At 60.0% G+C, this 57671-nt stretch carries 44 protein-coding genes, 5 tRNA genes and 2 pseudogenes (1 of these 51 cut by a window edge); 17 read left to right on the forward strand and 34 right to left on the reverse strand.

Annotated elements, in window-relative coordinates:
• Nucleotides 1-268: 268 nt before the first annotated feature.
• Both murA and ramA read right to left on the reverse strand, forming a co-directional pair.
• Entirely contained in the window at nucleotides 269-1537 is a 1269-nt protein-coding gene (gene murA, locus HMPREF3153_RS02795; protein ID WP_070419947.1) for a UDP-N-acetylglucosamine 1-carboxyvinyltransferase, read from the reverse strand.
• 76 nt (nucleotides 1538-1613) lie between these two features.
• Nucleotides 1614-2453 (reverse strand): acetate metabolism transcriptional regulator RamA, encoded by an 840-nt coding sequence (gene ramA, locus HMPREF3153_RS02800; protein WP_049160464.1) that lies wholly within the window; start codon nucleotides 2451-2453, stop codon nucleotides 1614-1616.
• A gap of 255 nt (nucleotides 2454-2708) precedes the next feature.
• On the opposite strand from ramA, the gene cysK reads away from it, so the two are divergent.
• Both cysK and epsC read left to right on the forward strand, forming a co-directional pair.
• Entirely contained in the window at nucleotides 2709-3644 is a 936-nt protein-coding gene (gene cysK / locus HMPREF3153_RS02805) for a cysteine synthase A (protein WP_049064319.1), read from the forward strand.
• Between the two features lie 66 nt (nucleotides 3645-3710).
• A complete protein-coding gene (gene epsC / locus HMPREF3153_RS02810; protein WP_100087528.1) occupies nucleotides 3711-4274 on the forward strand; it encodes a serine O-acetyltransferase EpsC in 564 nt (187 codons plus the stop codon).
• 70 nt (nucleotides 4275-4344) lie between these two features.
• Here the strand turns inward: epsC and HMPREF3153_RS02815 are convergent, their stop codons facing one another.
• The 6 genes from HMPREF3153_RS02815 to HMPREF3153_RS02840 all read right to left on the reverse strand — a co-directional run bounded on the left by HMPREF3153_RS02815 (nucleotide 4345) and on the right by HMPREF3153_RS02840 (nucleotide 5714).
• Nucleotides 4345-4635 carry a GNAT family N-acetyltransferase gene (locus tag HMPREF3153_RS02815; RefSeq protein WP_070419948.1) on the reverse strand — a complete coding sequence of 97 codons (291 nt, stop codon included), beginning with the start codon at nucleotides 4633-4635 and terminating at the stop codon, nucleotides 4345-4347.
• 55 nt (nucleotides 4636-4690) lie between these two features.
• A tRNA-Phe gene (locus HMPREF3153_RS02820) sits at nucleotides 4691-4763 on the reverse strand.
• A 21-nt stretch (nucleotides 4764-4784) separates the two neighbouring features.
• Nucleotides 4785-4858 (reverse strand) — tRNA-Asp (locus tag HMPREF3153_RS02825).
• A gap of 375 nt (nucleotides 4859-5233) precedes the next feature.
• Nucleotides 5234-5476: a hypothetical protein gene (locus HMPREF3153_RS02830; protein WP_070419949.1), complete on the reverse strand. Its 243-nt coding sequence runs from the start codon at nucleotides 5474-5476 to the stop codon at nucleotides 5234-5236.
• Nucleotides 5477-5515: 39 nt separating this feature from the next.
• A tRNA-Asp gene (locus tag HMPREF3153_RS02835) sits at nucleotides 5516-5592 on the reverse strand.
• Between the two features lie 49 nt (nucleotides 5593-5641).
• A tRNA-Glu gene (locus HMPREF3153_RS02840) sits at nucleotides 5642-5714 on the reverse strand.
• 82 nt (nucleotides 5715-5796) lie between these two features.
• On the opposite strand from HMPREF3153_RS02840, the gene HMPREF3153_RS02845 reads away from it, so the two are divergent.
• Nucleotides 5797-6129, forward strand: coding sequence for a metal-sensitive transcriptional regulator (locus HMPREF3153_RS02845; protein WP_046646025.1), 333 nt, complete (start codon nucleotides 5797-5799; stop codon nucleotides 6127-6129).
• Nucleotides 6130-6503: 374 nt separating this feature from the next.
• On the opposite strand, the gene HMPREF3153_RS02850 is transcribed toward HMPREF3153_RS02845, so the two are convergent.
• Nucleotides 6504-6576: transfer RNA gene (locus HMPREF3153_RS02850), tRNA-Lys, on the reverse strand.
• Nucleotides 6577-6658: 82 nt separating this feature from the next.
• Nucleotides 6659-8161, reverse strand: a complete 1503-nt coding sequence (locus HMPREF3153_RS02855; protein WP_070419950.1) for an acetyl-CoA hydrolase/transferase family protein — start codon at nucleotides 8159-8161, stop codon at nucleotides 6659-6661.
• A gap of 179 nt (nucleotides 8162-8340) precedes the next feature.
• On the opposite strand from HMPREF3153_RS02855, the gene dusB reads away from it, so the two are divergent.
• Complete coding sequence (gene dusB / locus HMPREF3153_RS02860; RefSeq protein WP_005531378.1) at nucleotides 8341-9486, forward strand: tRNA dihydrouridine synthase DusB; 1146 nt, start codon at nucleotides 8341-8343, stop codon at nucleotides 9484-9486.
• A gap of 49 nt (nucleotides 9487-9535) precedes the next feature.
• Nucleotides 9536-10264, forward strand: coding sequence for a phosphate signaling complex protein PhoU (gene phoU / locus HMPREF3153_RS02865; RefSeq protein WP_046646027.1), 729 nt, complete (start codon nucleotides 9536-9538; stop codon nucleotides 10262-10264).
• A 222-nt stretch (nucleotides 10265-10486) separates the two neighbouring features.
• Here phoU and pstB read toward each other — a convergent pair whose 3' ends face one another.
• From pstB to mshD, 5 genes are all read right to left on the reverse strand, one after another.
• Nucleotides 10487-11260 (reverse strand): phosphate ABC transporter ATP-binding protein PstB, encoded by a 774-nt coding sequence (pstB, locus tag HMPREF3153_RS02870; protein WP_005531374.1) that lies wholly within the window; start codon nucleotides 11258-11260, stop codon nucleotides 10487-10489.
• Between the two features lie 42 nt (nucleotides 11261-11302).
• On the reverse strand, nucleotides 11303-12214 hold the full coding sequence (gene pstA / locus HMPREF3153_RS02875; protein ID WP_046646029.1) for a phosphate ABC transporter permease PstA: 912 nt from the start codon (nucleotides 12212-12214) through the stop codon (nucleotides 11303-11305).
• A gap of 13 nt (nucleotides 12215-12227) precedes the next feature.
• Nucleotides 12228-13274 (reverse strand): phosphate ABC transporter permease subunit PstC, encoded by a 1047-nt coding sequence (pstC, locus tag HMPREF3153_RS02880; protein ID WP_070419951.1) that lies wholly within the window; start codon nucleotides 13272-13274, stop codon nucleotides 12228-12230.
• A 113-nt stretch (nucleotides 13275-13387) separates the two neighbouring features.
• On the reverse strand, nucleotides 13388-14482 hold the full coding sequence (gene pstS, locus HMPREF3153_RS02885) for a phosphate ABC transporter substrate-binding protein PstS (protein ID WP_005531368.1): 1095 nt from the start codon (nucleotides 14480-14482) through the stop codon (nucleotides 13388-13390).
• 195 nt (nucleotides 14483-14677) lie between these two features.
• On the reverse strand, nucleotides 14678-15598 hold the full coding sequence (gene mshD, locus HMPREF3153_RS02890) for a mycothiol synthase (RefSeq protein WP_070419969.1): 921 nt from the start codon (nucleotides 15596-15598) through the stop codon (nucleotides 14678-14680).
• 33 nt (nucleotides 15599-15631) lie between these two features.
• Here mshD and HMPREF3153_RS02895 point away from each other — a divergent pair, with 33 nt between their 5' ends.
• Nucleotides 15632-16441, forward strand: coding sequence for an LmeA family phospholipid-binding protein (locus tag HMPREF3153_RS02895; RefSeq protein WP_070419952.1), 810 nt, complete (start codon nucleotides 15632-15634; stop codon nucleotides 16439-16441).
• Between the two features lie 46 nt (nucleotides 16442-16487).
• On the opposite strand, the gene HMPREF3153_RS02900 is transcribed toward HMPREF3153_RS02895, so the two are convergent.
• Complete coding sequence (locus HMPREF3153_RS02900) at nucleotides 16488-17528, reverse strand: diacylglycerol/lipid kinase family protein (RefSeq protein ID WP_070419953.1); 1041 nt, start codon at nucleotides 17526-17528, stop codon at nucleotides 16488-16490.
• A 53-nt stretch (nucleotides 17529-17581) separates the two neighbouring features.
• On the opposite strand from HMPREF3153_RS02900, the gene HMPREF3153_RS02905 reads away from it, so the two are divergent.
• Nucleotides 17582-18232, forward strand: coding sequence for a heme-binding beta-barrel domain-containing protein (locus HMPREF3153_RS02905; protein ID WP_070419954.1), 651 nt, complete (start codon nucleotides 17582-17584; stop codon nucleotides 18230-18232).
• Here HMPREF3153_RS02905 and HMPREF3153_RS02910 read toward each other — a convergent pair.
• Nucleotides 18229-19095: an aminodeoxychorismate lyase gene (locus tag HMPREF3153_RS02910; RefSeq protein WP_371440894.1), complete on the reverse strand. Its 867-nt coding sequence runs from the start codon at nucleotides 19093-19095 to the stop codon at nucleotides 18229-18231. The genes HMPREF3153_RS02905 and HMPREF3153_RS02910 overlap by 4 nt on opposite strands.
• Before the next feature lie 30 nt (nucleotides 19096-19125).
• Between HMPREF3153_RS02910 and HMPREF3153_RS02915 the strand changes: the two genes are divergently transcribed.
• Together HMPREF3153_RS02915 and HMPREF3153_RS02920 are read left to right on the forward strand one after the other, a co-directional pair.
• Complete coding sequence (locus tag HMPREF3153_RS02915) at nucleotides 19126-20184, forward strand: CAF17-like 4Fe-4S cluster assembly/insertion protein YgfZ (protein WP_070419956.1); 1059 nt, start codon at nucleotides 19126-19128, stop codon at nucleotides 20182-20184.
• 177 nt (nucleotides 20185-20361) lie between these two features.
• On the forward strand, nucleotides 20362-20568 hold the full coding sequence (locus tag HMPREF3153_RS02920) for a DUF3073 domain-containing protein (protein WP_034657466.1): 207 nt from the start codon (nucleotides 20362-20364) through the stop codon (nucleotides 20566-20568).
• Between the two features lie 450 nt (nucleotides 20569-21018).
• Here HMPREF3153_RS02920 and purM read toward each other — a convergent pair whose 3' ends face one another.
• From purM to HMPREF3153_RS02935, 3 genes are read right to left on the reverse strand one after another with little or no spacing between them, the layout of a single operon-like run.
• Complete coding sequence (gene purM / locus HMPREF3153_RS02925; protein ID WP_005531349.1) at nucleotides 21019-22071, reverse strand: phosphoribosylformylglycinamidine cyclo-ligase; 1053 nt, start codon at nucleotides 22069-22071, stop codon at nucleotides 21019-21021.
• Nucleotides 22072-22091: 20 nt separating this feature from the next.
• Complete coding sequence (purF, locus tag HMPREF3153_RS02930; protein ID WP_070419957.1) at nucleotides 22092-23591, reverse strand: amidophosphoribosyltransferase; 1500 nt, start codon at nucleotides 23589-23591, stop codon at nucleotides 22092-22094.
• 10 nt (nucleotides 23592-23601) lie between these two features.
• Nucleotides 23602-24006, reverse strand: coding sequence for a sterol carrier family protein (locus HMPREF3153_RS02935; protein ID WP_070419958.1), 405 nt, complete (start codon nucleotides 24004-24006; stop codon nucleotides 23602-23604).
• Nucleotides 24007-24040: 34 nt separating this feature from the next.
• Here HMPREF3153_RS02935 and HMPREF3153_RS02940 point away from each other — a divergent pair, with 34 nt between their 5' ends.
• Nucleotides 24041-25060 carry an acyl-CoA thioesterase gene (locus HMPREF3153_RS02940; protein WP_046646036.1) on the forward strand — a complete coding sequence of 340 codons (1020 nt, stop codon included), beginning with the start codon at nucleotides 24041-24043 and terminating at the stop codon, nucleotides 25058-25060.
• Between the two features lie 28 nt (nucleotides 25061-25088).
• Here the strand turns inward: HMPREF3153_RS02940 and HMPREF3153_RS02945 are convergent, their stop codons facing one another.
• Nucleotides 25089-26018 carry a MaoC/PaaZ C-terminal domain-containing protein gene (locus HMPREF3153_RS02945; protein ID WP_070419959.1) on the reverse strand — a complete coding sequence of 310 codons (930 nt, stop codon included), beginning with the start codon at nucleotides 26016-26018 and terminating at the stop codon, nucleotides 25089-25091.
• On the reverse strand, nucleotides 26019-27347 hold the full coding sequence (locus HMPREF3153_RS02950; protein ID WP_070419960.1) for a 3-oxoacyl-ACP reductase: 1329 nt from the start codon (nucleotides 27345-27347) through the stop codon (nucleotides 26019-26021).
• A 167-nt stretch (nucleotides 27348-27514) separates the two neighbouring features.
• Between HMPREF3153_RS02950 and HMPREF3153_RS02955 the strand changes: the two genes are divergently transcribed.
• Both HMPREF3153_RS02955 and HMPREF3153_RS02960 read left to right on the forward strand, forming a co-directional pair.
• Nucleotides 27515-28813, forward strand: coding sequence for an acetyl-CoA C-acetyltransferase (locus HMPREF3153_RS02955; RefSeq protein ID WP_070419961.1), 1299 nt, complete (start codon nucleotides 27515-27517; stop codon nucleotides 28811-28813).
• 53 nt (nucleotides 28814-28866) lie between these two features.
• On the forward strand, nucleotides 28867-30954 hold the full coding sequence (locus HMPREF3153_RS02960; protein WP_070419962.1) for an acyl-CoA dehydrogenase family protein: 2088 nt from the start codon (nucleotides 28867-28869) through the stop codon (nucleotides 30952-30954).
• 20 nt (nucleotides 30955-30974) lie between these two features.
• Here HMPREF3153_RS02960 and HMPREF3153_RS02965 read toward each other — a convergent pair whose 3' ends face one another.
• From HMPREF3153_RS02965 to HMPREF3153_RS02975, 4 genes and pseudogenes are all read right to left on the reverse strand, one after another.
• Nucleotides 30975-31712 carry a PAQR family membrane homeostasis protein TrhA gene (locus HMPREF3153_RS02965; protein ID WP_046646040.1) on the reverse strand — a complete coding sequence of 246 codons (738 nt, stop codon included), beginning with the start codon at nucleotides 31710-31712 and terminating at the stop codon, nucleotides 30975-30977.
• 472 nt (nucleotides 31713-32184) lie between these two features.
• Nucleotides 32185-35859, reverse strand: a complete 3675-nt coding sequence (locus HMPREF3153_RS02970; protein WP_070419963.1) for a phosphoribosylformylglycinamidine synthase — start codon at nucleotides 35857-35859, stop codon at nucleotides 32185-32187.
• Nucleotides 35860-36061: 202 nt separating this feature from the next.
• Nucleotides 36062-36235: pseudogene (locus HMPREF3153_RS12590) on the reverse strand (DUF2334 domain-containing protein); the annotation flags it as partial.
• 65 nt (nucleotides 36236-36300) lie between these two features.
• Nucleotides 36301-36855 (reverse strand): annotated as a pseudogene (locus HMPREF3153_RS02975) (sigma-70 family RNA polymerase sigma factor); the annotation flags it as partial.
• A gap of 425 nt (nucleotides 36856-37280) precedes the next feature.
• Here HMPREF3153_RS02975 and HMPREF3153_RS13170 point away from each other — a divergent pair.
• Both HMPREF3153_RS13170 and HMPREF3153_RS12990 read left to right on the forward strand, forming a co-directional pair.
• Nucleotides 37281-42596: a G5 domain-containing protein gene (locus HMPREF3153_RS13170; RefSeq protein WP_070419964.1), complete on the forward strand. Its 5316-nt coding sequence runs from the start codon at nucleotides 37281-37283 to the stop codon at nucleotides 42594-42596.
• 448 nt (nucleotides 42597-43044) lie between these two features.
• The gene (locus HMPREF3153_RS12990; protein ID WP_223197887.1) at nucleotides 43045-43440 is read left to right on the forward strand and encodes a hypothetical protein; all 396 of its coding nucleotides are present in this window, start codon (nucleotides 43045-43047) and stop codon (nucleotides 43438-43440) included.
• Between the two features lie 70 nt (nucleotides 43441-43510).
• Here the strand turns inward: HMPREF3153_RS12990 and HMPREF3153_RS02990 are convergent, their stop codons facing one another.
• The 5 genes from HMPREF3153_RS02990 to purD form a co-directional block, all read right to left on the reverse strand.
• The gene (locus HMPREF3153_RS02990; RefSeq protein ID WP_070419965.1) at nucleotides 43511-44188 is read right to left on the reverse strand and encodes a DUF2334 domain-containing protein; all 678 of its coding nucleotides are present in this window, start codon (nucleotides 44186-44188) and stop codon (nucleotides 43511-43513) included.
• 71 nt (nucleotides 44189-44259) lie between these two features.
• A complete protein-coding gene (locus HMPREF3153_RS02995; RefSeq protein ID WP_046646043.1) occupies nucleotides 44260-46398 on the reverse strand; it encodes a S9 family peptidase in 2139 nt (712 codons plus the stop codon).
• Nucleotides 46399-46484: 86 nt separating this feature from the next.
• Nucleotides 46485-47354 carry a phosphoribosylaminoimidazolesuccinocarboxamide synthase gene (locus HMPREF3153_RS03000; protein ID WP_070419966.1) on the reverse strand — a complete coding sequence of 290 codons (870 nt, stop codon included), beginning with the start codon at nucleotides 47352-47354 and terminating at the stop codon, nucleotides 46485-46487.
• Nucleotides 47355-47375: 21 nt separating this feature from the next.
• Nucleotides 47376-48815 carry an adenylosuccinate lyase gene (gene purB, locus HMPREF3153_RS03005; protein ID WP_070419967.1) on the reverse strand — a complete coding sequence of 480 codons (1440 nt, stop codon included), beginning with the start codon at nucleotides 48813-48815 and terminating at the stop codon, nucleotides 47376-47378.
• 72 nt (nucleotides 48816-48887) lie between these two features.
• Nucleotides 48888-50186: a phosphoribosylamine--glycine ligase gene (gene purD / locus HMPREF3153_RS03010; RefSeq protein WP_049151437.1), complete on the reverse strand. Its 1299-nt coding sequence runs from the start codon at nucleotides 50184-50186 to the stop codon at nucleotides 48888-48890.
• A gap of 34 nt (nucleotides 50187-50220) precedes the next feature.
• Between purD and HMPREF3153_RS03015 the strand changes: the two genes are divergently transcribed.
• Nucleotides 50221-50643 carry an HIT family protein gene (locus HMPREF3153_RS03015; protein ID WP_005531319.1) on the forward strand — a complete coding sequence of 141 codons (423 nt, stop codon included), beginning with the start codon at nucleotides 50221-50223 and terminating at the stop codon, nucleotides 50641-50643.
• On the opposite strand, the gene HMPREF3153_RS03020 is transcribed toward HMPREF3153_RS03015, so the two are convergent.
• Both HMPREF3153_RS03020 and HMPREF3153_RS03025 read right to left on the reverse strand, forming a co-directional pair.
• Nucleotides 50640-51998: a sensor histidine kinase gene (locus HMPREF3153_RS03020; RefSeq protein WP_100619523.1), complete on the reverse strand. Its 1359-nt coding sequence runs from the start codon at nucleotides 51996-51998 to the stop codon at nucleotides 50640-50642. The two genes, HMPREF3153_RS03015 and HMPREF3153_RS03020, sit on opposite strands and share 4 nt — an antisense overlap.
• A gap of 157 nt (nucleotides 51999-52155) precedes the next feature.
• Nucleotides 52156-52860, reverse strand: a complete 705-nt coding sequence (locus tag HMPREF3153_RS03025) for a response regulator transcription factor (RefSeq protein WP_049062732.1) — start codon at nucleotides 52858-52860, stop codon at nucleotides 52156-52158.
• A 207-nt stretch (nucleotides 52861-53067) separates the two neighbouring features.
• Here HMPREF3153_RS03025 and HMPREF3153_RS03030 point away from each other — a divergent pair, with 207 nt between their 5' ends.
• Nucleotides 53068-54417, forward strand: coding sequence for an MFS transporter (locus HMPREF3153_RS03030; RefSeq protein WP_083280930.1), 1350 nt, complete (start codon nucleotides 53068-53070; stop codon nucleotides 54415-54417).
• 58 nt (nucleotides 54418-54475) lie between these two features.
• On the opposite strand, the gene HMPREF3153_RS03035 is transcribed toward HMPREF3153_RS03030, so the two are convergent.
• Complete coding sequence (locus HMPREF3153_RS03035) at nucleotides 54476-56212, reverse strand: pyruvate dehydrogenase (RefSeq protein ID WP_046646045.1); 1737 nt, start codon at nucleotides 56210-56212, stop codon at nucleotides 54476-54478.
• 201 nt (nucleotides 56213-56413) lie between these two features.
• On the opposite strand from HMPREF3153_RS03035, the gene HMPREF3153_RS03040 reads away from it, so the two are divergent.
• On the forward strand, nucleotides 56414-57671 hold the 5' portion of the coding sequence (locus tag HMPREF3153_RS03040; RefSeq protein WP_070419968.1) for an MFS transporter. It continues 230 nt past the right edge of the window; the window shows 1258 of its 1488 coding nt (coding positions 1-1258); it begins with the start codon at nucleotides 56414-56416; its stop codon lies off the right edge, out of view.

Raw genomic sequence — 57671 nt, forward strand, 5'->3', positions numbered from 1 at the left:
ATTGGCACACTATTGAGTTCTCAGACATCATCGCCACACAACGAACAGACACCATTTGAATGGTGACAGCTCATCATGAGCAAAAAATTTATTTTCGTCAGGGCCTGTTTTCCTCCCGCCACTTCAGCCAGTCACTGCGTGACTGTGGGGCGCTGTCGGTCGCGCTGACTCACATAAAGTTACACACCACATCCAACCAACACAAATCCCCAGCACACAACGCCTTTTGGCGTGCATGCTGGGGAGTGAAAGAGACGTCGTCAAGCGTTTAATAAAGCTCGGGCTCTTGGGTGCGCTCGATGGTAGCTCCTAGACGCTTCAGGTTCTCCACAAAATTGGGATAGCCGCGGTCAATATGGAAGACGTCATGCACCGTAGTCACCTCATCCGCGCACAGTGCGGAAAGAACCAAGCCGGCGCCCGCACGAATATCGGAACTCCACACATGCGTGGACGACAGCCTTTCCTGGCCGCGGATCACCACGTGGTGACCGTCCACCTGTGCATCGGCGCCAAGGCGCAGCATCTCGTCCACGAAGCGGAAGCGGGACTCGAAGACGTTCTCGGTGATGATGGTGGTGCCGTCCGCAATCGCAGAAAGACCGATGGCCATCGGCTGCAAGTCAGTGGGGAATCCCGGGAAAGGCAGAGTCTGATAATCCACCGCTACTGGACGCTTGCGCATGCAGACACGGAAACCGTTGTCATAAGCCTCGATTTCCGCGCCGGCGGACTTCAGCTTCTCTAGTGGCAGGTGAAGGTGGCGCGGAGCGATTCCACCGACCGTAATGTCGCCTTGCGTCATAACCGCCGCATAGGCCCACGTGCCCGCAACGATGCGATCTCCGATGACCTTATGCTCGGTTGGATGCAGCTTCTCCACACCCCGTATCGTGATGGTAGAGCTTCCCTCCCCCTCGATATTTGCACCCATTTCCTTGAGCATCGTGCACAGGTCGACAATCTCGGGTTCGCGCGCTGCGTTGTGAAGAACGGTCTCTCCATCTGCCAAGACTGCGGCGGTAAGGATATTTTCCGTAGCACCCACCGAAGGGAAGTCGAGCTTGATGCTTGCACCATGAAGTCCATCAGCTTCCGCAACCACAGCACCATGTTCAATGCGTGTGCGGGCACCCATCTTTTCCAGACCCGATTGGTGCATGTCGAGAGGTCGCGAACCAATAGCGTCTCCGCCAGGCAGCGCTACCTTGGCATGACCACACCGAGCAGTCAGTGGGCCGAGCACGCAAACTGAAGCGCGAAACTGCCGGACTGCATCAAAACCAGCATTAGACTGCGGTTTCTCTGGGACCGTGATGGAAACTACGGAGCCGTCGATTTCCACTTCACAGCCGAGACCTTCAAGAACTTTGCGCATCAGGGGCACATCGAGGATCTGCGGACAGTTGGTCAGCGTCGTAGTGCCCTCTGCGAGAAGGGCTGCGGCCATGAGCTTGAGAACGCTATTCTTTGCGCCATCAACCACAACCGTGCCTTCGAGTCGAGCACCGCCGGAGACAATAAATTGGTCTTTCACATCTCCCTAAACTACCGGATGCCCCTGAAAAACTTCTGCAAGCTTCAGGGGCATCCGGTCTAAAAAGATGAATCTATCAGGGCAAAGCGCCAATTCGACGGGCAGCATTGACCGCTTCGTAGCGAGTGTGTGCGCCCAATTTACGCATCACAGAGCGCAAGTAAGACTTAACGGTCTCGGCACCAATGCCCATTTCTTCTGCGGCCTCCACATTGGTATGACCGAGCGCGACACAGGACAAGACGTCGAGTTCGCGGGCAGAAAGCTTGGTGGACTGCTTGACCCGCACCGGGGAAACCATCTGGTCGCACAGAGCTTCAAGCTCCTTGCGCAGGTCTTCATCCTCAACCCGATTAGCCAACATGCGCAGTTTGGAGTGCGTGGAGCGAACCTGCTCCCACTCCGCACCGTTCATGACATGGCCGCGCGCTGCGCCACTCTTGCCGCCGTCGGCGCGACGCATAGCGGAGTTAACTGCCAAATCTTGCTCCAGGCAGCGGGCAGTCATGGTCACCTCTTCGATGACTTTGTCACCCAGGCGCACCGGCGAGTGGACACCCACGTAAAGCACTCCACGAATTTCGCGTTGCACAGTAACGGGAACAGCAACAATGGAGTGCAGGCCCTCGTCCTGGATGTGACGGTCGTTTTCGTGCGAGATGGTCGTCGCGCGAGAGTAGTCCGAGACACCAACCGCGCGCCGTGTGCTAACAACGCGACCACCGACGCCTACACCGGCATCGATAATGAGGTTTTGCAAAGCGGGAGTGCGAAGCCCAACCCACTGAGTGATTTGCAGGCGGTTATCAGGAAGTAGGGTTCCATACATCGTGACTGGAATGCCGGTTGCGGTCTTCAGGGAAGACAGGGCGGCGCGTACGGCTTCGTCATCATCTTTGAGGCGATGCGGCTCCATGAGAATCTCTCCTAGTTGGGGGTAACCAGTAGGTGCACCCATACCCACCACACAATTCGGGGGTAAAAGAACACCTTCACCGCAGTATAACCGGCGAACGGGGGTAATAATAAATCGCCTTACCATTAAACATTGATCGGAATCCAACAAACGGTGCCCGAATGATCGGTACAGAACTTATATACCACTTGGTCTAGTGGCGTGGTGTACAGTGACTGGGGTACGCAAGAACAGATTTCCCAAGGAGTCCACAAAATGGCTGTTTACAACAACATTCTAGAAACCATCGGTAACACTCCGCTGGTACGCCTCAACCGCCTCACCGAGGGTCTCGACGCCGAGATTCTCGTTAAGGTTGAGTCCTTTAACCCTGCTAACTCCGTTAAGGACCGTATTGGCAAGGCCATTATCGACGCCGCCGTTGAATCCGGCGAGCTGAAGCCAGGCGGCACCATCGTTGAGGCAACCTCCGGCAACACCGGTATTGCACTTGCCTTCGCTGGCGCCACCTTGGGTTACAAGGTCATCCTCACTATGCCGGAGACCATGTCCAACGAGCGCAAGGTTCTGCTGCGCGCTTACGGTGCAGAGATTGTCCTCACCCCAGGTGCTGCCGGCATGAAGGGCGCAGTCGACAAGGCAAACGAGATTATCGCCAACACCGACAACGCCATCCTCGCTTCCCAGTTCGCCAACGAGGCAAACCCGAAGATCCACGAGGCAACCACCGGTCCGGAGATCTGGAAGGACGCAGAGGGCAAGGTTGATGCCTTCGTCGCAGGCGTGGGCACCGGCGGCACCGTTACCGGCGTGGGCCGTTACCTGAAGTCCCAGAACCCGGACCTGCACCTGGCTGCAGTCGAGCCTTCTGACTCCCCTGTTCTTTCCGAGGGTCACGCAGGTCCGCACAAGATCCAGGGCATCGGCGCAAACTTCGTCCCTGAGGTTCTCGACCGCGAGCTTCTCGACGAGGTCCTGACCGCCACCAACGAGGAGGCAATCGCAACCTCCCGCAAGCTGGCAACCGACGAGGGTCTGCTCGTTGGCATCTCCGCTGGCGCGAACGTCTCCGCTGCTTTGAAGCTGGCTGCACGCCCAGAGTTCAAGGGCAAGACCATCGTGGTCGTCCTGCCGGACTTCGGTGAGCGCTACGTCTCCACCGTCCTCTTCGAGGACATCCGCGAAGCATAAGCTTTCTGAATTTAAAGCACCCATCTTCTTGGTGGGTGCTTTTTCTATGACAGTAGTATGAACCACATGAACATCCTGAAGATGATCCGCGAGGATTTGGCGAACGCCCGTGATCATGATCCAGCTGCCCGTGGTGATGCAGAAAATGCCATTGTCTACTCAGGCTTGCACGCGATTTGGGTTCACCGGATCTGTCACTGGATGTGGAAGCGCGGATGGCGTGGCCCTGCACGAATTCTGGCGCAGATTAACCGCTTCTTCACTGGCATTGAGATTCACCCTGGAGCCACCATTGGCCGCCGTTTCTTCATTGACCACGGCATGGGCATCGTGATTGGTGAGACCGCCGAAATCGGAGATGGCGTCATGATTTATCACGGCGTCACCCTGGGTGGTCAGGTTCTTACTCAGACCAAGCGCCACCCCACCGTTGAGGACAACGTCACTATCGGTGCTGGTGCCAAAGTGCTGGGCCCTATCACCATCGGTGAGGGCTCCGCTATCGGTGCAAACGCGGTCGTCACCAAGGACGTTCCGGCACAGCACATTGCCATCGGCATTCCGGCCACAAATAGGCCGCGCAAGAAGGACGAGTGCATCAAACTGGTCGACCCGGACTACTACATCTAGCTGTTGCTTTGCGACGTCGCCAAGCGCGGCAAAGTGGGCCCCACACGAACGTGGGGTCCACTTTTAGGTTTTAGTTCTCGAGCAGGTGCTGGTATTCCGGGTTCTTCTCGATGAAGCCCGCGACGGCAGAGCAGCTGGCGATGACGCGCTTACCGACGGTGGATTCATCCTCCAGAGCGGCCTTGATGAGCGGTTTGGACAGGCCCTGGCCTTGGAAGCCCTCGTGGACCACGGTGTGGTGGAAATCGCGGGTTTCTGCGGTGTCGGCGTACTCCGCGAAGCCGGCCTCTTCCCCATCAACGGCAATTACGAAACGGGAGGTGTCAGTTTGGTGTGCAACAGAAGTAGTCATGTGGCCCATTAAACCATTTCTACAAAACCAAAAGAACCCCCTTCTGAAGAAGGGGGTTGATTTGTGGCCAGAGCCAGGATCGAACTGGCGACCCCACACTTTTCAGGCGTGTGCTCTACCGACTGAGCTATCTGGCCAGAAGCCACTAAAGACTTCGGCGACCCTGACGGGACTTGAACCCGCGACCTCCGCCGTGACAGGGCGGCGCGCTAACCAACTGCGCCACAGGGCCATATTCTATAGTTGCTGTGCTCTCTGGCACGAATAATTACTCTACACAACGTTCTTAAAGCTAGACAAATCCGCACCTTAACAGCAATTTCAGGACAATTCTTTAGGGCTATTTGGCGCTGCTTTGCTTCCACGGCGGGGCTAACGCGACCAGCACTCGGCCGAGAAGAAGAAACCTGCACAGTTGCCAACGAAGGCTCCAGATCGTCGATCAGAGACGCTCAAATTGTCAGTTAGGACGATCCTCACCATAGGTCTCGCGTTGAGTCTCGTTTGACCGTGCGGCGTTGGTCGTGACTTGCGGCCTATCGAAACCCACTGGCTCGAAGGTCGACTTTGACCCTGGCTATGTCATCGAGCTCGATGCATCCAAAATTCACGCCGCGCTTTCCGACGTCGCGCCAGCATCCTCCGCACGCGTCGGCCAGGTAGCCACCCCAGTCAGCGCAAGCACCAGCGCAGCCACCGCGTCTAGCAGGCCTAGTCGTGCCCCGCTGCCATACCTATCTTGTTCACCGATTGTCTCGGGCACACACTGCACGCAGATACCGACTAAAGCTCTAAGCAAAGAGCGCATGACCCAGAACACAATTGCGCCACCGGAATGGGACTTGGACATGACAAAAGCCGGCCCCAATCCTGGAACCGGCTTGCAATATGGCGACCCTGACGGGACTTGAACCCGCGACCTCCGCCGTGACAGGGCGGCGCGCTAACCAACTGCGCCACAGGGCCATATTGAATTGTGGCCTTAAAAAGACCGGTATGAAGCAAAAGAGCTTCGTACCCCCAACGGGATTCGAACCCGTGCCGCCGCCGTGAAAGGGCGGTGTCCTAGGCCGCTAGACGATGGGGGCCCGTTGCCTTGAAGCAACGTTTTAAAAATATACTGGAGATGCCACGCGATACAAAATCGCCCCGGACGAAAGGCGAAACATCATGTCTGACCAGCACGAAACCTGCGCTTGTCATGAGCCACATGTGCACGGCTACAACGCGGATAGTGAAAACAAGGCAAAGTACCTTACCCGCCTTAAGCGCATCGAGGGTCAAGCCCGCGGCATCCATCGCATGATCGAGGAAGACCAGTACTGCATCGACATCATCACGCAGATTTCCGCGGTGACCTCTGCCCTAGAAAACGTCTCTTTAGCACTCCTCCAGGACCATATCGAGCACTGTGTGGCCGGCGCCGCCGCCGAGGACGGCGAGGTAGCCAAAGAAAAGCTAGAAGAAGCGATGACCGCCATCAAAAAGCTGGTCAAGCACTAAGCTTTTTACCCAACAATGTTGAGGTAACCCTCCCGCTCCTCCGCGAGGATTGGAGTCCGAGAAACACCCGATGGTGTAGCTGTTGTTAATGTGCGGGCGCATCATTTCATAATGCGCCTGCATGCGCGGAGGACCGATTGAGCGCTTGATAGCAAAATAGCCCCCACCGCGAATCCACAGGACGCTGCGTCGGCAACACAGGCGCAGATGTTGCCCTGAATATAGCTGCACCGGCCACCGACCTGACGCGGCTTGGCTGCATTGTTTGGAAGAAACGTTTCTCCCTATGCTCTCTTCACCCCGGCTCAAAAGCCCTGATAACCACCAGGCAAGTAAAAATCCCTCGGCATCGTTATGCCGAGGGATTCCTGCTGTGGGCCCTCCGGGGCTCGAACCCGGGACCTGCGGATTAAAAGTCCGTAGCTCTACCAACTGAGCTAAAGGCCCAACGCTGAACCAGTCTAGTATCCCAGTCCAGTAAATACGAAATAACCCCCGGCAAACTGCCGAGGGTTAACGTTGCAAGCGATTAGCCGCGCATGTCGCCCTTCTCAGCGAAGTTGATCTGGAAATCGAATGCGGTCTTCAGATCATGCGGGGTGTGGACGAACTTGTTCGCCTTCGCGCGCTCAAAGTACTCCTCCAGCATCGGACGGTAATCCGGGTGCGCCACGGCGATGACCTTCTCCACGCGCTCACGCGGTGCGAGACCACGCAAGTCAGCGACACCGTACTCGGTGATGATGACCATGGTGTCGTGCTCGGTGTGGTCAGTGTGGGAAACGAAAGGAACAATCGCGGAGATTGCGCCGTCCTTTGCCACAGACGGGGAAACGAACGTGGTGATGTAACCGTTGCGGGTGAAGTCACCGGAGCCGCCGGTGCCGTTCATGATGCGGGAGCCGCCAACGTTGGTGGAGTTGATGTTGCCGTAAATATCGGCCTCAATCATGCCGTTGGAGGAAATGAGACCCACGCGGCGGATAACCTCCGGGTGGTTGGAGACCTGCTGCGGACGCAGGATGATGTGCTTGCGGTAGCGCTCAGCTTCAGCGTTCATCTTCTCTGCGTACTCCGGGGAAAGTGCAAAGGAGGTCGCGGAAGCAACAGTCATCTTGCCTGCGTCGATGAGGTCAAGCATGCCATCCTGGATGACCTCGGTGTATGCCTGAATGTTCTCAAACTTGGACTCGAGCAGACCTGCCATCACAGCGTTTGGCACGTTGCCCACACCAGACTGCATGATGAACTTGTCGTACTCAAGGCGTCCAGCAGCAACCTCGCCTTCGAGGAACTCGATGAAGTTAGCGGCGATCTTCTCAGAGACCTCATCCGGTGCCTTAAACGGAGCATTGCGGTCCGGAGCATTGGTCTCAACAACTGCAACGACCTTCTCGGTTGGAAGCTCGATGTAAGTGGTACCGATACGGTCATCAACCTTGGTGATTGGAATTGGCTGGCGGTTTGGCAGCTTCTCAATCTTGTAGATATCGTGCATACCCTCGAGCTTCTCGGACTGCCAGGAGTTAACTTCCAGAATAATCTTGTCTGCAACCTCGATATACTCAAGGTTGTTGCCTACTGCGGAGGACGGGATGATATTGCCGTCCTCGAGGATACGAACGACCTCGATGATAGCTACCTGGAAGTCACCGTAGAAGCCCTCTTCAACCTGCTGGCCAGAGTGGGACAGGTGGATGTCCTGGTAAAGAATCTCACCGGCGTTTGCCTTGTTACGCAGCATCGGATCGGAGTTGTACGGGGAGCGGAAGCGCAGAGCGTCTGCCTCCGCCAGAACACCGTCACAGTCCGGAGCGGTGGAAGCACCGGAGAAGAGATCGATCTTGAATTCTTCGCCAGCTGCGTGTGCAGCCTTAGCCTTTTCAGCGATGGCGGTCGGCAGCGCCTTTGGGTAGCCAGCACCGGTGAAGCCGGAGATTCCGACACGGTCACCGTTGCTGACAAACTTTGCAGCCTCGTCAGCAGAAACAACGAGGTCCTTAAATGGCGCGTATGCGATCCTATCGGACAAGGTAAATCCTCCTTTTTATACGGGAAAAGACCTAGGTAACGGTCCACCCCTGCGAGTTACATGCACCACATTAGCGAACTTGTTGAGGTTTTACCGAAATCTTCGCAAACTTACACACCCCCGTCACACCGCCTTCGACAACTTGCCACCCAACCTGCTAAAAGAGCACAATTGGCTGCGTGAATCTTGCAATCGGAAAAATCGAGCTCAACTCCCCCGTTGTCCTAGCCCCTATGGCGGGCGTGACCAACGTGGCTTTCCGCACGCTCTGCCGCGAACAAGAAATAGAGAAAACAGGCACCGTCTCAGGCCTGTATGTGTGCGAAATGGTGACGGCGCGCGCCCTCGTGGAGCGCAATGAAAAGACCATGCACATGACCACCTTTGGGCCGGAAGAAAACCCCCGTTCATTGCAGCTGTATACCGTCGATCCGGAGTACACATATAAAGCAGCCAAGATGATTGTGGACGAGAACTTGGCAGACCACATCGACATGAACTTCGGCTGCCCCGTACCTAAGGTGACCCGTCGTGGTGGCGGCTCCGCCCTGCCCTACAAACGCCGCCTCTTCGGCAACATTATCGCAGCAGCGGTAAAGGCAACTGAAGGAACCGACATCCCGGTTACCGTAAAGATGCGCGTGGGCATCGATGACGAGCACCATACGCACCTCGACGCCGGCCGTATCGCCGTCGAGGAAGGTGCAGCCGCGGTTGCACTCCACGGACGCACTGCCGCGCAGCGCTACTCGGGTCATGCCGATTGGAACGAGATCGCACGCCTGAAGGAACATCTCGCCGACTCGGGCATTCCCGTGCTTGGCAACGGCGACATCTTCAAGGCCACCGATGCGCGCGCGATGATGGAGCAGACAGGCTGCGACGGCGTCGTCGTCGGTCGCGGCTGCTTGGGCCGCCCGTGGCTCTTTGCAGAACTATCCGCCGAGCTGCGCGGCGAGCCCATCCCGGCAGAGCCGACACTGGGTGAAGTAACGAAGACTATGATTCGCCACGCAGAGTTACTTGCACAGCACGACGGCGAGCGCCAGGCAAGCCGCGATATCCGCAAGCACGTGGGTTGGTACCTGCGTGGATTCCCAGTCGGCGGCGAGGTTCGCTCGGGCCTGGCACGCGTCGAATCCGTGGATAACCTGCGGGAACTATTGGCACCGTGGGCTAATTCGCAGGCGCTTGCCGACGACGCAGATGGCGCCCGTGGGCGTCAAGGCTCACCCGCCAAGGTGGTCCTTCCGGAAGGTTGGCTGGACGACCCAGAGGACGCTACCGTGCCGGAGGGCGCGGAAATCATGCACTCCGGTGGATAAATAAAACCTTAACGAGCGCTAGACCAAAAATTGGTCTATTATTCTCGACATGCGTACCGCTTATCGCGAACACCTCGACGACTTCTCGCATGACCTCATCATCATGCGAGACATCGTCCACACCATCATGACCAAAGCCTCCGAAGCCCTTCTGGAATCCGAACTCCAGCCGGCCGAGGAGTCCCTGTCGCTGCGCGATGACCTCGACGAAGTTCGCACTCGCTGCGAGGAACGCGCAGTGCTGCTCCTCGCCCTCGAAAACCCCATGGCCAAGGATCTTCGCCAGGTAGTTTCCTCCATCTACATCGTCGAGGATCTCTACCGCATGGGCCGCCTGGCGCAGCACGTCGCCTCCGCTGCTCGGCGCCGCCACCCCGAGTCCGTCCTCCCTGCTGACTGCATCGGCTACTTCGAGGAGCTCTACCGCCTCGTCACTGACATGAGTAAAAAGCTCCGCGAAATCCTCGTTACGCCGGACCCCGACACCGCATTGAGGATGGCTTCTGAGGATGACGCTGTCGACGACATAAACCACTATCTCCTCTCCTACTTAACGCAACGAGAGTGGAAAGCAAGCGTGCGCGAAGCAGTTGAAACCGCTCAAATGACGCGCTACTACGAGCGCTTCGCGGACCACTGCGTCGCTGTGGCAGGCCGCATCATTTACCTGTCCACGGGCTTGGCACCAGAGGAATACATGGCCAAGCTAAGCGAGGAAGAGCGGGATAAGGAATTCGAATCCCGCATGGCCGAATTGGAGCGTCAGTTCCGCCGCTAAAAGCAATACCCCGACTAGCCCTTTTCAAGCCGCAATTGAAGAGGATAAGTCGGGTTTCTGCGTTTGCACATAAATTATCTACGCAAGTCTAAAAACACTTCAGGATTCGGTATCACGCAATCCGGGGAATAAAAGGGGCCCTCGCATTCCGCAGCAAGATAGTCGCAGGAGTGCGAGGGCTCTACGCGTTCACAGGAACGAGCAAGAAGTGAGACTGGTGCTTTAGCCGAAGCGGCCGGAGATGTAGTCCTCGGTGTCCTTCTTGGATGGGTTCTTGAAGATGGTGGTGGTGTCATCGAACTCTACGAGGTGGCCCGGCTTACCGGTCGCCTCGAGGGAGAAGAAACCGGTCTTGTCAGAGACACGAGCTGCCTGCTGCATGTTGTGGGTAACGATAACGATGGTGAAGTTTTCCTTCAGCTCGTGGATGAGGTCCTCCACAGCCAGAGTGGAAATTGGGTCGAGTGCGGAGCAAGGCTCATCCATGAGGAGAACCTCTGGTTCGACTGCAATCGCACGAGCGATGCACAGACGCTGCTGCTGACCACCGGAGAGGCCGCCGCCCGGCTTGTCCAGACGGTCCTTAACCTCGTCCCAGAGGTTTGCGCCACGCAGGGACTTCTCAGCAACTTCCTTCAGCTTCTTTTTGTTCTTCTCACCAGACAGACGCAGGCCAGCCACGACGTTGTCCTCAATGGACATGGTTGGGAATGGGTTCGCCTTCTGGAACACCATGCCGATGGTGTTGCGAACGGAAACTGGGTCAACCTTCGGGCCATAGATGTTCTGGCCGTCGAGAAGAATTTCACCCTTCACGGATGCACCTGGGATGACCTCGTGCATGCGGTTGAGGGTACGCAGAACGGTGGACTTGCCACAGCCAGAAGGGCCAATGAATGCGGTAACTGCCTGTGCTGGAATCTGCATGTTGACGTTCTGTACGGCGTGGAAGTCACCGTAGTAGATGTTCACGTCGTTGAGCTCAAGCTTTGACATTGAAAGATACTCCTGTTGAGAGGTTTTAAGTGGGACGGCGTTTTACTTCTTGACGGAGAACTTCGCAGAAATGATGCGAGCTCCAATGTTGAGGATTGCGATGATGAGGACCAGGGTGAGCGCAGCGCCCCACAGTTTGTCCAGAACAGCCGGCTGTGCACCGGACTTGTACATGTCGAGCATCATCAGCGGCAAGGAGGACATAGCGCCGTCCATTGCATCCCAGTTGATGGAAGAGGTGGAACCCACCAAGACCAGAACCGGAGCGGATTCACCCATAACACGGGCCACAGCCAGCATGATGCCGGTGACGATGCCGGAGAGGGCGGTCGGCAGAACGATTCGCGCAATGGTCTTCCACTTTGGAACACCCAGGGCGTAAGAGGCCTCACGCAGGTCCATTGGGACCACACGGAGCATTTCCTCGGTGTTGCGGACGACAATTGGAATCATCAGCAGAACCAAGGAAAGTGCCACAGCCATACCGGAGCGCTCGAAGCCGAAGAGAGTAATCCACATTGCGAAGACGAACAGTGCAGCAACGATGGAAGGAACACCAGAGAGGATGTCCACCATGAAGGTGGTCAGGCGGCTAAGCAGGCCACCGCGGGAGTACTCCACCAGATAGATAGCGGTGAAGATACCGATTGGCACGGAGATAAGCGTCGCGAGAATCGTCTGTACAAAAGTACCGATAATGGCGTGGAGTGCACCGCCACCGGCTTCGGTGTCGAGGATTCCGCGCTGGGAAAGGGTCCACCACTCGGGGTTAAGGATGGCACCAGCACCGCGGGTGAAGAGCTCCCACAGTACCCAGACGAGCGGAATCATGGCCAGAATCATCGTGGCCCACACGATGATGGTGGCGACGTTGTTGGCAGTCTTGCGGCCTGCAGAGATATCGAGGAAGACAGAACCGGAATTCTGAGGCAGAGTCTTTACTGGAGTAGACATTGTTTTCTTCCTCCTACTTGTTCTTCACGATGGAACGGGCAATGGCGTTGACCACGAAGGTCAGGAAGAACAGCATGAGACCGGCCGCGATGTATGCACCTGCACGCATCTCGTTACCGAACTCGGAAGCTGCTAGAGCAATCGCCGTTGCGAAGGTAGTACCTCCGTCGAAGAGCGAGAAGCGGAAGTCAATCAGCGGGGAGACAACCATGTACAGAGCCATGGTCTCACCCAGTGCACGGCCCAGACCCAGCATGGAGCCTGCGATGTAGCCGGACATACCGAATGGCAGAACGGTCATGCGGATAACTTCCCAGCGGGTCGCGCCGAGTGCCAAAGCGGACTCGATCTGGCCCGGAGGCGTCTGGACAAAGACCTCACGTGCGGTAGCAGCGATAATCGGCAGAATCATCACTGCCAGCACGATGCCACCGGTAAAAATGTTGCGGCCGGTAGTGAAGGAGGGCGAGTTGTCGTACGTCGTGAAGAGAAAGAAGCCACCAGCCCAAGAGTGCAGCCAGGTGTAGAAGCCCGACAAAGCTGGGCCGAGCACCTGCCAGCCCCACAGACCGTAAACAATCGAAGGAACTGCTGCGAGCATGTCAACGAGGAAGCCCAGTGGCTTAACCGCGCGTGCCGGAGCGTAGTTGGAAAGGAAGATGGCGATACCGAGTGCAATCGGCATGGCAATCAACAAAGCCACGACGGAGATGAGGATCGTCGATCCGAACATGGTCGGGATACCGAACTTCATTGCGTCGGTGTCGTTGGTTTCCCAACGCTGACCGTAGGTAAAGAATCCCAGGAATCCGCCCTCATTGACGTTGAGCGCAGGAACTGCGCGCCAAATCAGGAAGGCAGCGATAGCCGCAATCATCACCGTGATGAGCGTTGCGGAAGCAGTGGAGAGGAACTCAAAGACGCGGTCGCCGGGGCGCTTTACGCCCGCGCCGGTAGCAACGGAAGCTACCTCAGAACCGTCAGTGCCGAGTGCAGGCTGGGACGTTGCGATTACGTCCTGCTCATCGACCGGCGCCGTGGTGAGATTGTTGTCTGCCATGAGACTACGAAATCCTTTTCAACGGAAAGTTTGGAAATTATAAGACATACCGCAGCCCCCAAAGGCGCTCAGTGGAACGGATTTGGGGGCAAGCAGTGTATGGGCCCAGAGGATTACTGGATTGCTTCGACCGCAGCCTTCAGGCGGTCAAGGTGGTCGCCGGCGACTGGGATGAAGCCAGCAGCCTCGAGGTCAGCGTTCTGGTTCTCCAGAACGGTGTTCATGAAGGCCTTCACCAGAGCGGAGGTCTCCTCATCGTAACCAGCGGAGCAAACGATGTTGTAGGTGGTGAGGATGAGTGGGTAAGCACCAGCGGTGTCGGAACCGAAGAGAGCCTCGGAGTCAACAACCATGTTGTGCTCGGAGCCGGTCTCCTTGAATGCCAGGTTGTCGAGTGCAACACCGACGGACTCGTTGGAGAGCTCTACAGGGCCGTTGCCGAAGTCGATCTTGGCAATCTTAACGCCGTCGCCTTCCTTCTGGTGTGCGTAGCCAGCCTCAACGTAGGTGATTGCACCCTCGATGGAAGCAACCTGGTCAGCAACACCGGAGGAGCCGTTTGCGCCCTCACCGACAGCGTCTGGGAACTGCTTGCCCTCATCGTCCCAGTTACCGGTAGCGGTCTTCAGGAACTTCTGGAAGTTGTCAGAGGTACCAGACTCGTCAGAACGGAAGATGACGGTGATGTCGGTGTCAGGAAGCTCGGTGCCCTCGTTGGCAGCCTTAATCTCTTTGTCGTTCCACTTGGTGATCTCGCCCTTGAAGATCTTTGCCAGGGTCTCGGTCTTCAGGTTGACCTCGGTGTCACCCAGGTTATAAGCGATAGCAACTGGGCCGATGGTGGTTGGCAGGTGCCATGCGTCGTTGCCCTCGCAACGCTCCTTGGCAGCCTCAACCTCACCCTTGTCTTCCTTCAGAGCGGAGTCGGAACCAGCAAAGTCAACGGTGCCGTTGGTGAAGGCCTCAACACCCGCGCCGGAACCGGAAGAGGTGTAAGAGAAGTTAGCGTCTGGGTAGTCAGCCAGGAATGCCTTCTCAAAGACGGACATTGCGCTCTTCTGGGAAGAAGCACCCTCGCCGGTGAGGTCACCGGAGACCTCAGAGCCGCCCTCAGAGCCGGAGCCGGACTCAGAGCAGGCAACGAGGCCGGTGGAAGTTGCGGCGATGATGCCGAAGATTGCAGCAGTGCGCTTGAAGTTGCGGGTCACGGGAAACCTTTCAACGAAGAACAGAGATTGTTAGTCCGAGGAAACCGCACTTCGCATTGGTATTTCGCGAAAGAGCTGAAAGATGATTACCAACACCGCGGTTAACTCACGGGATGTAAAGCTAACCGGAGCGGGTTAACCGCAGTAGTAGTTTCAGGTGAACAAAAAGTGAACATGTCCCCAATCCGCATGAGGCTAATCACGATCCGAATAGACGGAATGGTCTTCAATAACTTCGAAGCCCAAACGTTCATACGCCGTCACGGCCGGCTCGTTATCCGCCTCAACATAGAGAATTACCCGCTCAGCTCCCTTTTCCACCATGCGGTGAAGGCCGTCGTGAAGCAATGGACCGCCTAGTTTTTGACCGCGATAAGCCTCCGAAAGACCGATCACGTAGACCTCACCAAACTCAGGAGTTTCTTCTGTGTGCCATTTGGTCCAGTGGAATCCGACCATCGTTGGAGCACCCTGAGGTGAGGTTTTCTCCTCATCCCACATGAATTGGACGTCCGCCGGATCGAACCAATCCGCCTCCATTCCGCGGTGCAAGCGCTCAAGATCCCAGCCACCTTGCTCGGGGTGCCACGAGAATGCCTCGTTGTTGGCGCGCACCCATTCCTGTTCCACCCAGTCCTTGCCCCACCGCTGAACGGAATCGGTGTAACTAAGGTGGGTAAAGGGGGCGTCGTCAAGCGCGGCGTGCTTGGCCAGGTTCTGCCCGTTTACCTCCATCACCAGCAGCTGTCGCACCAGGTGCAGATTGTTGCGGGCCGCCAACGCGCGTGCTGCCGGCAGGTTCCCGTGCGCCCAGAAATGGGCATGCGGCTGGGCGGCGCGAACGTGTTCAATGAGGCCCTGGCCCAGGCCGTGCCCGCGATGAGAGGGGTGAACAAAAAGCTCCACATCCTGCCCGGCCACAGCGGCGATACCGACTACCTGCTCGCCTTCCTTGGCGAGGTAATGCTGGTGCTCCAAGCGCGCATCGCTCAGGCCAAGCAGGAACTGCTCGGACAAGGGCGCGATGCCATCTGCCCGGCGCGCTTGCTCGGCACCAGCGCGTACCTTGTCTGCGAGATCGGCGTCTTGGGTGAGATTCAGGGATTCGATATTCATGCCCACCAGGGTACGTGCGGTAAGAATAGAGGGGTGACTGTTCTCCAAATCAACCGCCATATTGTCCGCCTTGGTGTCGTCGCCTTGGTGGGCGGCATCGCTTGGCTTAGCGACTCCGCAGTGGCCATGCACGCTGAGCACACAGTGGCTCAGGAATCGAAGGCGGTCTCGCGCCTGGAGAACACTCCCGACGTCTATATTGGCGGCATCCCTTATACATTGGCTGCGCTAACCAAGGAGATTCCTTATCTCGAGGTGCAGTCGCTCGACGTCGAGGTACCCAAGCTCGGCATGGTCAACGCCTCAACCACAATGCGTGACATCACCATCACGCCGCAGCAGGTTTTCAGCGGCAAGTTTGAGGGCGCACCAGTATCCACGTACACGCGCGGTATCAGCCTCGATGGCGTAGCGCTCGGACGTTTGTTAGGGATTACGGATCTCTCGATTGCCAACCCCGACAACATCTCCCCCATCGGAGGCACCGCGGCAGAGGCTGAGCTGACGGGCACGCTGCCGGGCGATACAAAGAAGTCCACCGTGAAGGTGGCGCTGCGCTTGGTCGGCGAGCAGTTCCACATGAACGTCTACGACACCGAAGACCCGCGCCTTATCAAGGCCTTTACCCTCCAGTTCGATACCCGCGAGCTGCCACTTCCTGCACAGGCGACGTCCGTCAAGCTCCACGGCGGCTCGATCACCTTCGAGGTCCAACGCCGCAACATCAAGCTCAAGTCCACGCAGCTGTCCCCTCTCGAAATAGAGGGCTCAGAGGAGAAGGCCGTTAAGGACGCCGAGCAAAAGGCGGAGGACACTGCGGAGAAGGTTAACGAGGGCAGCTAGCCCTGGGGGTGGCTCGCGGACTAGCAACTCGGTTGCCTGGCAGCGCCTACTTGATGCGAATCAAGTCGCGCAGAATCTCTCGCACGCTCCGCTCGTGGGGCGGGCGCGGCTGCAGGGGCGCGAAGACCTCAATGGCATCTGCCACCGATTCGAGGTGCACCTCGGTGAACTTGCCCACGGACTCGCCGTCGGCTTGGAAGCGCTTCGGAGTTGGCGTCTCCAAATCAACCGATTGTGCATCGTCGAACTGCAGCGCACGCGCCTGCGTGATCTTGGACAGCAAGCGCCGACGGTCCACGCCCATCAGGTGCAGCATGCCCACTAGGCCATGGATGCCGCCCAAGTCAGAAACTCCAAATAGCCCCAGGCCCGCGTCGAAGGAGTTGCGCGGGTTGGTTACCACGGGAAGCGGGCCCAGGAACGTCCATGGGTTGGTATTCGAGGTAAACATCAGCGGGACCTTGTGGGCGGTGAATTTCTCACCTGCGCGGCTGACCGCGTGCACGGAAATCTCCGGTGGGATGACGCGCGCCCGCAGGTAAGCCTGCGCGGAAACCGCGAGGTAGCGCAGCGGCGTGGCCGAAAAGCCCATCTCTCGTGCGCGATCGACTCGGGCAAGAACGTCGGCGTCCAAACCAAAACCAGCGTTGACCGCAAACCAACGGTCGTTCCACGTACCCAGGTGAATCTTGCGGCGGGTGTCGCGCTCCATGAGGCGAGCCAAGACGTGGGCCGCCTCCACCGGGGTATTGGGAATTCCCAGTGCACGCACAAAGACGTTCGCGGAACCGGTGGGAACTACGCCGAGGACAGGAAGCTCTTCAGGTCGCGGACGGTCCTTTCGGTCAGCCGGCCCCAACAGGCCGTTGACCACCTCGTTAACGGTCCCGTCGCCGCCAAAGACCACGATGGCGTCGAAATCAGTGCGTGTCATTCCGCGCACGATCTCCTCCGCATGCCCCGCGTAATGGGTGAACTGCATGCGCATGTGAGCGCCTTCGACGTCGCGAAGCAGCGGAATGACCTGCCGGAACAAGGCATCGCTCTGAGAAGTCGAGTTCGGATTTGAAATTGCTAGTACTCGCACAGCGAACCAGCCTAGTGGTTGTTGACGTACATAGACGACTAGGCTGGTGCGTCATGAGCGAAAGTAGCAACGAAAATAGCACCCAGAAGATCAACGGCAACGACGCCGTAAACCACGCCGCGGAGGCGTGGAAAGACGCAGCTTCCCGCAATATCCCTGCAGTAGACATCGTGGAGAACCCACTCGCGCAAGAGACCGCTAACCTGCGCCAGGGTCCTTCCCTGCACGACGGCCTGCTGGCTCTCCTTCCCCTCGTGGGCGTATGGCAGGGCGAAGGCCAAGCACATGACACCACCGGCGAGCAGTACAGCTTTGGCCAGCAGCTCATCGTGAGCCACGACGGCGAAAATTACCTCACCTTTAGTTCTCGCACCTGGCGCATCGATTCCGAAGGCAAGCCAAGCGGCGCGGATATCCGTGAAAGCGGCTTCTGGCGCATCTCGCTCAAGGACGAGATCGAAATGACCTACACCTCTTCCAACGGCATCGTGGAAATCTTCTACGGCGAGCCTTTCAACGAGCGTGCATGGCAGCTGGAATCCGCCTCCACCATGGTCACGGAGACGGGCCCGAAGAACTTTGGCCCGGGCAAGCGCATGTACGGCTTGATGCCGAACAACAACCTCGGCTGGGTAGACGAGCGCATGGTCGACGGCGAGATGCGCCCTTACATGTCCGCTGAGCTCACCCGCGTGGCAGGCTAACGCGCCAGAGCAGCATCCAAGAGGTCCCGGATTTCCGCAGCGTTATCTGGGGCCTTTAGCCTTGTCCCATCAAGGTTAGTCACGCGCACAGCGGTACGTACCGAGGAGACCAACCACACAGAGTCAGAGCGCTCCAGGTATCCAGGGGTGATCTCCTTGGCCTTGCAGCGATAGCCCTTTTCCGTGGCGTACTCGAAAAGCGCGGCCTGGGTAGTGCCCGGCAGGATTCCCTTGCCCGCCGGGGTACGCAGCTTGTCACCGCGTACCGCCACGACTGTCGACGTCGCGCCCTCCAGCACCAAGCCCGTCTCCGGGTCGGTGAAGATCACGTCCTCAAAGCCCTTGCCTCGCGCCAGGCGCAGCGTGGCCATTGTGGCCGCGTAGTTCAGGGTCTTGGCGGGAAGCTCCTCAGCCACCTGCCACAACCGCGGTGTGGTCATGACCTTCACTCCCTTGGCACGCTGCTCAATAATCTTGGCGTCGATGGGCTGCACCACTACCCACGCGGTGGGGTGCCCGGTCAAGGCGCGCCCGCGGGTATAGGTCCAGGTGCACTTGGCCTCGCCTTGGCCATCAGGCCCGAAATAGTCGGCGATAGCCAGGTTGGTGGCCTCTTCCCACTTCTCCAACTGCGGCTCGGGCAGCTCGAGAGCCAGCGCCGAGTTAATAAATCGTTGGCCATGGCGCGCGAGGTTCGCGGCCTTGCCATCGCGGATAAGCAGAGACTCAAAGATTCCGTCTCCCCGGGTAACTGCGGCGTCATCCCAATAGACGAGCGGCAACGACGGCAAATGCTTGCGCACCGAGCCGCCATAAGGCTCAACAACGTAGATGACCGGCTCTTTTCGAGGCGTGAACTCCATATTTTTCATTATGCCCTACCATCGGAACCCGTGAGTTATTCTTCGCCACTTCTTCAGCGCCCCGGCGCATCAGAAATCCAAGACGCCACGCTTATCGATGCCGTCGGTATCGCCTGGCACTATGGCGATCCGCTCGTGGAGCAGCGAGCAGTAGAGACCGGTTCCGCGATTGTGGACCGATCCCAGCGCCGTGTCATCAAAGTTGCAGGCCCTGAAGCCGCAACGTTCCTAAATAATCTGCTTTCGCAGAAGCTAGACGACGTCTCCTCCGGCTTCCATGCCGGCGCACTCGACCTCGATATGCAGGGCCACGTGCTCCACCAGGTAGACCTCTCCCGTGTCGAGGATGCGTTCTATCTCGACGTGCCTGCAGCGCAGTTCGATTCGCTGCTGAGCTTTTTGACCAAGATGATCTTCTGGTCCCAGGTAACCGTGGAAGAGGCGGATCTAGCCGTGGTGACTGTGCTGGGCGAAGCGCTTCCCGCACCGGCTGATGCGGTACTTTCCCGGGACGTCGTATGGCGCGGGCCCCATCGCACCGACCACCTGATTCCGCGCTCGCGCCTCGGTGAGGCCGTGGCCGATCTGGAGGCAGCCGGCGGAACCCTCGTGGGGTTGATGGCATTTACCGCGGAGCGCGTGCGCGCGTTGGAACCTGAGCTCGCCGCGGACTTGGACGACAAAGCAATCGCGCATGAGGTACCGCACTGGATTCGCCGCTCGCAGGGACCGGCCTTTGTGCACTTGGACAAGGGTTGCTACCGCGGGCAGGAAACCGTGGCCCGCGTGGAGAACCTCGGCCGTTCCCCGCGCTTGCTGGTGATGCTTTACCTCGATGGCTCGGCTCCAAACCGGCCTGCGATTGGTGACGAGGTAACCCTGGGCGGGCGCCGCGTGGGTCGACTGGGCACCATTGTCGATGACTGCGACTATGGCCCGATTGCCCTGGCATTGATCAAGCGTTCCGCGCTCACGGGCGGTCAGCTAACGATCGGCGACGTTGCCGCGTCTGTGGAAGAGGACTCCTTGCCTACCGACGAAGGGGCCAAGGCTGGGCGCGCGGCCGTGGAAAAGCTGCGTGGCCGCTAACTCAATGGCCGAAAGAGGCGAGTTATACCACTACTTTTGCAATAACTAGGGGGTGGTTCGGAATTTTTTCGTCACACAGGCTATTGTGTCTAACAGGAAGATTCACTTTTAGATTTAAGCCGATGGGGCGTCCAAGAATCCCTGGAACGCCCTACTCACCTCAAGGGGGTCATGCACATGGGACGCGGACGCGCAAAGGCAAAGCAGACCAAAGTTGCACGCCAGCTGAAGTACAATTCGCCCGAAATGGATCTGGATTCGCTCCAGCGGGAGCTCGCCTCCCAAAACCCGAATAACTCCCACGATTATGAGGACGAAGATCCTTATGCCGACTACGTCGACGAGTGGGACGAAGACGACCAAGACGACGAGGGCAAGCGCTAAGGCGCTTTCCTTTTCGCCGCTGGAACTCCAGCTGTAGGCCGCAGCCGCTTCGCGCGGTTGCGGCCCTTTGCTTTTGGCCGCTGTCCGGCTCTTTCCCGCGTTGCCCTGCTCTTACCCGCACTGTCTTGCTCTTCACGGCCTCTTCCCTGGTCTGCCTGAGCCGCCCCTGCTCTTCCCTCGGCCTTCCCTCGGCCTTCCCTCGGCCTTCCCTCGGCCGGCATTTCCAAATGGTGAGGAACAAATGGTGAGGTGAGGCGTCACCCGCCCCAGGAGCTCACTGCAGTCACAGTGATTACAGTGTAACCTCACCATTTGGAGCCACACTAGGCTCCGACTGCATTTGGCTGCCGCGGGACAGACGCCCCAAATGGCAAACCACAAACGGCCTCCCCTCCTCCACCGCGATGTGGCAGAGACTGGAAGGCCGAAAGCAGAAGTGGTTGGACGGGCTTAGAAGTTCGGGTGCTCACCATTCATGATGACGCGAGCTTCACCCTCGCCCGCAGCGCGAATGGTGCCCAACTCCCAGGCATCCACGTGGCGGGCAGCCATCATGGCCATAGCGCGCTCGCGGTCCTCCGGGGAGACAACCGCAATCATGCCAACGCCCATGTTGAAGGTCTTCTCCATCTCTTCGAGGGAAACCTTGCCCACGGAGGAGATGGTCTTGAAAATCTGGCCTGGGGTCCACGTAGAGCGGTTGACCTCAGCGGTCAGGCCCTCAGGGATAACGCGCTCCAAGTTGCCAGCCAGGCCACCGCCAGTGACGTGGCAGAAGGTGGAAACGTTGCACTCAGCGGTCAACGCCAGGCAGTCCTTGGCGTAAATGCGGGTCGGCTCAAGCAGCTCCTCGCCCAGGGTACGGCCAAGCTCTTCGATGTGGCCGTCAAGAGGCAGGCCAGCCTGCTCCAGCAGGACGTAACGAGCCAAGGAGTAGCCGTTAGAGTGCAGACCAGAGGAAGCCATGGCGATGAGGACGTCTCCGTCGCGGACCTTGTCCGGGCCCAGGATGGAGTCAGCCTCAACAACGCCGACTGCAGTTGCGGAAACGTCGTACTCCTCCGGATCCATTACGCCCGGGTGCTCAGCGGTCTCACCACCGAGGAGCGCAGCGCCAGCCTGGACGCAGCCCTCAGCAATACCTTTCACGATCTCCGCGACCTTCTCCGGCACGACCTTGCCCACAGCGATGTAGTCCTGCAGGAACAGCGGCTCAGCGCCACAGACCACGAGGTCATCCACACACATTGCCACGAGGTCGATGCCGATGGTGTCGTGCTTGTCCATGGCCTGCGCCACAGCCAGCTTGGTGCCCACGCCGTCGGAACCCGCGGCCAGGACCGGCTCCTTGTAATCGCCCAGCTTGAACAGGCCGGCGAAACCGCCGAGACCGCCCATGACCTCCGGGCGGGAGGCACGCTTTGCGTGCGGGGCAAACAGGGTAACGGCACGGTCGCCTTCTTCGATGCTGACGCCTGCTGCGGCGTAAGTGTTCTCGCTCATTGTTGAGTCCTTCAAGTCTTTTAAGATTCAGAGCCGAGCAAGGAGCGCACGGCCTCAGCGTTCGGGTTGCCGGCCGGGAGGCCGAGTGGGTAGACACCGTCAAAGCAAGCGGTGCACAGCTCGTGTTGCGGCTGTTCGGTCGCGGCGACCATCTCCGCAATGGAGACGAAGCCGAGGGAGTCCGCACCGATGGCGTCGCAGATAGTCTTGCAGACTACTTCCGGGTCATCAGACGGGTTGGCGTTAGCGATGAGCTCGCCCGGGGATGCGAAGTCAATGCCGTAAAAGCACGGCCACTTCACCGGTGGCGAGGCGATGCGCACGTGCACCTCGGCAGCGCCTGCCTCACGCAGCATGCGGATGAGCGCACGCTGGGTGTTGCCTCGGACGATGGAGTCATCCACCACCACGAGGCGCTTGCCCTCGATGACCTCGCGCAACGGGTTCAGTTTCAGGCGGATGCCCAGCTGGCGCAGGGTCTGTGTGGGCTGAATGAAGGTGCGACCAACGTAGGCATTCTTCACCAGGCCGTGCGCGAAGGTGATGCCGGACTCGCGGGCATAGCCCACGGCCGCCGGGTTACCAGACTCAGGCACAGGAATGACTAGGTCCGCATCTGGGGCCGGGTATTGCCGCGCTAGACGACGCCCAATTTCCACACGCGTCGCGTTCACCGAACGGCCCTTGATGTCGGTATCAGGACGTGCCAGGTAGACGTACTCGAAGACGCAACCGTGGTGAGTTGGCTCCGCGAACTTCTCCGAGCGGATGCCCGCCTCGTTGATGGAGATGAGCTCGCCCGGTTCAATCTCGCGGATGAACTGCGCGCCGACGATATCGAGCGCACAAGTCTCCGAAGCCACGACCCAGCCCTTTGGCAAACGGCCCAGCACCAGCGGGCGCACGCCGTGCGGGTCGCGCGCAGCGTAGAGGGTGTGGCCATCAGTAAAGGTCAGGCAGAATGCACCTTTAACGCGAGGGAGCAGGGCGCGCGCCGATTCAAAGACGCTAACGTCCTCACTCACGCCGTCGGCAAGCAGCATGGACAAGCACATGGAGTCAGAAACCGACTCTTCATGCGGCTTAATGAGCCCTCGATCGATTGCCTCAGCGCGCAGCTCAAGGTAGTTGACCAGGTTGCCGTTGTGGCCCAGCGCGATATCGACGCCGCTCGGCGAGGTGCCGAACATGGGCTGCACGTTGGACCATTCCTTACCGCCCGCAGTGGAGTAGCGCGTGTGTCCCACGGCGACGTTGCCCTGCAGGGACGCGAGGATGGATTCATCAAAGATGTTGGCCACGAGGCCCATGTCTTTGAATACGACGATGCTGTCATCATCACCCACAGCGATACCGGCAGCCTCCTGGCCGCGGTGCTGCAGTGCAAACAGACCGAAGTAGGTCAACTTCGATACTTCTTCGCCCGGGGCCCAGACGCCAAAGACACCGCATTCCTCGCGCGGTTCGGTCTCGCTGCGATCATCGAGATTGGTGATATGGGGAGTTAGTTCAGCTACCACGGCTGCAATCCTAGCCGTTGTGGCCGGTAGAGACTAACGGAATGATGGGCAACCATGCAGCGATTTCCCCTGAGCGCGAGCCAGAGGCATCCACCTGAGCTGCGCCAACGGCGTCCTCCCAGCTGAGCAAGCCTGTAGCCAGCTGCAACCATGTCAAAGCGTCGGTCTCCACCACATTGGGTGGAGTGCCGCGGGTATGACGGGGACCCTCGATGCACTGGACTGCCACGAATGGGGGCACCCGCAGTTCCACCGAGTGCCCCGGCGCGTCCGCTTCGAGGGTGCGGGCGGTGCGCCGCACGGCGTCGGCAAGCAATGCCCTACCTGGTTTTTCCACCTCATCGGGGCGTTTTATCCAGTCTTGGACCGCCACCACGGCAGCGCGCGTGGCCGCTGGGTCTACCTTATTTTTCATGCGCTAATCCGGCCTCCCTGATAACTTTCTATGCATGTCACTTACCCTTCCGGAACAAGAGAATACTGAAACCGCAAAGTCGCCATCGATCACGCTTCGATTCATGGCGGCGCCCACGGACATGACCATCGCTGGTGCGCAGGGCATTGGCGGCGGCCGCGTCCTAGAGTGGATCGATAAGGCCGCGTACGCATGCGCGGTGCAGTGGTCCGGAATGTACTGCGTGACCGCCTATGTGGGACACATTCACTTCACTCGCCCGATCCCTTCGGGCCACCTGGTGGAGGTGCGCTCGCGCATCGCAATGACGGGCCGTTCTTCGATGCACATCGTGAACGAGGTGCTATCTGCCGATCCGCGCGACGGCATCTTCACCCGCGCGTGCGACTGCCTGGTCATCTTCGTGGCCAAGGACCCGGAAACCGGCAAATCCACCCCAGTTCCTTCCTTTGAACCTTCCTCCGACGATCACCGCCGCGTTTGGGAAGCCGCGGAATCCCGCATTGAGCTGCGCAAGGCCATCGAGGAAGAGATGGAGAAGCAGACTTATGACGGGCCCTCCGACGCCCCGCGCATGATCAACCGCTTCCTGGCCAAGCCGACCGACGTCAACTGGGGCGGCAAGGTCCACGGCGGCACCGCCATGGAGTGGATCGATGAGGCGGGCGCGGCCTGCACCATGGAGTGGTCCGGCGAGCACACCGTGGCGGTCTACGCCGGCGGCATTCGCTTCTACCGCCCGATTTCCATCGGTGACCTCATCGAGGTCGACGCCCGCATGATGCGAACCGACGCCCGCTCAATGCAGATGTCCATTCACGTACGCTCAGGCAACCCCCGCGGCGGACGTCAGAACTTGGAGACCGCCATCCACGCCACGGTGTCCTACATGGCGATGGACGCGGACTGGCAGCCGATTGCAGCACGCCAGTTCACGCCGAAGACGGCTGAAGACAAGGCACTGTGGGAGCACGCCGGCATTCTGCGTAACCTGCGCGGACAATACTCCCCGAAGCCGCTCGTGGTGGCACCGCAGCACCAGCACCTAGACTAGCCAAGCGGTGAGCCCAGCTAGGTGCTGGTTAGCTGAACGGCTCGACGGCGGCTGCCACGTGCAGCTTGTCGACGTCCTTGGCCTTGCGTAGTTCGAGCGTCCACGCGCGGTCGTGCTCGCTGGCAAAGAGCGCGGTGGACGCGGGAAGAATGACCGGCTTGTAGAAGTCGGCTTGGACGCGGACGGCTTCGGGGAGCCGCCCCTCCAGCGCGGTGAGCATCGAGGCATGCGTGTACATGCCGTGGGCAATGGTATTGGGGAAGCCAAAGAGCTTGGCGCCCGCCCGTGAGGTGTGAATCGGGTTCTTATCGCCGGACGCTTCCGCATAGACCTTGGTGGGCTCGGGGCTAAAGCGGAGGGTCGAAACGGGGTTGGTTCCGGCAGCTGGGGCCTGCGGCTGCGGCAGGAAGCGGGTGGCTTCTGGGCGGGATGCAACTTCTTCTGGGGTGGAGGAAGAGAACTTAGCGCCAGGGCCTAAGAAGGCGGAGGTCTGCTGCCAGACCAACACGTCCTCGACGTAGATGGACGTAATCATGTCCAGGACCAAACCCTTGCGGTGCGGGCGGAGGTTTTCCGCGTGGACATTGATGGTGAACGTGTCCTCGACATGGAGGGGGCGGAACTGTTCAATCTTGTTGGACAGGTGCACGATACCCATCGCCGGGAATGGGAAACCCGGTGAGTCCATTACCTTCACCGCTAAGGGGAAGGCCAGGGCGTAGGGGTAGGTCACTGGCGCTTCGTTGCCAAGGCGGAATCCCACTGCCTGGCAGTAGCGGGCGAGGTGAACGGGATCGATGCAGACGTCATCGACACGGAAGGCGGTTGCCGGGTCATTGATTGTGCGTTTGGGTTTCAGGCCTGGCACCATGGCGGGAACCGCTTTGGTCACCTGCTTGCGGTAGAGCTCGCTGAGCTCCGGAACGGCGGGCAGGTTCACTACGTTGAGCGCAGTCATTTAGGCTCCCATCATGTTCTGTCCGCAGACGCGGACGGTATTGCCGGAAACGGCCGCGGAGGAGGCGGCCGCGAAGTAAGCCACGGTCTCAGCGACGTCGACAGGCTGGCCGCCCTGCTGCAGCGAGTTGATTCGGCGGCCAATCTCGCGCGGGCCGGTGGGCATGGCGGCGGTCATCGCGGTCTCGATGAAGCCAGGGGCCACCGCGTTAATAGTGGAACCGGACTCGGCGAGGAGCGGTTGGAGGGCGTCGACAAGCCCAATGACACCCGCCTTGGTGGTGGCGTAGTTGGTCTGGCCACGGTTACCGGAAATACCCGCCATGGAGGACACGCCCACAACGGCTGCGCCCGAGGCGAGGTCACCATTTTCGATGAGCTCCTCGGTGATGCGCACCGGTGCCAGGAGGTTGACGGCCGACACTGCATCCCACTGGCCTTCGTTCATGTTGGCCAGCAGCTTGTCGCGAGTGATGCCGGCGTTGTGGACGATAACGTCGATGGCGCGGCCGTAGCGATCCTGCGCATGCTTGGCGATGGCCGCGGCGGCACCGGCATCCGTGACGTCGAGCGGCAGTGCCGTGCCCTTCACCTTGTTGGCAGTGGCGCTGAGGTGCTCGCTGGCGCCCGGAATATCGATGCAAATAATGTCTGCACCCTCGCGAGCGAGGACCTCCGCGATGGTGGCTCCGATGCCGCGCGCAGCGCCCGTAACCACGGCTAAACGGCCAGCCAATGGGGCGGACCAATCATGGTCCTCACCGAAAGAACCAGCCTTGACGCGCACCACCTGGCCGTCCACAAACGCTGACTTGCCGGAGAGGAAGAAGCGCACGGTGGACTCCACCTCAGCGGTGGCTGCCGGGTCGACCCACACCAGATTTACGGTGCCGCCCTTACACATCTCTTTTGCGAGGGAGCGCGTGAAGCCTTCGAGGGCACGGGCCGCAATGCGGGCGTCGACGGTATCGGCGGCCTCCGGGGTGGTGCCGATGACCAGCAGGCGCGCGTTGGCGGTGAGGTTGCGCAACTGCGGGTGGAAGAAGTCGTAGAGCTCGCGCAACTGTTCGGGCTTGCAGATCCCGGTGGCGTCGAAGACGAGCGCTGCGCGCTTGGACTCCGCAGTCACGGACAACAGCTGATAGTCCACCGCGAGCTGCGAGTTAAGGAATGTGGCGATGCGCCCCTCCCCTGCTGCTCCGATGACAACCGGGCCGTCGAGAGCCGGCTCGCCGGGGGTGAAGCGGCGCAATGGATACCCCTGCGGCACGCCTGCCTTGGCGGCGACAGGGGAGTTGATCAGTTTCTCGGCGAAGTTAATTTTTGGCATTTAAATTCCTTCCCTTAACAAGGTTGCAAGCCTTTATGTAGTAGCTTGCAAGTTTAGTTAATTAAGTGATAGAACTAACAATATCATTCAGCCTGTGATGTAGAGCATTTGAGTGAAAACTTTTTCCTAGCACGTTCCTAGCAAGGATTTCCCACCAAGGAGTCGCAATGACCACCACTTCGCACCGCGTAGCAATCCTAGGCGGCAACCGTATCCCGTTCGCTCGTTCCAACAAGGAATACGCGCATGCCTCCAACCAAGACATGCTGACGAGCGCGCTCGACGGCCTCGTCGCCCGCTATGGGCTGCACGACGAGCGCCTAGGACTCGTCGCCGCCGGCGCAGTTCTCAAGCACTCCCGCGATTTCAACCTCACCCGTGAGGTGGTCCTGGGTTCTGCACTCGACTCCACTACCCCAGCCATCGACCTCCAGCAGGCATGCTGCACCTCGCTGGCAGCGGCCATCCACGTCGGTGACGCCATCGCCCGGGGCCGCATCAGCTCCGGCATCGCGGGTGGCACCGACACCACCTCGGATGCACCACTCGCCGTCAACGACTCTCTGCGCCGGACCCTCATTAACCTCTCTCGCGCCAAGACCGTGGCCCAGCGTGCACAGCTCATTGGGTCCATTCGCCCGGGACAGCTGGCGCCGGAGCAGCCCCAGAACGGCGAGCCACGCACCGGCCTTTCCATGGGTGACCATGCGGCCATCACCGCCCGCGAGTTGAAGGTCACCCGCGCCGACCAAGACCAGCTGGCGTTGGCGTCCCACCAGAAGCTGCACCAGGCTTGGGAAGAGGGCTTTTTTACTGACCTGACCACCGGATTCTTGGGCGTCAACCGCGACACCAACCTGCGCGCGGATTCCACCTTGGAAAAGCTCGGGCAACTCAAGCCAGTCTTCGGCAAGCGTGACGCCCAGCAGCACGGCACCCAGGCCACGATGACTGCGGGCAACTCCACGCCGCTTACCGATGGCGCCTCGGTGGCGCTGCTTGGCAACGAGGACTGGGCCGCACAGCATAACCTCGAACCGCTTGCTTACCTGGTGGACTCCGAGACCGCTGCAGTGGACTTCATCCACGGCGGCGACGGCCTGCTTATGGCACCGACCTACGCGGTTCCTCGCCTGCTTGAGCGCAACGGCCTCAGCCTGCAGGACTTCGACTTCTATGAGGTCCACGAGGCATTTGCCTCCCAGGTACTGGCCACGCTGACCGCCTGGGAAGATGAGACCTACTGCCGCGAGCGTCTCGGACTGCCCGGCGCGCTCGGCCCCATCGACCGCACCAAGCTCAACGTAAAGGGCTCCTCCTTGGCAGCGGGCCACCCGTTCGCCGCAACCGGCACCCGCATCCTGGCCACCACCGCCAAGATTCTGGAAGAAAACGGCGGCGGCCGCGCTTTGATTTCCATCTGCGCAGCCGGCGGCCAGGGCGTGGCGGCCATCGTCGAGCGCTAGAACACCAAAGAGACCACCTGTCCAAACTCCCCAATCAATTAAGGAAACCCATCATGGCACTCACCAAGACTCTGAGCAGAGACTCCAACAAGGAACAAAACCCTGGCCGCGGCGACGGCCGTTCTGCACCAGCCCAAGCCGAGCCGCGCAGCCCAGGCCGCCTGCCCACCACTCCGAAGCCTTCCGTGGCCACCGAGCTGGGAGCGCTTCTCGACGGCCCACACGCCTCTTTCCGCCACGAGTTGCGCGAATTCATCGACGATCCAAGCCTCTTCCCACGTCCTGAGCTCTCGGTTGCCGAGCAGCGCGAGCACACCTTTAACAACCTTGCAAAGGTCCGCGACTTCGGCGGCTTCCAAAAGGGACTGCGCCGCGACAATGGCGGTCCGGGCAAGCCGATTCTTTCCACCTTCACTCTGGAAGGCCTGGCATGGGCCGACGGTTCCCTGGCCATCAAGTCCGGCGTGCAGTGGGGCCTGTGGGGAGGTGCGCTCGACCAGCTGGGCACCGAACGCCACCTCGAATGGGTAGAAAAGGCAAGCAGCCTTGAGCTACCTGGTTGCTTCGCCATGACCGAGCGCGGTCACGGTTCTGACGTCCAGTCCCTGGAGACTACCGCTACCTATGATCCGGAGACTGATGAGTTCATCATCAACACTCCAAAGGACACCGCGGTAAAGAACTACATCGGCAACGCCGCAAAGGACGGCCGCGCTGCAGTGGTCTTTACACAGCTCTACACCCCGGGCAGCGATGGCCGCAGCCACGGCGTGCACGCCATCATCGTGCCGATTCGCGACGAAGAGGGTAACTCCCTGCCGGGTGTCACCTTGGGCGACCACGGCCACAAGGGCGGCCTGGTCGGCGTGGACAACGGCACATTGCGCTTCGACAATGTCCGGGTCCCCCGTGTAAACCTGCTCAACCGGTTCGCCGATGTCGACGAGAAAGGCAAGTACACCTCCCCTATTGAGAATCCCAACGCCCGCTTTTTCACCATGCTGGGCACGCTCATCCGCGGCCGCATGGGCGTGGCGGGCGCTGCCGGTGCCGCGACTGAAGCCTCGTTGGATATTGCACTGCGCTACGCCAACCGACGTCGCCAGTTCGAAGGCGCAACCGGTTCCGAAAAGCGTCTCATCGATCACCGCCAGCACCGCCGCCGCCTGCTCATCCCGCTCGCACGTACCTATGCGCTGCACCTGCTCCACAACCAGATCCTGGAGCGCTACCAGGAAATGAATGACCAGCAGGAGTCCGGCACATGGTCCGTGACCACCCCGGATGAGGAGCAGAAGTTCGCCTCCCGCGAGATGGAGTCCCTCGCCGGCGCCATCAAAGCAGCGCAAACCCAGCACGCCATCCGCACCATTCAAGAATGCCGTGAGGCCTGCGGCGGCGCCGGCTACATGTCGGAGAACCGCCTGACCACCTACCGTGCCGACTCGGATGTCTTCGCCACCTTCGAGGGCGACAACACCGTCCTCATCCAGATGGTGGGCAAGAATCTACTCACGGCATATGGCCGCGCGATGAATGACATGTCCCCATGGGACACCGTGCGTTACGCCGCGACGACCGCCACCGAAGTGGTCCGCCGCCGCACCGGCTTCACCACTCGCTTGCAGGGGCTGGTGGACTTGGTGAACCCGAATGAGGCATCGCTTTTCGACGCCGTGTACCAGGCCAAGCTCATCGACGATCGCGCCCAGTCCGTGCTCTTCTCCCTCGTGCGCCGCATCCAGCCAGCCCGCAAGGCGGATAAGGTGCAGGCGGCCGCCATCGTGGACAAGTGCCAGGACCACCTCATCGCGGCTGGTTGGGCCCGCGTGGATACCCTGCTGGTCCAGGCCATGATCGAAGCAGAGGAGCGCCTGGAAGAGGGTTCGCTGGCTCGCCAGGTATTCGAGCAGCTGCGCCACCTATTCGTGCTGACCACCCTGGTGGAACACGCCGGCTGGTATCAGGAACACAACCTGCTTCCCGCAGGCCGTATGAAAGCTGCTCGCGCCGCCATCAACGACCTCGTCGATTCCCTGGCGCCCTGGTCGATGGTCTTGGTAGACGCCTTCGGCATCCCTTCCGAGGTATCCAACATTCCGATGCTCACCGAGGCAGGCGTAGACCCGCTTCGCCACTAACTAAAGCGCCGCACCACTAGTTAGGCCGCAACGACCATCCAGACAGCGACCATGTGTACAACGGCGGCGGCGATAGTCGCCGTGTGAAAGTGCTCGTGGTAGCCGTACCACCGGGCGTTGCGGCCTGGCCATTTAAAGCCATAGGCCAACGCGCCCACGGAATAGATGACGCCGCCTGCGAACAGCAGCCACACCACAGCGGGCCCCGCCTCAGTCCACAACGTTGGAATCAAAGGCAAGACCAACCATCCCAAGGTCAAGTACACCACCACATCAAGCCAGCGTGGGTGGTCAATCCACACCAGATTCAGGATGACGCCCATAATTGCACCAACCCACGCTATGCCCAGCATCCAAGCAGCCTGGACTGGCTCAAGCACAATCGCACAGAGCGGCGTATAGGTGGCAGCAATAAACACCGCGATGGTGGCATGGTCAGCGCGCCGCCACCATCGCACCGCCCGCGCGGTGGGCCATGGCCAACGGTGGTAAAGGGCCGAAACGCCGAAGAGCCCCACCACCCCAACGCCATAGACGGTCACTGCAAGCGCCTGGTCCCACGAGATGCTCATCCACGCAAACGTAATTAAGACAGTGGAGGCAATCACGGAAGCAATAGCCGCGAAGAGATGACCCCACCCACGCGTTAGTGGGCGTTCGCCGCGGTCTGCCACGAAATAGCGGCGCTCAATGAGTTTTTCTAAAGCGCCGTTTTCGCATTTTTCGTCGGGGGTCGTGACCCTATGTTGGATCGCCATCAAGAAAGCCTTACTTTGGGAATCTATTTAGCCTCAACACTAAACTTACGTTTCCGTAACTATACGGGCCTAACCTCAGGGGTTCAAGGGTATCTCCAACAATGTTCTGCTCCCCGGTGGTGACCAGCCACGCCCGAGCTTCTATCTCTTGCCAGGTGTACAGGGCGGCCAAGAGCGCATAAACCGGATGACCCAGAAGCTGTCTCCACTGACCAGGGCGCGCACTCCTTCGGCTGGTTCGAGCAACAGATGAAGATCAGCTGAGGACAGACCATCGCTCGCTCTGAGGCTCCCACACCGGTTGGGTCCCCGTCTTTGGGTCCCATTGGTTGGGTCCTATTGCGAGTGGAGTTTTGTGTTATGGGATGAAAAAGGCTCCCTTTGCTAGCAAAGGGAGCCAAGGAATGGGACCCAACCAGGAGGACCAAACCGGCTGGCCTTCGGCACGCGTCAGGCCAGTCCGGGCTCGGAACTACTTGCGGAAGAACTCCGCCGCGGACTCAAAGAGCAACATGTCGTACTCGCCCGGCACGTTCTTGTACGTCGACGGCGAGATGCGCTCAGAGTGGCCCATCTTGCCCAGGACGCGGCCGTCCTCGGACATGATGCCCTCCAGCGCGAAGAGGCCACCGTTCGGGTTCACAGAGATATCCATCAGCGGGTTGCCAGCAACGTCGACGTACTGGGTAACGGCAGCTGCCTTTAGGCGCTCCCACTCGGATTCACCAGCGGTGATGCGCCCCTCACCGTGCGAAATCGGCACGGAGAAGACGTCGCCTTCATTAACCTTGGACAGCCATGGCGAATCGTTGTTGACCACGCGGACGCGGGAGATGCGCGACTGGTGGCGGCCGATGCTGTTGAAGGTCAGGGTCGGGGTCTCAGTGCCTGGCTTGGAGATGGCTCCGAACGGAACCAGGCCGAGCTTGATGAGCGCCTGGAAGCCGTTGCAGATGCCCAGGATGAGGCCGCCGCGCTCGTCGAGGAGGCCCTGCACGCCTGCGGACAGGGACGGGTTGCGCAGGAAGGAGGTGATGAACTTCGCGGAGCCATCCGGCTCGTCACCACCGGAGAAGCCGCCCGGCAGGAAGAGCATCTGCGAGCGGTCCAGTGCAGCCGCCATGCGGTCGACGGACTCAGCAATGTCTTCCGGGGTGCGGTTACGCACCACGAGAATCTCAGACTCGATACCCGCGCGACGCAGCGCTGCCGCAGAGTCGTACTCGCAGTTGGTGCCCGGGAAGACCGGGATGAGCGCCGTGGCCTTTGCCCCACCGAAGGTCGGGGTGATAGTCCGTGCGACCGTCTCCCCCTTAGCAGCAGCGCCGAGGTCAACAGAGCCAGCCTGCTCCACCGTGGTCGGGTAAATCTCTTCCAGGGTGCCCAAGTAGGCAGCCTCAGCGTCAGCAAAGCTGACCTCCGCGCCGCGGTAGCTGAAGCCGCCAGCGGTGGTGGTACCCAGGGCAGAGCCGGCAACGGGCTCCTGGCCTTCTGCCCACTCGAGGACGAAGGCGCCGTAGGCGTAATCGTAGAGAGGGGCGTCGTCAGCGAAGGCGAAGCCGATGCCCTCACCCAAGCCCATCTTCAGGACTGACTCGGCAGGGCCGCCAAAGCCGGGGGTGTACGCGGAGACGACCTTGCCTGAGCGCAGCAGCTCAGTCACGGTACGGAAGTTCTCCACCAGCGACTCTGGGGTAGGCAGGCCGGCGAGGGCGGTATCGGAGGCGTCGGCAAGCGCAGGCGAAAGCAGCGTCACCTGGTGGCCTGCGGCCTTGAAGTGGTTAGGGACCATGTTGCCCGCGTCGTCGTGGCTGACGGCAACCGAAATAACCGTTGGCGGAACGTGCAGCTCTTCGAAGGTTCCGGACATGGAATCCTTGCCGCCAATCGCGGCGACGCCGAGGCCAAGCTGGGCCTTGATGGTGCCCAGCAGCGCGGCGGTTGGCTTGCCCCACGCGGAGGCAGAGTCCATGCGCTCGAAGTACTCCTGGAAGGACAGGTAGGTCTCATCGAAGGAGGCGCCGGTAGCAATCAGCTTGGACACGGACTCCACAACGGCGAGGTAGGCGCCGTGGTACGGGCTGGCCTCGGTGACGTATGGGTTGTAGCCCCAGGACATCACGGAGCAGTTGGTGGTCTCGCCCAGCGCAGGGAGGGTGTTGGCCATTGCCTGGATCGGGGTGGCCTGACGCGTGCCGCCGAAAGGCATCAGCACGGTGCCGGCACCGACGGTGGAGTCGAAGCGCTCGGAGAGGCCTTGCTTGGAGGCAACGTTGAGGTCAGAGGCCATGCCGAGGAAGGACGCATTGAAGTCCTCCTGGCGCGCCCACTCACGGGACGCGCCGCGCCAATCACCAGCAGGGGCGACGTCAGCGGTGGCGTGCTTGTCCGCGCCGTTGGTGTTGAGGAACTCGCGGGAGAGATCCACGATGGTGGTGCCGCGCCAGTGCATGCGCATGCGGCCGGAATCGGTGACCTCAGCGACAATGACTGCGTTGAGGTTCTCCTCGTTGGCGAGGGCGATGAGCTTGTCGACGTCGCCTGCCTCAATCACGGTAGCCATGCGCTCCTGGGACTCAGACAGCGCCAGCTCGGTGCCGTCGAGTCCCTCGTACTTCTTTGGAACGGCGTCCAGGTTGATCTCGAGGGAATCAGCCAGCTCGCCCACAGCCACGGCAACGCCGCCGGCGCCGAAGTCGTTGCAGCGCTTGATGAGCTTGGAGAATTCCGGGTTGCGGAACAGACGCTGGAGCTTGCGCTCCTCTGGGGCGTTACCCTTCTGCACCTCCGCGCCCGCGGTAGTCAGGGATTCCACGGTATGCGACTTGGAGGAACCGGTGGCTCCGCCGATGCCGTCGCGGCCGGTTGCACCTCCGACCAAAACCACGAGGTCACCTGCGGCCGGCACCTCGCGGCGCACGTTGGCTGCTGGCGCGCCCGCGACAACTGCACCCATCTCGAGGTGCTTGGCCACATAGCCCGGGTGATAGAGCTCGTCGACGAGGCCGGTGGCCAGGCCGATCTGGTTGCCGTAGGAGGAGTTACCGGCAGCGGCCACGCGCGCGATGGTCTTCTGCGGCAGCTTGCCCGCGCGCGTGGTGGTCTCCAGTGGGTTGCCGGAGCCGGAGATGCGCATGGCGCCGTAGACGTAGCCGCGGCCGGACAGAGGGTCACGGATAGCGCCACCGATACAGGTAGCGGCGCCACCGAAAGGCTCGATCTCGGTTGGGTGGTTGTGGGTCTCGTTCTTAAAGAGCAGCAGCCATGGCTCTTCCTTGCCGTCAACGGTGATGGTGACGTGCACGGTGCAGGCGTTGATCTCTTCGGAGACGTCCATAGCGTCGAGCTTGCCCGTGGCACGCAGGACCTTGCCCGCGATGGTGCCCATGTCCATCAGGGTCACCGGCTTGGTGCGGCCGATGGACTCACGGGCTGCGAGGTAGTCCTGGTAAGCAGCCTCGACGGCTGGCTCGTTGAAGGTGATGGAGTCGAGAACCGTCTCAAAAGTGGTGTGGCGGCAGTGATCGGACCAGTAGGTGTCGATCACCTTGAGCTCGGTGATGGTGGGTTCGCGGTCTTCGGAAGCAAAGTAGTTACGAATCAAGGTGGCGTCGTCAGCGTCCATGGCCAGGCCGTGGGATGCGACGAATTCGGGGAGGGCGGCGTCGGAAAGCGCAGTAAAGCCCTCAAGGGTCTCCACATCAGCGGGCGTGGCCACCTGCAGTGCCAGCGTCTCAGGCAGCTCCAGGGAAGCCTCGCGGGCCTCCACCGGGTTGATGAGGCCTGCGCGCATGACCTCCGGAATGGCGCCCTCGACTGCGTAGACCACAGCGGTGCGAACGCGCGGGCGCTCCTTTTCAAAAAGGAACTGAATACACTGCGCAGCGGAGTCCGCGCGTTGATCGAACTGACCAGGCAGCGGCTCGACCGCGAGGACCTCTCCGTCGATGCCGGCCTCGTCCAACGTGGAATAGGTTGTGTCTACCTGCGGTTCGGAGAGAACCAGCTGAACCGCGGTGGCGAACTCCTCATCCGTGGTGCCCTCTACGTCATAGCGGTTGAGCAGGCGCACTTTGACGCCGTACTCTTTCGACAATGCCGCGGCATGCCCACCCTCGCGATTTTCCACGTACACGCGCTGAACCATCGTGCCTCCAGTTTTCTTTAAACTTTGCTTCGACTTCGAGTCCTCGATCTAGACCCCACCCAGCGTATTGTGCGCGGGGAACAGACACCAATTCTATAGGGCACAGCGCAGGGAGAACGCAGAAGCCGCAACCTAGTGGGCAATCACGTATTTGCCCACGCCACGGCCACGCGCACCAGAGCACCCGGAAGCTTCCGCCGCACTAGAGGTACACCCCGTAATCGACTGGTTGTGCGCCCGCAGTCGCAGCACGCTCCACAGCCTTAAGGAAGTCCGCGGTGACCTTACGGTCATGCAGATTGCGCCCGGAAATCGACAGGCGCACCGTATTGCCACGCAGAGCAGAGCGCTCGGCTGCACGAATAATGTTGCGCCGAGGGGTGCCTGCATTCGGCTCAACGTTGTCACTGATTGCGCTTCTCGTCTATGCCTTCGCCTTGTTTTCTTCTTGACGCCGATGCCGTGTTCCGCGGCGACGTCCTTCAGTTTCTTGTGCAGCGCCTTCCGGCCCCGGTGGACGCGGCTCATGACGGTGCCGATGGGGAGGTCGAGGATCTTCACGATCTCCTTGTAGGCGAATCCTTCGACGTCGGCGTAGTAGACCACCATGCGATAGTCCTCGCTGATATCCGTCAGCGCGTCGATGATGTGCCGGTCAGGGATCCGCTTGAGCGCTTCAATTTCCGCGGAGGCGAGACTGTCCGGAGCATGCGACATCACGTCGGCCTGTTGCTAGTCGGTCATGTCCTCCGCAGAGGATTCATAGGGTCGGCGCTGCTGCTTGCGGCACTCGTTGATGTAGGTGTTGGTGAGGATGCGGTACAGCCAGGCTTTGAGGTTGGTGCCGGGCTTGAAGGATCGGAAGGCTTGGAAGGCCTTGATATACGCATCCTGCACGAGGTCCTGTGCATCGGCGGGGTTGCGAGTCATCCGCAACGCCGCACCGTAGAGCTGGTTCAGCAGCGGCAGCGCGTCGCTTTCGAAGCGGGCGAGCAGCTCCTCGTCGGGCTCCTCGGTGCGCTGCGTCGCGGCGCGCTACGGGTGGGGGAACTCATGCTCTCCCCTCTGCTGGGTCAATAGCGTCAACGTGGTGTGGAACCATGCTATTCCCCGCGCGAGTAGCGCTCCGCTACGGTCCAACCCTTAACACCCCCTCCTAAGTATTTTAACCCCGCCCCAGCCCTCTCTTGCATCGTAGAACCCGGCCTAAGCTGCACCTTATGGCTTTTCGCGCACAATTCCCATTGTTTATTCACCCTGATGAGAGTATAATTTTCACGGTGCTCTAAGGAGATTTTGCACCTCAAGCGAGTCCACGCTAAGGATTCGGATTTGGCCTTAGACATCCCCGACCATGCGTTTCCAAGCAGCAGAAGCAGCAGGAGCAGCAGGACATCAAAATTTTAAGGAAGGACCGAGGAATGAACTCCTCTCAGAACAGGGTTTCACGACGGCGCCCCCGCACTGGCGTTGCCGCCCTGTCCGCCATCACTCTCGCGCTGGGGTCGCTCAGCCTTTTCCCTCACAGCGGCCCCATCCCTGAGGCCACCGCTGCCACACTGAGCGGCGGCATTCGCGACAAATCCGGCGCGGTAGAGAAGGACGCCCAAAAGGCGTCCGACCTGCCAGCCGGTTCGTGTGTTGTCGAAGAAACCGACACCGCTGAACACAGCCAGGCTGGTTTTACCTGGAAGACCTTGGAGCCAGCTGAGGAAAGCCCCTCGAAAACCCGGTGGGGCTTGAGTGTTTCCTTTGATAACTCGAAGGATCGCACGTTCGCGGATTGGTACTTTACTAATTCAGGCAATATGAAAGCACACCTCGACACAGGTAACATTCCCTCTATCGAGGCGGGCCAGACCTTCCTTGGCGAGAACGTCACCCAAAAAGCCGACGAGAACATTGAGATTACTGATGCTGGTCGCCAACGAAACTTAAATCTCGCTGCAGAGCTGACCGACGAGAAGGTCAAGCAGTTCGCTTCGGCCACTGCCGATACCCCTGTGCGTTACGCTTGGCAGGGCGACTATAAGAAGGAAAATCCCAGTGGGCCTAGGGCTACCCGGGGAGGCAGCGCGGCATTCAGTGCTCTTGTAAACCCGTGGCCGAGCGAAAACATCGAGTGTAACCCGATCACGGTGTCGTGGGAGTCTTTCGAGAAGCACGTGATCGTACCCGGTGATGAAACCAAGGTCGGCAAGATCAACGTGCCTGCTGTGAAGAACGGCGGTAAGGACGATTCTATGTCCCGCATGGTTGTAGAGGCCTACGACGGCAACGGTAAGTTCATCGGTACCTCTGACGTAGCTGCTTCGGGCGGCAAACAGTTGTTGCGTATTGATGGCAACGGCGATATCTATTTCACCTGGCCTGAGTACCGTGGTACGGACCTTGCTACCGACAAGAACGTGAACTTCTCCGTTCTGGCGAAGCCACGTACCGTGGATCAGCTCAAGGCTGCTGGTAAAAATAACAATAATGAATTCGGCAATACCCAAGTCTTCGATAGCTCTAACTCGCTGACTCGCTACAACAAGGCGAACGTCATCGACTCCAATGCGTACTCTCTAGATGACACCGAGTACCACAACCCGCAGTACGACAAGACCGATGCCTCGATCATCTCGGGTGTGGATAGCGCAACCGGCCCACTGGCTACCGAGCCGCAGAAGGTCACTTTCACCCAGGTACCAGACCTGATCAAGGAACTGAAGAAGAAGAAGGGCGACGGCGGCTTCGAGGCTAAGGTCGAGTTGGACGAGAAATACGTCTACGAAGGCTGGACCGTCGAAATGGACGAGCACTACAACGTCACCGTCACCGCTCCGGAAAACCCGAAGCCGGGCACTTTCGCGCGCCCCGTAGTAACGGTTGAATACTCGAATGGCTCCTCAGACAAGCTCGAACTGTTGGTCGTTGTTGACCCGAACAACACCCAGGTCACCGACCTCGTGCGCCCGAGTCTGACGAAGGGCAAGATTGGCCAAGATTTGACCGCCCAGGTGGGCACCAAGTCCATCATGAAGGGACACAAGCCGGTTCACCCTGCCAAGTTCGAGGTCGACCCGTCCACTGTGCCTGAAGGCTGGACCGTCACCGTCGATGGGACCGGCAAGGTCACCGCGAAAGCGGACGACACCGTCGCACCGGGCACCATCATCACCCCGAAGGTGAAGGCAACCTACCCGGACCAGACCACGGACGAGATCGAGACCCAGTTCCAGGCCATCGTCGATATCAAGATCCCTAACTACGACACGGTGACTGGTCAGCCGAACGCGAACGTCAGCCTTACTCCTGAGATCCCGGAACGGGGCCTGAGCGGTAACACGACCGACGAGGCCCCGACGCGCTACACCTTCGAGGACGGCACCAACAAGACGACCCTTACCAGCAAGGACGGTAAGACGTGGGACGTCTACGTTGACGAGAAGACTGGCAAGATTACGACCACGATTCCGAAGGGTGCCCAGGAAGGAGACATTCTGAATGTCCCAGTCCTCGCGCACTACAGTAATGAGAGCAAGCAGAAGCCGCAGACGGTTGTAGGCACCGTTGTCGTCCTCAAGGGCGACATCGAGGCGAACTACAACGTTCAGGTCACTGCTCCGGGCAAGGAAGCCAAGCATCAGGTTGAAGGCGCGCCGGACGGCTCCACCTTCTCCTTCGGCAACAAGGATGGAAAGCCGGTCACCGAACAGGACGTTGACGGCTGGAAGTACCGCATCGACCCGAACACCGGTGAAGTCTCGGCTACCCCGCCAGCAGACGCCAAGCCGGGTGACAAGAATACCGTCACTGTAACGGTTAATGCACCGGGTGGTCGGACCACACAGACACCTGTCACCACCGTCGTGAAGCTGACCAACAGTTGGGAGGCGGAGCCTTCCTACCCGGTGGAGACGGTGTACCCGGGCGATACCGCAAAGCTGCCGTTGAACCTCAACAAGCCGGATAATGTCAACGTCGCTAAGGAAAACCCCTACAAGCTGGGTACACTCCCGGAGGGTTGGACGGCCACCATTGACGACAATGGCCAGATCACCGCGACCGCACCTGCGGACGCAAAACCGGGTGACCAGGTCAAGATTCCGGTCACCGTGACCTATGAGGATGGGTCTAAGGACACCGCATACGCCGTGGTGAACGTTGTCGACGTTCCGACGCGTGAGGTGCCGTTCAAGGTCGAGTACAAGTACGATGACACCATTCCTGCCGGTGAGTACAAGGTTGAAACCAAGGGCGTTCCTGGCAAGGAAAAGATGACCAAGGACGGCCAGTGGGAGCAGACCGAGGCACCCAAGAATGAGGTTGTCCTGGTCGGCACCAAGCCTGCCGAGGCCGCCAAGGACGTGACCTGGACGGTTCCGATTCCGTTCCCCACCGAGGTTCGCGAGAACCCGGACCTGGCACCTGGTGAAATCAAGGTTGTCCAGGAAGGCGAAAACGGCGAGAAGACCTACACCGCTAAGTTCACCGCCAAGGGCTCCGAGGCTCAGGTTGCAGAGGAAGAAACCACTAAGGAAGCGAAGCCTCGCATCATCGAGTACGGTCCACGCTTGGGTGCTAGCGAACTGGTGACCAAGACCGAGAAGCCAATTCCGTTTGAGACTGAAATTGTCTTCGACGACACCCTGGAAGAAGGCACGCAGGTCGTCGATCAGGCAGGGCAGCTTGGAACTGAGGTCGAAACTTCGATTCAGAAGATTGTGGACGGCAAGCCGTCCGGCGACCCTAAGGTGACCAATGAGCGCACCAAGGAGCCGGTCAAGCAGGTTATCCGCGTGGGCACCAAGACCACCGGTGAGACCACCGAGTCCGTGGAATCTGAGATCCCGTTCGGCGTGAAGGTCGAGTTTGATCCGAACATGCCGGCTGGCACGTCTGAGACTGTCACCGAGGGCAAGCCAGGCAAGAAGAAGGTGACGATCAAGCGTGACATCATCAACTCCAAGCCGGGCGACCCGCAGATCACTGAGGAAATCATCGAGAAGCCGGTGGATCAGGTGATCAAGGTCGGCACCAAGCCATCTGAGGCCTCCAAGAAGGTCACCTGGACTGCCCAGGTGCCGTTCGAAGTTGAAACTCGTCCGAACCCAGCGCTCAAGCCGGGTGAGATTAAGGTCGTCCAGAAGGGCGTGCCTGGCGAGAAGACCTACACCGCGGACTTCACCGCTAAGGGCGACCAGGCAACTGTGACCCCTGAGGAGAAGCAAACCAAGGACCCGGTCAACGAGATCATCGAGTATGGCCCGGGCGCCGAGGATTCGGAGGTCGTCACCAAGACTGAGAAGCCGGTTCCATTCGAGACGAAGATCGTCTTCGACCCGAACCTGAAGGCCGGTGAGCAGGTTATCGACCAGCAGGGCGAGCTGGGTACCGAGGTTGTCACCTCCACCCAGAAGATCGTGGATGGCAAGCCGTCCGGCGAGCCGACCGTGACTACTGAGCGCACCAAGGAGCCGACCAACGCGGTCATCCGTGTTGGCACTAAGACCGAGGGCACTCACACTACTGAGTACGAGGTAGACGTCCCATTTGAGACTGAGATTATCTTCGACGAGAATCTGGAAGCCGGCACGCAAGAAACTGTGCAGGAAGGTGTTCTTGGCAAGGACAAGGTAACTACTACCCAGACCATTGAGAATTCGCAGGTTGTGGATACCAAGACCGAAACTAAGCGTGTGAAGGAACCGGTCAAGAAGATCATCAAGGTCGGTACCAAGGGCAAGCCTGCCTCCACCACGGTTGAGTGGACGGAAAAGACTCCGTTCGAGGTTGAGGTTCGGGTTAACCCCGAACTGAAGCCTGGTGAGACCAAGGTCGTCCAGGAAGGTAAGCAGGGCGAAATCAAGCACACCGTCAAGGTGAATGCTGACAACGGGGAAATCTCCACGGATAAGTCCTCTGAGAAGATTAGCGACCCGGTAAACCAGATCATCGAAGTTGGTCCGGCCAAGAGCCGCGAGACCACGTTGACGGATAAGCACACAGAGAAGATTCCGTACGACACCCTCATTGAGTACGACCCGGACCTGGAAGTCGGCAGGGTTGTCGAGGACCAGGCCGGTGTATTCGGTGAGAAGGAGATCACCAAGACCTGGAAGCTGGAGAACGGTAAGCCCGTAGGCGATCCGACGATTTCGGAGACCGTTACTAAGGACAAGCAGGATCGTAAGATTCGTGTGGGCACTAAGTGCAAGTGCGAGCCGACGCCTCCTGTTGACCCAACCGAGCCGACGGACCCGACGGACCCAACTGAGCCAACCGAGCCGACGGACCCGAAGGACCCAACCGAGCCAACTGAGCCAACTGAGCCAACCGAGCCGACGGACCCGAAGGACCCAACCGAGCCAACCGAGCCGACGGACCCAACCGAGCCAACTGAGCCGACCAAGCCGACTGAGCCGACCAAGCCAACCGAGCCGACCACGACGGCCGACAAGCCAAGCAAGCCAAGCAAGTCGTCCACAACGGCCAACAAGCCGAGCGCGCCAGGTAAGCCGGGCAAGCCAAGCGAGTCCGAAAAGCCGAGCGAGCAGCCAGCCGCTCCGGGCAACTCGGGTGGCGGCTCCGGCAGCGCCGCCCAACAGGGCAGCCAGCCGGAGAAGGCGGAGTCCAGCAGCCAGTCCGCACTGGCACGCACCGGCGCAAACATCGCTATGCCGGTAGGGATCGCTGCACTGCTGATCCTCGTCGGAACCGCGTTGATAGTTCTGCGCAAGCGTCGGTACTAAACAGCGCACCCAGGGCCAGCGATGAAGCCACTCAACTTCAACACTGACCCAACATAGAAGCGGCGGGAGCCGCGGGGACCACCCCGCGCCCCGCCGCTTCCGCATTCCCACCCCACAACAAACGCACTACTCCCCTGCTCCCCCGCCGCAGCTTCCGGGCATAGAAAACCCCGTCTTCGCCCCACCCTCAGCCCCGGAGCATCGGACTACCGCCCAATCAAAATGCGAAACGTTATTAACCACGTTGCCGACCGCCTTATCCGCCTTCTCGCTTGACTTTCACATCAAAGCCGGGGCGAAGCTTACTGTCAACGAGAAAGCCTACGACAAGGCCTTGGCGCTAACCGGTTAGAAAGGCTACGCCACCAGTCTTTCCCAGGAGCAGTTGTCCGGTCGAGAGGTCATAAGCTGTTACCACGAGCTCTACCACAACGAAAACGCTTTCCGGATGGCGAAAACCGATTTGCAAGCACCACCAATCCCCCACCGTACGCAAGACACTATCCGTGCCCACTTGACGGTTGCGATGGCGGCTTTAGCCATGCCAAACCACATATACCTCACAAGTGGTGTGACCGCGCCGAAACTAGTAGAGCGTCTTAAAATGCTGCGCCACGCCACCATTGATACCGGCACACACCGCTACGACATTCCGCCCAACACCAACGAAGAAACCACGAACCTCATCACCACAATCCTTGAAGACAAAGCCGAAACTCGCGGACTAAATCAAATTGTGAAAGTCAGGTTTGACGCCGCACCCTTTCGACCATGCTGCGGCATGCCCACCCTCACGATTTTCCACGTACACGCGCTGAACCATCGTGCCTCCAGTTTTACTTAAGCTTTGCCTCGACTTCGGGTCCTCGATCTAGACCCCATCCAGCGCATTGTGCGCGGAGGCTTCCGCCGCGCTAGAGGTACACCCCGTAATCGACTGGCTGCGCGCCCGCAGTCGCAGCCCGCTCCACAGCCTTAAGGAAGTCCGCGGTGACCTTGCGATCATGCAGATTGCGCCCGGAAATCGACAGACGCACCGTATTGCCACGCAGGGCAGAGCGCTCAGCCGCACGAATGATGTTGCGGCGCCACCACTTCGCCGCACCGAACCCCTCGCCAAAGGAAAGGTTGCGGGACTGGTGAAATTTGCCAGAGCGTAACTCGTGGATTCCGCGGGTGGACGCCGCAGCACTAAAGGAGAAGTTAGGCAGGACCTCAAGCGTGCCGGGCGACATACGCCAACGCGGTGGTGCGAAGATGGTGGGTTCAAAGCCCAGCTTGGCCATCTGACGGGTAGCGCCCTTGAGACGCAAGTTGGCCTCATGGGAGTCAAGGTTGGCGAATTCCGCGCGGCGGCCCTGGACGGCTTGGTCGAAACCGTTGAGTATGAGCACGCGGCCCATTTCCTCTTGTTCTTTGAGCCAGCCCAAGGTCTTCTCATCCTTGGCCAGGTGCCAATTGCCGTCGATATGTGGTGCAACGAGCAAAGAGACCGGGATTTCTTCCCGGTCTAGCTCTTTGATGAGGTTACTAGCTTGTTTCCGAGTGTCGTCGAAAATACTGGAAATCGAAACTAGGAGGTGGCCGTGCATAAGGGCAATTATCGCACAGCCTTTGTCCGCCCGCGCGCTGAGGAGGCACGGGCGAACGCTGTTGGTGGCGCCTAGGCCAATAAACCAGTGGCTTTGTTGATGGTCCAGGCGTATTCGAAGGCGTTCTGGCGCCACTTGTCGTAGCGGCCGGAAACGCCCCCGTGGCCCGCGACCATTTCGGTCTTGAGCAGGAACTCACCACCAGTGGCGGTTGCGCGGAGCTTGGCAATCCACTTGGCCGGTTCCACGTAGAGCACACGCGTATCGTTCAGCGAGGTAATCGCCAGGATATCCGGGTAGTCCTTTGCCTCGACGTTTTCATATGGTGCATAGGACTTCATGTAGTCGTAAACCTCTGGATCATGGTACGGATCGCCCCACTCTTCCCACTCGATGACGGTCAAAGGTAACTCCGGCTTGAGGATTGAGGTCAACGGATCCACGAAAGGTACGGATGCCTGAATCGCGGCGAAGCGGTCAGGGGCCATGTTGGCCACGGCACCCATGAGCAGGCCGCCGGCAGAGCCGCCTTCAGCGACCAATTGGGAAGACGTGGTCACGCCACGGGCAATGAGATCATCGGCCACGGCAATGAAGTCGGTAAAGGTGTTTTTCTTAGATAAAAGCTTGCCCTCGTCATACCACGGGCGGCCCATCTCCCCACCGCCGCGCACGTGCGCGATGGCGTAGATCATGCCGCGGTCCATGAGAGACAACCGGAAGACGGAGAAATACGGGTCCAGGCTGGTCTCATAAGAGCCGTAGCCATACAGCAGCGTGGGGTTGGTCTTGGTGCTTTCCAGGTCAGCGCGGTGAACGATGGAGACGGGAATCTTGGTGCCATCTGGCGCGTCGGACCACATGCGGTAGGCCACGTAGTCATCAGGGTTGTAACCGCCGGGCACTTCCTGCTCCTTGAGCAGCGTATACTCGCCGGTCTCGACACGATAATCAAAGAGCTGGCTCGGCTGGATGAAGGAGGTGTAACTCACCCGCAGAACCGGCGCATCCCACTCTGGGTTGCCGCCGACGCCCACGGTGTAGAGTTCCTCACCAAAGTGTAGCTCCTTGAACTCGGACCAACCATGGCGTACATCCATGATTGCGGCGCGGCCGATACCGCCGCGGCGGTATCCCACCACTATCTGATCGCGGTAGGTGTCCGCGCCCTCGAGGCGCACGTCGTTGCGATGCGGAATCATGACCTCCAGCTCGCGCAGCGGTGGCAAAGCAGAACCGGCTTCAGCACCAGGCACAACAAGCGGCACCCGCGCCAACGTGAAGTTCGGGCCATCGGCGTTGTGGGTGACGATCCAGTACTCCTCGCCAGCGACCTCGGCGTAGTCGACGTCGTAGTCCACGCCTGCCTCACGCTCCCAGAGCACCCGGAATTCGCCTTCGGGGTTCTCGCGGTCGAGCACCCAGGTCTCCGAGGTCAGCTTCGACCCGATGACGATGAACAGGTACTTCTCGCTGCGAATACTGCCGACGCCGATATTGAAGTGCTCGTCGGCTTCATGCATGACCTGCACGTCTTCGGACTGCTCGGTTCCCACCTTGTGGCGCCAGACGGTATCTGGGCGCCAGGCATCATCGACCGTGGTGTAAAAGATGTAGTCATCACCCACCCAGGTCGCACCGTAGAAGATGCCTTCGAGGCGGTCGGAGAGCAGCTCGCCGGTACGCAAGTCCTTGATGACCAGAGAAAAACGCTCGTCGCCAGCGGTATCTACGGAATAAGCCAGCAGGTTGCCGGAGTCAGAGACGGTGGAGGCACCCATCGCGAAGAATTCGGTGCCTTCTGCTAGCTCGTTGGCATCTAAGAGGATTTCCTCGCCCTCAGGCGCGCCTTCCTCTGGAATAACGGGAGCGGTCCACGGGTCAGCACCTTCGGCCACCGGAACGCGGCAGCTAATGCCATAGTTCTTGCCCTCGACAGAGCGGCCGTAATACCAGTACTGGCCCCTGCGCGAAGGCACGGACATGTCCGTTTCCTTCACGCGCGACTTTACTTCCTGGAAGATGTTCTCAGTCAGCTCTTTAAGATGCGCAGTCTCCTGCTCAGTATAAGCATTCTCCGCGCGCAGATAATCGAGCGTTTCTGCGGATTCTTTATTCCGCATCCACTCGTAATCATCCACGAACGTACGTCCATGAAAATCGCGGGCGATGGGGTGTTTTGCGGCAATCGGCGGGGTCAATTCAGTCATGCCGCCCCACTTTACGCAATCTGCGGCTAGAAGAAACCTTTGATAAGCCCCTTGTAGCGAAAGACCACGAGCGTTGCCATTAGGCCTTAGAAGGAGTTTCCCGAAAGACGCTCATAAGCCTCAACGTAGCGAGCACGGGTGGCCTCGACGACGTCGTCAGGCAGGTGCGGCGGTGTGGTGTCAGCAGCCTGATCCCAACCGGACTCCGGGGAGGTCAGCCAGTTACGCACGTACTGCTTGTCAAAGGAAGGCTGAACCTTGCCCTCTTCATACGTATCGGCCGGCCAGTAACGGGAGGAATCCGGGGTCAGCACCTCGTCTGCGAGGATGAGGGTGCCGTTTTCATCCAGGCCGAACTCGAACTTGGTATCGGCCAGGATGATGCCTTTTTCCTCCGCGATGCGGGCGGCCTCGGAGTAGATGCGCAGGGTGGCGTCGCGCAGCTCCTCAGCACGCTCTTTGCCCAGCTTGGCGACGACCGCGTCAAAGGACACGTTCTCATCATGCTCGCCCTGCTCCGCCTTGGTGGCCGGCGTGAAGATCGGCTCTGGCAAGCGGGAGGCCTCGCTAAGGCCTTCGGGCAGCTCGATGCCGCAGACGGTGCCGCTCTCCTGATATTCCTTAAGTCCCGAGCCGGTGAGGTAGCCGCGCGCGACGCACTCGAAAGGCAGCATGTCGAGCTTTTTGACCACCATTGCACGGCCCAAGACCTCTTCTGGGATGCGCTCGTCATCAAGCGGACCCGCCAGGTGGTTGGGGAAGTCAATGACGTCGAAGAAGAACTTCGACGTCGCGGTCAGAACACGACCCTTGTCCGGGATAGCCGGGTCCAGGGAGTGGTCGTAGGCCGAGATGCGGTCGGAGACGACCATCAACAAGGTATTTTCATCGACATCATAGATGTCGCGAACCTTGCCTGATGCAAGGTGCTTATAAGAAGAAAGTTCTGGGCGCATGAGTCTTATCCTAATTCGCTTTTAGAGAATCTCGCCTGGGGTATAAGCGGCCGCTTTCGGGTGCTCGCTGACCAGGTTGTTGATGCGGGTGAGAACCTGATTAACCTGGGACTCAGCAGCGCCAATGAAAGCGTGCTTGTCAGCCAATGCGGCCTCAAGATCCGCTGCGTTCATCGGCAGACGTTCATCGGCTGCAAGGCGCTCGACCAAGTCCTGATCACCGCCGTTTTCGCGCATATTGAGTGCAACTGCCACGGCATTTTCCTTGATGACCTCGTGTGCGGTCTCGCGGCCCACACCAGCGCGCACGGCGGCCATGAGGATGCGGGTGGTGGCCAGGAACGGCAGGTAGCGCTCGAGCTCGCGGTCGATCATCGCAGGGAAGGCACCGAACTCGTCCAGGACGGTCAGGAAGGTCTCAAACTGGCCATCGAGAGCGAAGAACGCATCCGGAAGTGCCACGCGGCGAACCACGGAGCAGAACACGTCACCCTCGTTCCACTGCTGGCCAGACAGATCGGCCACCATGGTCAGGTAGCCGCGCAGGATGACCTGGAAACCGCACACGCGCTCACAAGAACGAGCATTCATCTTGTGCGGCATTGCAGAAGAGCCAACCTGGCCTTCCTTGAAGCCCTCGGTCACGGTCTCGTTGCCGGCCATGAGGCGGATGGTGGTAGCCAGCGAGGACGGACCAGCGCCGAGCTCCACCAGAGCCGAAACTGCGTCAAAGTCGAGGGAGCGTGGGTAGACCTGGCCCACGGAGTTGAAGATGCGGTGGAAGCCCAGGTGATCCGCAATTGCGGTCTCCAGGGAAGCAAGCTTGTCCTCGGAACCGCCCATCAGGTCGAGCATGTCCTGGGAGGTGCCCATCGGGCCCTTGATGCCGCGCAGCGGGTATCGCGCGAGCAGGGACTCCACGCGCTCGATGCCCAGCAGCATTTCATCAGCTGCGGAAGCAAAGCGCTTGCCCAAGGTGGTGGCCTGGGCGGCAACGTTGTGCGAACGACCTGCCATCACTAGCGTCCGGTAATCGGCGGCGTGCTTGCCGATGCGCGCAAGCACAGCAATGGCTTTATCACGGATGAGGCGCAGGGAGGAGTGAATCTGCAGCTGCTCGACGTTCTCCGTGAGGTCGCGGCTGGTCATGCCCTTGTGGATGTGCTCGTAGCCAGCTAGCGCGTTGAACTCCTCGATACGGGCCTTGACGTCGTGGCGCGTGACGCGCTCGCGAGCGGCAATGGACTCGAGGTCAACCTGGTCAATCACGGACTCGTATGCCGAGATAGCTTCGGCGGGGATATCTACTCCCAGATCCTTCTGCGCGCGCATGACAGCGATCCACAGCTGGCGCTCCAAGATGATCTTGTGCTCCGGGCTCCAAATGTTGGACAACTCAGCGGAAGCATAACGAGAGGACAGGACGTTGGAAATGTTCTTCTTATCAGCCACGGGAAACATTATTCCACGTATAAAGCCCAGCCTGAACCTTTTGGAAGCAAGCTGGGCTATACGGGGGTGCGTTAGAACAAGCTAGATAGAAATCTCGCCGTCTTCGGCACGCTTTCCGATGTCGCGACGGTAGAAGCTGCCTTCCAGTTTGAGGCCTTCTAGCACCTCGTAGGCGGCAGCTCGTGCCTCGGCGAGCGTGGCGCCCTGGCCCAAGACATTGAGCACGCGGCCGCCGTTGGAGATGACATCGACTTCCTCTTCAACACCTGGCGAGCCTTCGGCTTGCGAGGTGCCCGCGTGGAGAACCTTGTTCGGGTCATCCAGACCTGGGCCAGTGATGACGTCGCCCTTGCGTGGGGAGGCCGGGTAGCCCTCTGCTGCCAGGACGACGGTAACGGCGTAGCCGTCCTTCCACTTCAGCTCGTCCAGCTCCGCGAGCGTGCCAGTAGCGGTGGCGTTCAGCGCCTCCGCCAACGGGGACTCCAACATGGACAAAACAGCCTGGGTTTCTGGGTCGCCGAAGCGGCAGTTGAACTCAACGACGGCAATGCCTTCCTTGCCCCACGCCAGACCGGCGTAAAGCAAGCCCGAGTACGGGTTGCCGCGCTTGACCATTTCTGCGGCAACCGGCTTGCACACTTCATCCACGATGCGCTGCACGCCGTCGGCAGGCAGCCACGGCAACGGGGTGTACGCCCCCATGCCGCCGGTATTGGGACCCTCGTCATTGTCGTAGGCACGCTTGTGGTCCTGTGCCGGCAGCAGCGGGACAACGGTCTCGCCGTCGACCAAGCAGAACAGGGAAACTTCTGGGCCATCGAGGAAAGATTCGAGCAGGACCGGGTTTCCTGCCGCGTGAACCTCGTTCACGTGCTCTTTGGCAGCAGCGCGATCATCGGTGACCACAACACCCTTGCCGCCAGCAAGTCCATCATCCTTGACCACGAAGTGCGGGCCGAAGCGGTCGAGTGCTGCCTCGATCTCGGCATCGGAAGTGCCCGGCACGAGCTGCTCCGCACGCGCCGTCTTCACGCCAGCTGCATTCATGATGTCCTTGGCAAAAGCCTTGGACCCCTCGATCTGAGCTGCGGACTTGTTGGGGCCAAACACGGCGATGCCGTTGGCACGCAGCTCGTCGGCAACGCCGGCCACAAGCGGCACCTCGGGGCCGACGACGACGAGCTCAGCGTCAATCTTCTTCGCCAGCTGAAGCATCTGAGCTGGGTCATCAACCTTGGAGTACGCAGGGTGCACGGTGGCCAAGTCCGCGAAATTAGGCGAGCCAGGGGCAACGTGAAGTTCGGTGGTCAGTGGATCTGCCTTGAGACCTTTGAGCAGGGCGTGTTCGCGGCCGCCCGAGCCAATTACGAGAATGCGCATGCCGCCTATCTTAACTGGCGGTAGCCTAGTCACCATGTCTTCTGTATTTACCAAGATTATTAATGGCGAGCTGCCAGGCCGCTTTGTCTACCGCGATGAAACCTGCGTGGCTTTTTTGTCCATCGAACCGCTGCGCTACGGCCACACCCTCGTGGTACCAGTCGAGGAAGTAGATAAGTGGACTGACCTTGACCCAGCTACGTGGGCGCACCTCAATGCGGTGGCACTGGAAATTGGCGCTGCTATCAAGACCGCCTTTGACACCCCACGCACCGGCTACATCATCGCGGGCTTCGATGTGCCACACACCCACATCCACCTCTTCCCCACCGAGAAGATGGAGGAGTATGACTTCGCCAAGGCTTATGCCGCCGACGCCACCGACCCGGCCGCCATGGATGAGGCAGCAGCCCGCATCCGTCAGCACCTCGGCACTGACGAGGAAGGCCGCCGCTAGGCAGCCAGCGCGGGCAGGCGCAACGTAAACGTTGAGCCTTCGCCCAGCGCAGACTCCACAGAGATCCTGCCTCCGTGTTGTTCCACAAGGGACTTCACAATGGCCAGGCCTAAACCGGAGCCGCCTGTATCGCGGGTACGCGAGGTATCCGCGCGGTAGAAGCGTTCAAAGATGTGGCTGGCATCCTCGGGGGTCATGCCCTTGCCGTCATCCGCGACGTCGATAAGCACATCAGTGCCCTTCTCCCCCGCTTCCTCGCGGATGGTGAGCTTGACCTTCGCTTCCTCGCCACCGTGGCGAAGCGCGTTGGAGACCAGGTTGAGCAGCACCTGGTGCAGACGGTCAGGATCACCCTTAACCAGCGGGATATCGGCGGCCTCATTGACCACATCGATCTGGCGACCAGGGAAGGCCGCGCGGGCCGAAGAACCAGCTGAGAGCACTAGCTCAAGCATATCCACGGTGCCCATGTCTAGGCGCGAACCCTCCGCGCGGGTCAACGCGAGGAGATCCTCAACCAGCAGGGACATGCGCTTGGACTCATCATCAATCTTCGAAAAGACCATGTCCACGTCCTGCGTGGCGCCGGAGCGATACAACTCGGTGTAGCCACGCAAACTGGTAAGCGGGGTGCGCAACTCGTGGGAGGCATCGCCCACGAAGCGGCGCATCTGTTCCTCTTTCTCCTGCGCCTGCACCACGGAACGCTGCAGCTGCCCCAGCATGATGTTGAGGGCGGCCGAAAGCTGGCCCACCTCGGTGTGTAGCGGCCAATCCGGGACACGCTTGTCGAGGTCTCCCGCCGCAATCTGCGAGGCAGTTTTCTCCACCACTCGCAATGGGCGCAGCGCGCGGCGGATGAACCACATACCGACAACAGCGATGATGCCCATGACCACCGCTGTAATGATGATCTGCACGATCGCGAGACCGCGCAGCATGATCGTCTCACGGGTCAGGTCTTTGGCCACGATGGTGACCGTGCCGTTTTGCTTGATGGCCACGGCACGCCACTTGGTTTCAGAATCTCCCACTGAATTGATGGTTGCCGGCTCGTCATCGATATAGAGCTTCTTGGCGTCCGGCATGCTGGCATTGGGGCCGGTGTAGAGAATGGTTCCGTCCGGCAGATAGGACAAAACAACGTATTCCGTCGGTGGACGCCGGGAGTAGTCGCCCGCGTAGGAATCGTTGCTCAGGTTGCGAACCCAGCCATTGGTGGCCTCTTTGAGCTGCTCGTCCACGTTCGCGTACATGACGTCAGTCATGATCGAGGAAACAGCCAACGAGGAACCGGCAAGACCCAGACCAGAGACCAAGACCATGAGCACGAGCAACCAAGTGCGCAAAGGCATCGCCTTGGGTCGCTGCACGCGGCGTCGCTTAGCAGGCTCGCCGACGGGAACCGCAGCGCCCGTAGCTACCACCGGTTCAGGCGAATCAAGCGGTACCTTTGGTGCCGCGGAATCAGAAGTGCTCATTAGGTTTTAGTTTCTCGGACTTTGAGGACGCTTAGGAGCGCGGCATACGCAGCACATAGCCGACACCGCGGACGGTGTGGATGAGCTGGGTATCCCCGGTATCGATCTTGCGGCGCAGGTAGGAAATATAAGATTCGACGACGTTGCCGTCACCACCGAAGTCGTAGTGCCACACGTTGTCCAGAATCTTGGACTTGGAAAGCACGACTTCCTTGTTCTGCATCAGGTAGCGCAAAAGGTTGAACTCTGTGGGCGAAAGCTCGACGATCTCGCCGCCCTTGGTGACCTCGTGGGTGTCATCGTTGAGGGTCAGATCCGCATAGGAGATGGTGGCGTCATTGTTAACGTCGTCCACGTTGGCGCCGCGGCGCAGGATGACGCGCAGGCGGGTGATGACCTCTTCTAGGCTAAATGGCTTGGTCACATAGTCATCGGCGCCGATGGTCAGGCCGTGGATGCGCTGATCCACGCTGTCCTTGGCGGTCAGGTAAAGGACCGGGCCGTCGAGGCCTTCCTGGCGCAGCTTGCCTAGGAGCTCAAAGCCATCCATGCCGGGCATCATGACGTCCATGATGTAGGCGTCGGGGTTGACTTCGCGGGCCACGCGCAGCGCTTCGGTGCCAGAGTTAGCACTAAATACTTCGAATCCCTGGAACTTCAGGGATACGGTGAGTAACTCCACGATATTTGGCTCATCGTCAACGACGAGGACTTTTACTTCTTTACTTTCGTCCATTGTTTCTTATAACTTCCTTCAGCGGCTGCGTTTGGCAGATGTTGGGAGATTGCGGATTAAATGTTTCTCTCTTGAGCTTCTTTTAGATAATGGCACCTCGTCATCCAAGGGCACTGAAGAGATTCTGGACGCAACCTGTGAACCTCCAGGCTAGCTATTTTCCCTAAGTCAAGCAGAATCCTTTTCTAGGCCTTAGTATTTCGACTTATGACTGACTCCCCGGCCAACTCGCTCGCCTCTCCTAGTACGGGTTTTGATACGCCCACGCGCAAGCGCACAAACATGCGCACGGACAAGGCGACCGTGGCAGCTTGGGCAATGTGGGACTGGGGTTCGGCTGCGTTCAACGCGGTGCTGGTGACCTTCATCTTCTCCGTCTACTTGACCGACTCGGTGGGCAAGCAGATCGATTCCCAGTTCACTCCCGCACAGTGGCTGTCATGGTCCATGACGGTGGCGGGCCTTGTTATCTTTGCGGTCACCCCGGTCATGGGGCAGCGCTCCGACCGGCTGGGCAGGCGCCGCCGCGCGCTGGGCTTTTGGTCGCTTATGACGTTCCTTGCCATGGCGGCACTCGCATTCATCCGCAACGATGCGCCCGTGTACTTCTGGCTGGGTCTGCTGGGCCTCGCGGTGGGCTCAGTGAGCATCCAGTTCGCTGAGGTCAACTACTTCGCGCAGCTCAATCAGGTGGCTGAGGAGGACAAGGTGGGCAGGGTCTCCGGTCTGGGCTGGTCCGCGGGCTATTTTGGCGGCATCGTGCTGCTGCTCATCTGCTACTTCGGGTTCGTGTCCGGGGATGGCGGCGCGCTGGGGCTTTCCACGGAGGGCGGCTTCAACATGCGCATGGTGGCGCTGCTGGCGGCCATCTGGTTTGGTGTGAGCGCCCTGCCAGTGCTGTTTCGTGTTCCGGAAATTACGCCTTCGGGCGATGCGGCCGGCGGCGTGGTGGATTCCTACAAGGAGCTCTTCCGCACGCTGCGGGATCTGTGGCAGGTGGACCGCAATGCGGTCTACTTTCTTTTCGCCTCCGCCATATTCCGCGACGGATTATCCGCGGTGTTTAGTTTTGGTGCCGTGCTCGGCGTATCCGTCTATGGGCTTTTGCCTGGCGACGTCCTCATCTTCGGCGTTGCCGCCAACGTCGCCGCTGCACTGGGTGCGGTGATAGGCGGGCTTATCGACGACCATGTGGGCCCCAAGGCCATCATCGTCACCTGTCTCATCACGCTCACGGCGATGGCCATTGTGATGTATTTTGCTTCGGGCGCCACGGCCTTCTGGATTTGCGGGCTCGTCCTGTGCCTATGTGTGGGCCCGGCGCAGGCTTCGGCCCGTGGCTTCCTCGCCCGCGTTGCCCCTGCGGGCCGCGAGGGCGAGATGTTCGGACTTTATGCCACGACCGGCCGCGCGGTGAGCTGGCTGACTCCCCTGCTCTTCGGCCTGTTTGTGTCGTGGCTCGGCCAAGGCGACCGCGGCGGCGTGCTGGCCATCGGCCTGGTCCTGCTCGTCGGCGCGCTCATCCTCATTCCGGTGCGCGATCCGCACAAAAGCTAGCGAGCCGCTTGGCCGTCCGTAGCGAGCCGCTTGGCCGTCCGTAGCGAGCTTTAGCTCGCTACGGACGCGGGATGTTACGCAGATTGGACTGTGCCAGCTGCAGCATCTGGCCCACGCCGCCGCCGAAGACAGTGCGGGTAGCTGCCTTGGAGAAGCCCAGAAGCTGCTCGAAGGTCAGTGTCGGTGGGATGGACAGTGCGTTCGGGTCGGTGACCATGTCCACCAGAACTGGGCCGTCGAATGCCAGCGCCTCGCGGATCTGCTTGCGGGCCTTCTTTGGGTCCTCGATGCGGATGTGCTTGATGCCCGCAGCCTCAGCAATCGCCGCGTAGTCCACGTGTGCGTGGTCGGTCTCGTGCTCCGGCAGGCCCTGCACCAGCATCTCCAGCTTGACCATACCCAGCGAGGAGTTGTTGAAGACGAAGGTCTTCACCGGCAGGTTGTGCAGCTTCACGGTGAGCAGCTCACCCATGAGCATGGACAGTCCGCCATCGCCAGAGAAGGAAATGACCTGGCGGCCTTCGTTAGCGGCCTGTGCTCCAATGGCCATCGGAAGGGCGTTGGCCATGGTGCCGTGGCGGAAGGAGCCGATCTGCTCGCGCTTGCCATTCGGCGTGATGTAGCGCGCGCCCCAGACGTTGCACATGCCGGTGTCGACGGTGAAGACGGCGTCGTCAGCCGCTTCTTCATCGATGATGTTGGCCACGAACTCTGGGTGGATAGGCTTCATCTTCTCAGCCTTCTTGGTGTAGGCCTCCACCACGTGGTTGAGCTTGTTGTAGTGCTCCTTGAGCATCTTGTCCAGGAAGCGGCGATCCTTCTTCTCATCAATGTGCGGAAGGATGTTCTCGATGGTGGCAGCAACGTCACCGGTGACCGGGTACTTGATCTTGGTACGGCGGCCAATGTGGGAGCCGTCGATGTCGACCTGCGCCACGTTCTCCTTTGGCAGGAAGTCGTTATACGGGAAGTCGGTGCCCAGCAGGATGAGCAGATCGGCCTCGTGGGTGGCGTCGTGAGCCGCGCCGTACCCCAGCAGACCGGACATGCCGACGTCGAACGGGTTGTCGTACTGGATGTACATCTTGCCGCCCAGGGCGTGGCCGATTGGCGCCTTGATCTTCTCAGCCAGAGCCAGCACCTGCTCACGCGCATCCTTGACGCCTGCACCGACGAAGAGCGCCACGGTCTTAGCCTCATTGATGGCCTGAGTCAGGGCTGCAGCCTCGGCTGGGTCTGGGAACACAACCGGGCGGCCGGCGGAGATGGTGGAGCCGGTAAAGGTGTCGTCCCCAGCCTCCTGCGTGGAAACGTCGCCCGGGATGACCAGCACGGATACACCCTTGCCAGCCATGGTGGACTGGATTGCGTGGTGCAGGATAACGCCGCCCTGATCAGCAGAATTGACCATCTCGCAGTAAGCGGAGCACTCGTTGAAGAGCATCTCCGGGTGGGTCTCCTGGAAGAACTTGGAGCCGATCTGGCGGGATGGGATGTGGGAGGCGATGGCTAGGACCTTGGCGCCGTTGCGGTGGGCGTCGTAAAGCCCCTGCACCAAGTGGGTGTTACCAGGGCCGCACGATGCCGCACACACCGCAAGCTTGCCGGTGGTCAGAGAATCTGCCTCAGCGGCGAAGGCTGCGGCTTCCTCGTTGCGGACGTGAACCCAGTCGATCGAGGAGCGGCGGACTGCGTCAACAATAGGGTTCAGGGAGTCACCCACGAGGCCATAAATGCGCTCGACACCCTGCGCCTCGAGAGTTTCTACGAGCTGTTCTGCGTAATTTTTCGCCATATCACTGCTTCTTTCAGAATTAGTCTTAAGGATTTTGTAACTAGAAAGTCTTTAGAAAATCTCCACACCCCAGTGTCCCCGTACAGTCACTGCCATGCCAACAAATTGCTTAAGACTCACGCTCACCCCACTCGAGTGACACGGAGCACACGCCCTTCCACGGGTTTGAAACTGCAATGACCGTTCGGTACAGTTTCACGCATGTTCACACTAGATTCCGAGCACAATCACGCCGCCACCCAATCGACAAAGGCCCAGCGCTGGACGTTCTTCGCTGTGGTCTCGCTCGGCCTGCTCATGATCGGCCTGGATAACTCCATCCTGTACACCGCGCTCCCCGCGCTCTCTGAGCAGCTCCACACCACCTCGACTCAACAGCTGTGGATCATCAACGCTTATGCGCTAGTGCTTGCCGGCCTTCTTTTAGGAACCGGCACCTTGGGTGACCGCATCGGCCACCGCCGCATGTTCGTCATCGGCCTCTTCCTGTTTGGCGGAGCCTCCCTAGCTGCAGCCCTCGCCCCCAGCGCATGGTTCCTCGTCGGCGCCCGCGCGCTGCTCGGACTCGGCGCTGCCGTCATGATGCCCGCGACCCTCGCGCTCATTCGCCTGACCTTCGACGACGAAATCGAGCGCAACACCGCCATCGGCATCTGGGGCTCGGTCGCCGTGGTCGGCGCCGCCGCCGGCCCCACCGTGGGAGGATTCCTGTTGGAGCACTTTTGGTGGGGTTCAGTCTTCCTCCTCAACGTGCCCATCGTCCTCATCGCACTGATCCTGACCTACTTCCTCGCACCACCCAATCAGCCGAATCCCGAGAAACACTGGGACTTCATCTCCTCGCTCTTCGCCCTGGTGACGCTGTCCTCGCTGGTGCTTTCCATCAAGTCCTTCGCGGGCTCCCAGTTCAGTCTCGCCGGTGGCGCGCTGCTGGTCTTCCTCGTCGGCACATTCCTCTTTGCCCGCCGCCAGAACCAGCTCACGGACCCACTGCTGACCTTCGACATCTTCCGCTCCCCCGTCTTTACCGGCGGCGTCATCACCGCGGGCGGCGCCATGTTTGGCATGTCCGGCTTGGAGATGCTCACTACCCAGAAGCTGCAGCTTGTCGACGGCTTCTCGCCCCTCCACGCCGGCCTGACCATCTCCGCGGTGGCCATCGCCGCACTCCCGATGTCCACGCTGGGCGGTGCTAACCTGCACCGCTGGGGTTTTCTGCCCATCATCGCGGGCGGTTTCCTGTGCATGGGGGCCGGCATCGGCATCGCAATGTGGGCCGGCCACCACGGCATCTTCTGGCTCTTCGTCGCGGGCATGCTCACGATGGGTATTGGCGCGGGCTTGACGATGTCCGTGTCCTCCACGGCCATCATCGGCGCGGCACCGGCGCACCGCTCCGGCATGGCCGCGGGCGTGGAGGAGGTCTCCTACGAGTTCGGCACGTTGCTGTCCATCGCAA

The sequence above is a fragment of the Corynebacterium sp. HMSC06C06 genome, assembly GCF_001807295.1.
Taxonomy (GTDB): Bacteria; Actinomycetota; Actinomycetes; order Mycobacteriales; family Mycobacteriaceae; genus Corynebacterium; species Corynebacterium striatum.

Coding starts and splice junctions, on each gene's coding strand:
- ramA (WP_049160464.1), bottom strand. CDS start 2,453: ATGGAGCCGCATCGCCTCAAAGATGATGACGAAGCCGTACGCGCCGCC.
- cysK (WP_049064319.1), top strand. CDS start 2,709: ATGGCTGTTTACAACAACATTCTAGAAACCATCGGTAACACTCCGCTG.
- epsC (WP_100087528.1), top strand. CDS start 3,711: ATGAACATCCTGAAGATGATCCGCGAGGATTTGGCGAACGCCCGTGAT.
- HMPREF3153_RS02815 (WP_070419948.1), bottom strand. CDS start 4,635: ATGGGCCACATGACTACTTCTGTTGCACACCAAACTGACACCTCCCGT.
- HMPREF3153_RS02830 (WP_070419949.1), bottom strand. CDS start 5,476: ATGTCCAAGTCCCATTCCGGTGGCGCAATTGTGTTCTGGGTCATGCGC.
- HMPREF3153_RS02845 (WP_046646025.1), top strand. CDS start 5,797: ATGTCTGACCAGCACGAAACCTGCGCTTGTCATGAGCCACATGTGCAC.
- phoU (WP_046646027.1), top strand. CDS start 9,536: ATGCGTACCGCTTATCGCGAACACCTCGACGACTTCTCGCATGACCTC.
- pstB (WP_005531374.1), bottom strand. CDS start 11,260: ATGTCAAAGCTTGAGCTCAACGACGTGAACATCTACTACGGTGACTTC.
- pstA (WP_046646029.1), bottom strand. CDS start 12,214: ATGTCTACTCCAGTAAAGACTCTGCCTCAGAATTCCGGTTCTGTCTTC.
- pstC (WP_070419951.1), bottom strand. CDS start 13,274: ATGGCAGACAACAATCTCACCACGGCGCCGGTCGATGAGCAGGACGTA.
- mshD (WP_070419969.1), bottom strand. CDS start 15,598: ATGAATATCGAATCCCTGAATCTCACCCAAGACGCCGATCTCGCAGAC.
- HMPREF3153_RS02905 (WP_070419954.1), top strand. CDS start 17,582: ATGAGCGAAAGTAGCAACGAAAATAGCACCCAGAAGATCAACGGCAAC.
- HMPREF3153_RS02910 (WP_371440894.1), bottom strand. CDS start 19,095: ATGGAGTTCACGCCTCGAAAAGAGCCGGTCATCTACGTTGTTGAGCCT.
- HMPREF3153_RS02920 (WP_034657466.1), top strand. CDS start 20,362: ATGGGACGCGGACGCGCAAAGGCAAAGCAGACCAAAGTTGCACGCCAG.
- purM (WP_005531349.1), bottom strand. CDS start 22,071: ATGAGCGAGAACACTTACGCCGCAGCAGGCGTCAGCATCGAAGAAGGC.
- HMPREF3153_RS02935 (WP_070419958.1), bottom strand. CDS start 24,006: ATGAAAAATAAGGTAGACCCAGCGGCCACGCGCGCTGCCGTGGTGGCG.
- HMPREF3153_RS02940 (WP_046646036.1), top strand. CDS start 24,041: ATGTCACTTACCCTTCCGGAACAAGAGAATACTGAAACCGCAAAGTCG.
- HMPREF3153_RS02945 (WP_070419959.1), bottom strand. CDS start 26,018: ATGACTGCGCTCAACGTAGTGAACCTGCCCGCCGTTCCGGAGCTCAGC.
- HMPREF3153_RS02950 (WP_070419960.1), bottom strand. CDS start 27,347: ATGCCAAAAATTAACTTCGCCGAGAAACTGATCAACTCCCCTGTCGCC.
- HMPREF3153_RS02955 (WP_070419961.1), top strand. CDS start 27,515: ATGACCACCACTTCGCACCGCGTAGCAATCCTAGGCGGCAACCGTATC.
- HMPREF3153_RS02960 (WP_070419962.1), top strand. CDS start 28,867: ATGGCACTCACCAAGACTCTGAGCAGAGACTCCAACAAGGAACAAAAC.
- HMPREF3153_RS02965 (WP_046646040.1), bottom strand. CDS start 31,712: ATGGCGATCCAACATAGGGTCACGACCCCCGACGAAAAATGCGAAAAC.
- HMPREF3153_RS02970 (WP_070419963.1), bottom strand. CDS start 35,859: ATGGTTCAGCGCGTGTACGTGGAAAATCGCGAGGGTGGGCATGCCGCG.
- HMPREF3153_RS13170 (WP_070419964.1), top strand. CDS start 37,281: ATGAACTCCTCTCAGAACAGGGTTTCACGACGGCGCCCCCGCACTGGC.
- HMPREF3153_RS12990 (WP_223197887.1), top strand. CDS start 43,045: ATGGCGAAAACCGATTTGCAAGCACCACCAATCCCCCACCGTACGCAA.
- HMPREF3153_RS02990 (WP_070419965.1), bottom strand. CDS start 44,188: ATGCACGGCCACCTCCTAGTTTCGATTTCCAGTATTTTCGACGACACT.
- HMPREF3153_RS02995 (WP_046646043.1), bottom strand. CDS start 46,398: ATGACTGAATTGACCCCGCCGATTGCCGCAAAACACCCCATCGCCCGC.
- HMPREF3153_RS03000 (WP_070419966.1), bottom strand. CDS start 47,354: ATGCGCCCAGAACTTTCTTCTTATAAGCACCTTGCATCAGGCAAGGTT.
- purB (WP_070419967.1), bottom strand. CDS start 48,815: ATGTTTCCCGTGGCTGATAAGAAGAACATTTCCAACGTCCTGTCCTCT.
- purD (WP_049151437.1), bottom strand. CDS start 50,186: ATGCGCATTCTCGTAATTGGCTCGGGCGGCCGCGAACACGCCCTGCTC.
- HMPREF3153_RS03015 (WP_005531319.1), top strand. CDS start 50,221: ATGTCTTCTGTATTTACCAAGATTATTAATGGCGAGCTGCCAGGCCGC.
- HMPREF3153_RS03020 (WP_100619523.1), bottom strand. CDS start 51,998: ATGCCTTTGCGCACTTGGTTGCTCGTGCTCATGGTCTTGGTCTCTGGT.
- HMPREF3153_RS03025 (WP_049062732.1), bottom strand. CDS start 52,860: ATGGACGAAAGTAAAGAAGTAAAAGTCCTCGTCGTTGACGATGAGCCA.
- HMPREF3153_RS03030 (WP_083280930.1), top strand. CDS start 53,068: ATGACTGACTCCCCGGCCAACTCGCTCGCCTCTCCTAGTACGGGTTTT.
- HMPREF3153_RS03035 (WP_046646045.1), bottom strand. CDS start 56,212: ATGGCGAAAAATTACGCAGAACAGCTCGTAGAAACTCTCGAGGCGCAG.